The organism is Streptomyces sp. NPDC050549 (assembly GCF_040655035.1).
In the GTDB taxonomy this organism is placed as follows: domain Bacteria; phylum Actinomycetota; class Actinomycetes; order Streptomycetales; family Streptomycetaceae; genus Streptomyces.
In genome coordinates this window covers 163,282-220,730 of record NZ_JBFAJD010000012.1, presented here as the reverse complement: position 1 = coordinate 220,730, position 57,449 = coordinate 163,282, and the positions used below count along the sequence as shown (strand labels likewise).

47 protein-coding genes and 2 pseudogenes (1 of these 49 running past the window's edge) are annotated in these 57,449 nt (G+C 71.1%); 18 read left to right on the top strand and 31 right to left on the bottom strand.

All coding sequences use genetic code 11. The features are described 5' to 3' along the window. From AB0I51_RS20135 to AB0I51_RS20110, 6 genes are all read right to left on the bottom strand, one after another. Window positions 1-419, bottom strand: partial view of a cyclic nucleotide-binding domain-containing protein gene (locus tag AB0I51_RS20135; RefSeq protein ID WP_362976881.1) — the 5' portion only. 46 nt of this gene lie to the left of the window's left edge; 419 of the gene's 465 nt are visible here — the first part of the coding sequence; the start codon lies at window positions 417-419; the stop codon falls past the left edge of the window. After that, window positions 419-1,558: a 4Fe-4S dicluster domain-containing protein gene (locus AB0I51_RS20130; protein ID WP_362976879.1), complete on the bottom strand. Its 1,140-nt coding sequence runs from the start codon at window positions 1,556-1,558 to the stop codon at window positions 419-421. The genes AB0I51_RS20135 and AB0I51_RS20130 overlap by 1 nt, the downstream gene beginning before the upstream one ends. Window positions 1,559-1,787: 229 nt before the next feature. Beyond that, complete coding sequence (locus AB0I51_RS20125) at window positions 1,788-2,045, bottom strand: HypC/HybG/HupF family hydrogenase formation chaperone (RefSeq protein WP_362976877.1); 258 nt, start codon at window positions 2,043-2,045, stop codon at window positions 1,788-1,790. A gap of 6 nt (window positions 2,046-2,051) precedes the next feature. Continuing rightward, entirely contained in the window at window positions 2,052-4,340 is a 2,289-nt protein-coding gene (gene hypF, locus AB0I51_RS20120) for a carbamoyltransferase HypF (protein WP_362976875.1), read from the bottom strand. Further along, window positions 4,337-4,846, bottom strand: coding sequence for a hydrogenase maturation protease (locus AB0I51_RS20115; protein ID WP_362976873.1), 510 nt, complete (start codon window positions 4,844-4,846; stop codon window positions 4,337-4,339). The genes hypF and AB0I51_RS20115 overlap by 4 nt, the downstream gene beginning before the upstream one ends. A 118-nt stretch (window positions 4,847-4,964) precedes the next feature. Beyond that, window positions 4,965-5,795, bottom strand: a complete 831-nt coding sequence (locus AB0I51_RS20110; RefSeq protein ID WP_362976871.1) for a universal stress protein — start codon at window positions 5,793-5,795, stop codon at window positions 4,965-4,967. A gap of 166 nt (window positions 5,796-5,961) precedes the next feature. On the opposite strand from AB0I51_RS20110, the gene AB0I51_RS20105 reads away from it, so the two are divergent. After that, entirely contained in the window at window positions 5,962-6,864 is a 903-nt protein-coding gene (locus tag AB0I51_RS20105) for a universal stress protein (protein ID WP_362976869.1), read from the top strand. Between the two features lie 15 nt (window positions 6,865-6,879). Then, window positions 6,880-9,567: a pyruvate, phosphate dikinase gene (gene ppdK / locus AB0I51_RS20100; RefSeq protein WP_362976867.1), complete on the top strand. Its 2,688-nt coding sequence runs from the start codon at window positions 6,880-6,882 to the stop codon at window positions 9,565-9,567. Between the two features lie 105 nt (window positions 9,568-9,672). Here the strand turns inward: ppdK and AB0I51_RS20095 are convergent, their stop codons facing one another. The 5 genes and pseudogenes from AB0I51_RS20095 to AB0I51_RS20075 all read right to left on the bottom strand — a co-directional run bounded on the left by AB0I51_RS20095 (window position 9,673) and on the right by AB0I51_RS20075 (window position 17,828). Next, complete coding sequence (locus AB0I51_RS20095) at window positions 9,673-11,196, bottom strand: pyridoxal-dependent decarboxylase (protein WP_362976865.1); 1,524 nt, start codon at window positions 11,194-11,196, stop codon at window positions 9,673-9,675. Window positions 11,197-11,318: 122 nt separating this feature from the next. Further along, window positions 11,319-12,890: an acetolactate synthase large subunit gene (locus tag AB0I51_RS20090; protein ID WP_362976863.1), complete on the bottom strand. Its 1,572-nt coding sequence runs from the start codon at window positions 12,888-12,890 to the stop codon at window positions 11,319-11,321. 4 nt (window positions 12,891-12,894) lie between these two features. Continuing rightward, on the bottom strand, window positions 12,895-14,268 hold the full coding sequence (locus AB0I51_RS20085; RefSeq protein ID WP_362976861.1) for an FAD-binding oxidoreductase: 1,374 nt from the start codon (window positions 14,266-14,268) through the stop codon (window positions 12,895-12,897). Window positions 14,269-14,413: 145 nt separating this feature from the next. Beyond that, window positions 14,414-16,006, bottom strand: coding sequence for an oleate hydratase (locus tag AB0I51_RS20080; RefSeq protein ID WP_362976859.1), 1,593 nt, complete (start codon window positions 16,004-16,006; stop codon window positions 14,414-14,416). Between the two features lie 338 nt (window positions 16,007-16,344). After that, window positions 16,345-17,828: pseudogene (locus AB0I51_RS20075) on the bottom strand (DASS family sodium-coupled anion symporter). Window positions 17,829-18,159: 331 nt separating this feature from the next. Here AB0I51_RS20075 and AB0I51_RS20070 point away from each other — a divergent pair. The 4 genes from AB0I51_RS20070 to pflA all read left to right on the top strand — a co-directional run bounded on the left by AB0I51_RS20070 (window position 18,160) and on the right by pflA (window position 23,968). Beyond that, entirely contained in the window at window positions 18,160-19,644 is a 1,485-nt protein-coding gene (locus AB0I51_RS20070) for an amino acid permease (protein ID WP_362976857.1), read from the top strand. Window positions 19,645-19,895: 251 nt separating this feature from the next. After that, window positions 19,896-20,819 (top strand): carbamate kinase, encoded by a 924-nt coding sequence (locus AB0I51_RS20065; protein ID WP_362976855.1) that lies wholly within the window; start codon window positions 19,896-19,898, stop codon window positions 20,817-20,819. 147 nt (window positions 20,820-20,966) lie between these two features. Further along, window positions 20,967-23,225 (top strand): formate C-acetyltransferase, encoded by a 2,259-nt coding sequence (gene pflB, locus AB0I51_RS20060; RefSeq protein ID WP_362976853.1) that lies wholly within the window; start codon window positions 20,967-20,969, stop codon window positions 23,223-23,225. Between the two features lie 5 nt (window positions 23,226-23,230). Next, window positions 23,231-23,968, top strand: a complete 738-nt coding sequence (gene pflA / locus AB0I51_RS20055) for a pyruvate formate-lyase-activating protein (RefSeq protein ID WP_362976851.1) — start codon at window positions 23,231-23,233, stop codon at window positions 23,966-23,968. A 66-nt stretch (window positions 23,969-24,034) separates the two neighbouring features. On the opposite strand, the gene AB0I51_RS20050 is transcribed toward pflA, so the two are convergent. The 10 genes and pseudogenes from AB0I51_RS20050 to xylB form a co-directional block, all read right to left on the bottom strand. Continuing rightward, complete coding sequence (locus AB0I51_RS20050; protein WP_362976932.1) at window positions 24,035-24,358, bottom strand: metalloregulator ArsR/SmtB family transcription factor; 324 nt, start codon at window positions 24,356-24,358, stop codon at window positions 24,035-24,037. A 34-nt stretch (window positions 24,359-24,392) separates the two neighbouring features. Then, on the bottom strand, window positions 24,393-25,421 hold the full coding sequence (locus tag AB0I51_RS20045) for a cation diffusion facilitator family transporter (RefSeq protein WP_362976849.1): 1,029 nt from the start codon (window positions 25,419-25,421) through the stop codon (window positions 24,393-24,395). Window positions 25,422-25,690: 269 nt separating this feature from the next. Continuing rightward, a pseudogene (locus tag AB0I51_RS20040) lies at window positions 25,691-26,640 on the bottom strand (IS5 family transposase). 230 nt (window positions 26,641-26,870) lie between these two features. Beyond that, on the bottom strand, window positions 26,871-28,394 hold the full coding sequence (locus AB0I51_RS20035; protein WP_362976847.1) for an aldehyde dehydrogenase family protein: 1,524 nt from the start codon (window positions 28,392-28,394) through the stop codon (window positions 26,871-26,873). A 120-nt stretch (window positions 28,395-28,514) separates the two neighbouring features. Further along, complete coding sequence (locus tag AB0I51_RS20030; protein ID WP_362976845.1) at window positions 28,515-29,792, bottom strand: GAF domain-containing protein; 1,278 nt, start codon at window positions 29,790-29,792, stop codon at window positions 28,515-28,517. A gap of 206 nt (window positions 29,793-29,998) precedes the next feature. After that, window positions 29,999-30,598, bottom strand: coding sequence for an N-acetylmuramoyl-L-alanine amidase (locus AB0I51_RS20025; protein WP_362976843.1), 600 nt, complete (start codon window positions 30,596-30,598; stop codon window positions 29,999-30,001). A 19-nt stretch (window positions 30,599-30,617) separates the two neighbouring features. Continuing rightward, window positions 30,618-31,631 (bottom strand): acetamidase/formamidase family protein, encoded by a 1,014-nt coding sequence (locus AB0I51_RS20020; protein WP_362976841.1) that lies wholly within the window; start codon window positions 31,629-31,631, stop codon window positions 30,618-30,620. Beyond that, window positions 31,628-33,112, bottom strand: a complete 1,485-nt coding sequence (locus AB0I51_RS20015; protein ID WP_362976839.1) for an APC family permease — start codon at window positions 33,110-33,112, stop codon at window positions 31,628-31,630. Before AB0I51_RS20015 ends, AB0I51_RS20020 begins: the two co-directional genes overlap by 4 nt. Before the next feature lie 185 nt (window positions 33,113-33,297). After that, complete coding sequence (locus AB0I51_RS20010) at window positions 33,298-34,530, bottom strand: ROK family transcriptional regulator (protein WP_362976837.1); 1,233 nt, start codon at window positions 34,528-34,530, stop codon at window positions 33,298-33,300. 28 nt (window positions 34,531-34,558) lie between these two features. Then, a complete protein-coding gene (gene xylB, locus AB0I51_RS20005; protein WP_362976835.1) occupies window positions 34,559-36,004 on the bottom strand; it encodes a xylulokinase in 1,446 nt (481 codons plus the stop codon). Window positions 36,005-36,136: 132 nt separating this feature from the next. Here xylB and xylA point away from each other — a divergent pair, with 132 nt between their 5' ends. Together xylA and AB0I51_RS19995 are read left to right on the top strand one after the other, a co-directional pair. Then, entirely contained in the window at window positions 36,137-37,303 is a 1,167-nt protein-coding gene (xylA, locus tag AB0I51_RS20000) for a xylose isomerase (protein WP_362976833.1), read from the top strand. 324 nt (window positions 37,304-37,627) lie between these two features. After that, window positions 37,628-37,873 carry a hypothetical protein gene (locus AB0I51_RS19995; protein WP_362976831.1) on the top strand — a complete coding sequence of 82 codons (246 nt, stop codon included), beginning with the start codon at window positions 37,628-37,630 and terminating at the stop codon, window positions 37,871-37,873. Window positions 37,874-37,895: 22 nt separating this feature from the next. On the opposite strand, the gene AB0I51_RS19990 is transcribed toward AB0I51_RS19995, so the two are convergent. Both AB0I51_RS19990 and rox read right to left on the bottom strand, forming a co-directional pair. Further along, window positions 37,896-39,242, bottom strand: coding sequence for an esterase-like activity of phytase family protein (locus AB0I51_RS19990; protein ID WP_362976829.1), 1,347 nt, complete (start codon window positions 39,240-39,242; stop codon window positions 37,896-37,898). Window positions 39,243-39,369: 127 nt separating this feature from the next. Beyond that, window positions 39,370-40,800 (bottom strand): rifampin monooxygenase, encoded by a 1,431-nt coding sequence (gene rox, locus AB0I51_RS19985; RefSeq protein WP_362976827.1) that lies wholly within the window; start codon window positions 40,798-40,800, stop codon window positions 39,370-39,372. Between the two features lie 399 nt (window positions 40,801-41,199). Here rox and AB0I51_RS19980 point away from each other — a divergent pair, with 399 nt between their 5' ends. Together AB0I51_RS19980 and AB0I51_RS19975 are read left to right on the top strand one after the other, a co-directional pair. Continuing rightward, entirely contained in the window at window positions 41,200-42,264 is a 1,065-nt protein-coding gene (locus AB0I51_RS19980; RefSeq protein WP_362976825.1) for an acyl-CoA desaturase, read from the top strand. A gap of 153 nt (window positions 42,265-42,417) precedes the next feature. After that, window positions 42,418-42,600 (top strand): hypothetical protein, encoded by a 183-nt coding sequence (locus tag AB0I51_RS19975; RefSeq protein WP_359612813.1) that lies wholly within the window; start codon window positions 42,418-42,420, stop codon window positions 42,598-42,600. A 129-nt stretch (window positions 42,601-42,729) separates the two neighbouring features. Here the strand turns inward: AB0I51_RS19975 and AB0I51_RS19970 are convergent, their stop codons facing one another. The 3 genes from AB0I51_RS19970 to AB0I51_RS19960 form a co-directional block, all read right to left on the bottom strand. Further along, window positions 42,730-43,620, bottom strand: coding sequence for a hypothetical protein (locus AB0I51_RS19970; protein ID WP_362976823.1), 891 nt, complete (start codon window positions 43,618-43,620; stop codon window positions 42,730-42,732). 135 nt (window positions 43,621-43,755) lie between these two features. Then, window positions 43,756-44,052 (bottom strand): hypothetical protein, encoded by a 297-nt coding sequence (locus tag AB0I51_RS19965; RefSeq protein WP_362976821.1) that lies wholly within the window; start codon window positions 44,050-44,052, stop codon window positions 43,756-43,758. A gap of 134 nt (window positions 44,053-44,186) precedes the next feature. Further along, the gene (locus AB0I51_RS19960; RefSeq protein WP_362976819.1) at window positions 44,187-44,786 is read right to left on the bottom strand and encodes a class I SAM-dependent methyltransferase; all 600 of its coding nucleotides are present in this window, start codon (window positions 44,784-44,786) and stop codon (window positions 44,187-44,189) included. 152 nt (window positions 44,787-44,938) lie between these two features. Here AB0I51_RS19960 and AB0I51_RS19955 point away from each other — a divergent pair, with 152 nt between their 5' ends. The 5 genes from AB0I51_RS19955 to AB0I51_RS19935 all read left to right on the top strand — a co-directional run bounded on the left by AB0I51_RS19955 (window position 44,939) and on the right by AB0I51_RS19935 (window position 49,962). Continuing rightward, window positions 44,939-45,712 carry an MHYT domain-containing protein gene (locus AB0I51_RS19955; protein ID WP_362976817.1) on the top strand — a complete coding sequence of 258 codons (774 nt, stop codon included), beginning with the start codon at window positions 44,939-44,941 and terminating at the stop codon, window positions 45,710-45,712. Window positions 45,713-45,775: 63 nt separating this feature from the next. Next, the gene (locus AB0I51_RS19950) at window positions 45,776-48,304 is read left to right on the top strand and encodes a nitrate- and nitrite sensing domain-containing protein (RefSeq protein WP_362976815.1); all 2,529 of its coding nucleotides are present in this window, start codon (window positions 45,776-45,778) and stop codon (window positions 48,302-48,304) included. Further along, window positions 48,301-48,738 carry a roadblock/LC7 domain-containing protein gene (locus AB0I51_RS19945; RefSeq protein ID WP_019069336.1) on the top strand — a complete coding sequence of 146 codons (438 nt, stop codon included), beginning with the start codon at window positions 48,301-48,303 and terminating at the stop codon, window positions 48,736-48,738. The genes AB0I51_RS19950 and AB0I51_RS19945 overlap by 4 nt, the downstream gene beginning before the upstream one ends. A 22-nt stretch (window positions 48,739-48,760) precedes the next feature. After that, window positions 48,761-49,174, top strand: coding sequence for a DUF742 domain-containing protein (locus AB0I51_RS19940; RefSeq protein ID WP_362976813.1), 414 nt, complete (start codon window positions 48,761-48,763; stop codon window positions 49,172-49,174). A 182-nt stretch (window positions 49,175-49,356) separates the two neighbouring features. Then, window positions 49,357-49,962: an ATP/GTP-binding protein gene (locus tag AB0I51_RS19935; protein ID WP_362976811.1), complete on the top strand. Its 606-nt coding sequence runs from the start codon at window positions 49,357-49,359 to the stop codon at window positions 49,960-49,962. A 9-nt stretch (window positions 49,963-49,971) separates the two neighbouring features. On the opposite strand, the gene AB0I51_RS19930 is transcribed toward AB0I51_RS19935, so the two are convergent. After that, entirely contained in the window at window positions 49,972-50,400 is a 429-nt protein-coding gene (locus tag AB0I51_RS19930) for a PPOX class F420-dependent oxidoreductase (protein ID WP_362976809.1), read from the bottom strand. 92 nt (window positions 50,401-50,492) lie between these two features. Here AB0I51_RS19930 and AB0I51_RS19925 point away from each other — a divergent pair, with 92 nt between their 5' ends. Together AB0I51_RS19925 and AB0I51_RS19920 are read left to right on the top strand one after the other, a co-directional pair. Continuing rightward, the gene (locus AB0I51_RS19925; protein ID WP_019062680.1) at window positions 50,493-50,906 is read left to right on the top strand and encodes a roadblock/LC7 domain-containing protein; all 414 of its coding nucleotides are present in this window, start codon (window positions 50,493-50,495) and stop codon (window positions 50,904-50,906) included. 126 nt (window positions 50,907-51,032) lie between these two features. After that, window positions 51,033-51,959 carry a DUF6397 family protein gene (locus AB0I51_RS19920; protein ID WP_362976807.1) on the top strand — a complete coding sequence of 309 codons (927 nt, stop codon included), beginning with the start codon at window positions 51,033-51,035 and terminating at the stop codon, window positions 51,957-51,959. Between the two features lie 38 nt (window positions 51,960-51,997). Here the strand turns inward: AB0I51_RS19920 and AB0I51_RS19915 are convergent, their stop codons facing one another. After that, window positions 51,998-52,861: an acyl-CoA thioesterase II gene (locus AB0I51_RS19915; RefSeq protein WP_362976805.1), complete on the bottom strand. Its 864-nt coding sequence runs from the start codon at window positions 52,859-52,861 to the stop codon at window positions 51,998-52,000. 19 nt (window positions 52,862-52,880) lie between these two features. After that, on the bottom strand, window positions 52,881-55,394 hold the full coding sequence (locus tag AB0I51_RS19910; RefSeq protein ID WP_362976803.1) for a DUF3516 domain-containing protein: 2,514 nt from the start codon (window positions 55,392-55,394) through the stop codon (window positions 52,881-52,883). A gap of 145 nt (window positions 55,395-55,539) precedes the next feature. Between AB0I51_RS19910 and AB0I51_RS19905 the strand changes: the two genes are divergently transcribed. Continuing rightward, window positions 55,540-56,331 carry a metal-dependent hydrolase gene (locus tag AB0I51_RS19905; RefSeq protein WP_026178646.1) on the top strand — a complete coding sequence of 264 codons (792 nt, stop codon included), beginning with the start codon at window positions 55,540-55,542 and terminating at the stop codon, window positions 56,329-56,331. Between the two features lie 44 nt (window positions 56,332-56,375). Here the strand turns inward: AB0I51_RS19905 and AB0I51_RS19900 are convergent, their stop codons facing one another. After that, window positions 56,376-56,645 (bottom strand): type B 50S ribosomal protein L31, encoded by a 270-nt coding sequence (locus tag AB0I51_RS19900; protein WP_362976801.1) that lies wholly within the window; start codon window positions 56,643-56,645, stop codon window positions 56,376-56,378. 57 nt (window positions 56,646-56,702) lie between these two features. Next, the gene (locus AB0I51_RS19895) at window positions 56,703-57,179 is read right to left on the bottom strand and encodes a DUF5709 domain-containing protein (protein WP_362976799.1); all 477 of its coding nucleotides are present in this window, start codon (window positions 57,177-57,179) and stop codon (window positions 56,703-56,705) included. Between the last annotated feature and the right edge of the window lie 270 nt (window positions 57,180-57,449).

The window sequence follows — 57,449 nt, the reverse complement described above, 5'->3', positions numbered from 1 at the left end:
CGGGCGCGCGCCGCGTTCAGACGGTGGGCCAGCACCCGGCCGACCCAGTGCTCGACGGCCTGCCCGAAGGCCGGGTCGTCCAGGCACATCAGCCGGACGGAGACCGCGTCGAACTCGTAGGCCCGCAGCTGGGTCACCGTCGCGGCGCCCAACTGCCAGACGTACGGCTCGTACAGCCACGACCAGCCGACGAGATCACCGATCCCGAGCGTCTCGATGACCGGGGACCGGCGGCCGGGCATATGCATGTCGAGGGCGGCGGTGCCGTCCCGGATGATCCAGAACCGGTCGGCGTGCCCGCCCTCGTCGAACAGCCGGGTGCCCGGCGGGAAGGCGACCTCGCGGCCGAGGCGCAGGAGCCGTTCGCGGTGGTCCGGGGGCAGCGCGTGGTTCATGCGGAGGGCGATCGAGGGGGGCATCAGTCCGTCTCCGTTTCGTGTTCGGCCTCCAGAGCGGCGACTTCCTCCGTGATGTCGATGCCGGCCGGGCACCAGGCGATGCAGCGCCCACAGCCCACGCAGCCGGAGGTGTCGAACTGGTCGTGCCAGGTGGAGAGTTTGTGGGTCAGCCACTGCCGGTAGCGGCTGCGGGGCGTGGAGCGGACCGCCCCGCCGTGCAGATACGAGAAGTCCAGGTCGAAGCAGGAGTCCCAGCGCTGCCAGCGCTCTGTGTGGTCACCGGTCAGGTCGGTGACCTCCTCCGTGGTGGTGCAGAAGCAGGTGGGGCACACCATCGTGCAGTTGCCGCAGGTCAGACACCGTTCGGCGACGTCGTTCCAGCGCTCGGCGTCCAGGCTCCCGCCCATCAGCGTCCGCAGGTCGACCGGCGGCATGGAACGCCCCATACGGTCACGGGCCGCGTCCACCGTTTCACGGGCGGCGGTCTCCGTCCCCGAGTCGGCGGCGCGGTGCGGGACCTGCTCGATGAGCCGGGCCCCCTCCTCGCTCCCGACACGCACCAGGAACCGATGACCGTCCTCGTCGATCACCTCGGTCAGAGCGAGGTCGTAGCCGGGATCGGCCGCGGGCCCGCCGCCCATGGACACGCAGAAGCAGGTGGCGCCCGGTTCGGTGCACTCGGCGGCGATCAGCAGCGCCCGCCGGCGCCGCTTCCCGTACCCGCTGTCCTCGTACTGCCCGCCGGTCAGCACCCGGTCCTGGATCGCGATGGCCCGCAGATCGCAGGGCCGGACCCCGAGGAACGCGTACGACGGCGGCTCGGAGGTGTGCTCGGTGAAGACCACCCGCCCCTCCGGCGTCCGGTCGGCACTCCACAGCTGCTCACGCGCCGGATGCAGATACGACTTCCAGGACTGCGGCCCCGCACTGTGCGCGAAGGCGGCTCCGTCCTCACGGGGGACCAACCGGTAGCGCCCGGCGTCCAGTTCGACGCCCCAGCCGTAGGGAAGCGCGTCCGCCGAGGTCAGCTCCGACAGCACGATCGCACCGTCCCGGACGGTCGGCCCGACGACGGTACGTCCCTGTGCCACAAGTGCCGCGACCAGTGCGTCCAGTCCGTGCCGGTCGAGTACGGCGGCCGGGGCTGCGGGGGCGGTCATGTCGGTCCTCCTCGTACTGGGCGGATCGCGCTTCTCCACCTTCAGCTTCCGACGCGAAGGCGCCCCCACGGCAGGGGCCAATCGGCCCTGCCGCACAAGCCGACCGGATCAACCGAAAGAGACGCGCAGAACAGCGCCCCCGGAGGGGCGCGGGGAACTGCGCGACCAGGCACGGACGGCCCGCGGCCTCGAAACGACCCGCAGTTCCCCAGCCGCACCCAGCGGTGCGCTACGGCAGCGGCTCACCCAGCTCCCCCTCCACCGCCCCCGCCATCGCCCGCAGCACATCGAGCGTGCGCCGCGCCTCCGCCTCGTCGACCTGCGTGATCGCGAAACCGACATGCACGATGACGTACGACCCGACCTCCGCCTCGGGCGTACAGCTGAGGCAGACCTCGCGCCGGATGCCGCCGAAGTCGACCGTGGACATACGCAGTCCCGCGTCGTCGTGGATCTCCAGAATCCGTCCCGGTATGCCCAGGCACATGCGCGTTCACCTCTCCCCGGCCAGCCGCGCGGCAGCGACCGCCGCCTGGCCGTAACTGATTCCGCCGTCCCCGACCGGGACCTGGCCGCCGACCAGTACCCGCAGCCCCTGCGCGTGCAGCCGGCGTTTCACCTCGGTCAGCAGCCGCCGGTTGACGAAGCAGCCGCCGCCGAGGCAGACGGTGTGCGGCGCGCCGTCGGCCACCGCCCGTGCCACCAGCTCCGCGGTGGCCAGCCCGAGCGTCATGTGGAAGGCGGCGGCCAGCCGGGCCGTGGGCTCCCCGTCGGCCTGCCGTTCCAGCAGGTCGGTGAGGGTGGGCGCGGGGTCGTACACCCACAGGCCCTGCGCCCGTACGACACGATGGGCGAGCGGCACGGCGTGCTCGTCGCCCGCCGCCGCTTCGAGCAGGACGGCCGCCTCGCCCTCGTAGCTCACCCGGTCGCAGAGGCCGAGCAGCGCGGCGACCGTGTCGAAGAGCCGTCCGGCGCTGGACGTGAGCGGACAGTTGACGTCCCGGGCGACCATGGCCCGCACGATGTCCACCTCGGCCGGATCGAGCCGGTCGGTGAAGGACCGGGTGAGCCACGAGTAGGGGAGCGGGGTGCCCAGGGTCTCCCCGCCGAGGAGCCGGCCGAGGGCCGTACGGGCGGGACGGCGTACCGCCGCGTCGCCGCCGGGCAGGGGCGCGGTCGCGAACCTTCCCACACGGCGGTAGCCGCTCAGACCGGCGACGAGGATCTCGCCGCCCCACAGCGTGCCGTCGTCGCCGAGCCCGAGCCCGTCGTAGGCGATCCCGAGGAACGGACCCCGCACCCCGTGCTCCGCCGCACAGGCGGCCACATGCGCGTGATGGTGCTGCACCGGGACGCGGCGGACCTGCTGGGCCTTCGCCCACTGCGTGGACAGATAGCCGGGATGAAGATCGTGCGCGAGGGCGACCGGCTCGATACCGGTGAGCCGCTTGAGGTGCTCGTACGACCCAAGGAACGCCTCGTGGGTCGCCACGTCCGCCAAGTCGCCCGTGTGCGGGCCTAGATGGGCCCGGCCGTCGGCGGCCAGCGTGAACGTGTGCTTCAGCTGCGCGCCGACCCCGGCGACCGGTTCGCGCACGTTCAGCGGCAGCGGGGACGGGGCCAGGCCGCGGGCCCGGCGGACCGTGATGCGGGTGCGGCCGGCGCACTGCACCACCGAGTCGTCGTAGCGGGAGCGGATCGGCCGGTCGTGGGTGAGGAAACCGTCGGCGACGCGGGCCAGGGCGCGCCGCGCCTCGGCGTCGTCGACGGTGATCGGCTGGTCGCCGAGGTTGCCGCTGGTGACGACGAGCGGCCGGTCCAGCTCGTCGAGCAGGAGGTGGTGCAGGCCGGTGGTGGGCAGGAACAGGCCGATGTGGTGGAGCCCGGGATGCACCTCGGGCGCGAGCTGGTCGGCGCCGTGCCGCTCGCGGCGGGCGAGGAGGACCACCGGGCGTTCCGGAGAGGTCAGGATGCCCCGCTCGGTGGCGCCGATGCGCGCCAGCCGGGCCGCCGCGCCGAGGTCCCGGACCATGACGGCGAACGGCTTCGCCGGGCGGTGCTTGCGCCGCCGCAGCTCCGCCACGGCCGCCGGATCGCCCGCGTCGCACACCAGCTGGTAGCCGCCGAGCCCCTTCAGCGCGACGATCCCGCTTCCCGCGACGGTCTTGACCGCCGAGCGCAGGGCCGCCTCACCGCGCAGTTCCTCCCAGGCCAGTTCGGGACCGCACACCGCACATGCGATGGGCTCGGCGTGGAAGCGCCGGTCGGCCGGGTCGGCGTATTCGGCCGCGCAGTCCGGGCACATCGGGAAGCGGTCCATGGTCGTGCGGATCCGGTCGTACGGCAGGTCCTCGATGATCGTGGCGCGTGGGCCGCAGTCCGTGCAGTTGATGAAGGGGTAGCGGTGCCGGCGGTCCATGGGATCGCGCAGTTCGCGCAGACAGGCCTCGCAGATCGCCGCGTCGGGCGGGATCTCGCGTGCCGTGCGACCGGTGGGCGCGGGCGTGCTGTGCCGGACGTGGAAGCCGGGACGGTATGCCGACTGCCGCGTGGCGTCGGCCAGTTGGACCCTGCGTACCCGTGCGAGGACCGGGGCGGTGGCCCGCAGCCGGGCCGCGAACTCGGCGATGGCGGGCGGCGGTCCGGCGACCTCGCCCTCCACGTGACCGTCGACGTTGGCGACCCAGCCGTCGAGACCGAGTTCGGCCGCCGTGCGGTACACGAACGGCCGGAAGCCGACGCCCTGGACGGTGCCGTCCACGCGGAATCGCCGCATCATCATGGCCGCCGCTCCCCGGTCGTCGCGTCCCGGTGCCGCGCGAGTTCGTCACCCACGGCCGTCACGAGCGGATCCACGGCGGCCTCGACGGCGGGGGAGAGACCGGTGCCGAACGAACCGTCGGCGCCCTCCACGGCGTAGACCACGAGGTGGTCGGGCAGGAGGCCGAGGACCCGGGCCAGTTCGACGGCCTCGCCGAGGCCGAGCCCGTGCGAACTGGTCGTCTGCGGCCGGTCGAGGCGTCCCGCGTCGAGTTCGAGCCGGTGGACGCGGCCTGGAGTACCGGGGTGCGCGTGGGCGGCGTCGACGACCACGGCGAGCGCGGCGCCCTCCCACAGACCGATCAGCCTGCCGGGGTCGCCGTCGCAGGTCGCGAACACGGTGTTCGGCGGAAACGAACCGTCCCCGGCCCGCTTCCGGAGCCGTTCGACCACGGCCCAGCCCACGCCGTCGTCGCGCCTGAACTCGTTCCCGACGCCGATCACGGCGATGCGCGTACGCGTCCTCATGGCTCCCACCGTGGGCCATCGCGGCCCGGCCCCACAGGGGCCGAACGACCCATCCGCCGGGGCCGACCCGCCTCGCCGCGATCCGGGTGGGCAGCAGGCCGACCGGCCTCGCCGCGACCTAGGCCGGGACGACGGCGACCGGGCAGCGTGCATGCTGCAGGAGGGTCAGTGCGGTGGTGCCCGGGGCGGTGTGCCGGCCGAGCACCACCAGTCCGGACGTCTCGGAGGCGTGGGCCAGGGCCTCGGACGGCGGGAACAGCAGCACGTCCGCCCGGACCTCGACGTCCGGATACTTGCCGCGCCACGGCCGCAGCGCGTCGGACAGCAGGTCCTCCTCGTGGTCCTCGCGGGCGGCCCGCTCCTGCTCCGACAGTGGAAGGAGCGAGGCGGCGGCGCTCCCGGGAAGTGCCCAGGCGTGCACCGCGTGCAGCCGGACGCCGTGCAGCCGGGCCGCCTCGAAGGCGAAGGCGAGCGCGCCGCCGGACGGGTCCCGGGCGTCGACCCCCACGGTCACGGCGTCCGTGCGACCCGGCACATCGAGCCCCGCGAGGGTCCCGGGCACCAGCACCAGCGGTCCGGCGCACCCGGTGGCCAGGGCCGCCGCGGTCGAGCCCAGGGGCATCCGGGCGTGCTGGCTCTCGCCGCGCAGGCCGAGCACGACCAGTTCCGCCTGCGCGCTCGCCGCCCGCAGCTCGGGGACGGGCGCCCCGGCCAGGCTCACCGCCCGGACGGTCAACGACGGGTGGCGGTCGGTGAGTTCGGCGACCACGTGGTCCGCCACCGTGTCCGGGCGGTAGGGCCAGTGCTCCACCGGGTCCAGGTTCTCCGGTGGTGCCACATGCACCACCCGCAGCGGCAGTCCGCGCCGCAGCGCCTCACGTGCGGCCCAGTCCGCGGCGACACGGCTGCGTGCCGAACGGTCGACTCCGGCGATGATCACTCGTTCCATGGTGTGCCGCCTTCCAGGTCCGTGGCCCCTCCACCATGACGGCCCGGGGCGGCCGTGTGCTGGGGCCGAACGGACCTCGGGTGGAGACCTGGCGGCCCATACCTGTGGCCGGAGCGCGGGACGACCCTGGAAGGGAGGAGCTGACCGAGCGCAGGAGGTGCGGACCATGCTTCCGTCCGTCATCGCCGGAGTCGACGGTTCCGCGGAGAGTCTCGCCGCGGCCGACTGGGCCGCCCGGGAGGCGGCACGCCGCCACCTGCCGTTGCGGCTCGTGCACGTCTGGAACTGGCATCCGCGCCAGGAGGGCGGAGAGCCCGTCACAGCCGCCCAGCGGCAGCAGGCGGGCCGCGTCCTGCGACAGGCCAGGGCGAGGTGCCGTGCCGTCGCCCCGGAGGTCCGCCCGTACGAGGAGCAGGTGGAGGGTCCCGCGACCGCCGCCCTGCTCAGGGCGGCCGGGCAGGCAGAGCTGCTGGTGCTGGGCTCGCGCGGCCTGAGCGGGTTCACCGGGCTGCTGGTGGGCTCGGTCGCGCAGGGCGTGGTGGCTCGTGCCACGCATCCCGTGGTGCTCGTGCGGGCGGACGAGAAGGCCGCCGACGAGCACCTTCCGGCGGGCGACGGACGTCCCTCCGTCCTGACCGGCTACCGGGACGTGGTCCTGGGCGTCGACCTCGGCGATCCCTGCGACGCGGTGATCGAGTTCGCCTTCGAGGCGGCCCGGGCGCGCGGCGCCCGGCTCCGCGCCGTCCACGCCTGGCAGCCGCCGTCCCCACTGGTGCTCGGCCCCGGTGAGATCGGCCTGGTGAGCGGCCCGCAGCGAGCCGAGGAATGGCACGGCTTCCTGTCCGCCGTACTCCAGGTGTGGCGCGACAAGTACCCCGGCGTCGAGGTCGCCGAGACGGTCGCGGAGGGCCGGGCACAGTCCGCGCTGCTCCGGTCCGCCTCCGAGGCGGGCCTCCTCGTCGTCGGCCGGCACCTCACCGACCGGCCGGCGGGACCGCGCATCGGTCCCGTCACGCATACCGCCATCCATCACGTCGGCTGCCCCGTGGCCGTCGTACCCCACGAGTGAGAGGCCCGAGTCCTGATGACTGCGCCGACCAAGTACGTGTACGAGTTCGCCGAAGGCGGCCGGGAGATGGCCGCCCTGCTGGGCGGCAAGGGCGCCGGCCTTGCCGAGATGACCCGGCTCGGGCTGCCCGTGCCGCCCGGATTCACCGTCACCACCGAGGCCTGCAAGGTCTATCTGAAGACGGGTGAGGAGCCGCCCGAGCTGGCCATCGAGACGGCCCGCGCGCTGGCCGGACTGGAACGGACGATGGGCCGCACCCTGGGCGCGTCCGACGATCCGCTGCTGGTGTCCGTCCGCTCGGGCGCCCGCTTCTCCATGCCCGGAATGATGGACACGATCCTCGACATCGGCCTCAACGACCGTTCCGTCACCGGGATCGCCAAGGCGTCCGGGCAGGAGCGGTTCGCCTGGGACTCCTACCGGCGGCTCATCCAGATGTTCGGCCACACCGTGATGGGTGTCGACGGCGACCTGTTCGAGAGGGCCATCGCCGCGCACAAGGCACGCCGTGAGGTGACCGGCGACCACGACCTCGACGCCGCCGAACTCGCCCTGATCACAGAGGAGTTCAAGGCCATCATCCGCAAGGAGACCGGTGAGGACTTCCCGCAGGACCCGGCCGAGCAGCTGACCCGCGCGATCCGCGCCGTCTTCGACTCCTGGAACGGCGAACGTGCCCGCGTCTACCGCCACCGCGAACACATCTCCGAGGACCTCGGCACCGCCGTCAACGTCCAGGCGATGGTCTTCGGCAACCTCGGCGACGACTCCGGCACCGGCGTCACCTTCACCCGCGACCCCGCCACCGGCGAACGCGGCATGTACGGCGACTACCTGCCCGACGCACAGGGCGAGGACGTCGTCGCAGGCGTCCGCGACGCACTGCCCCTGATCGAACTGAAGCGGCTCAACCCGCGCGCGTACGTCCAGCTCAGCGATCACCTGCGCACCCTGGAGCAGCACTACCGCGACCTGTGCGACGTCGAGTTCACCGTCGAGCGCGGCAAGCTGTGGATCCTGCAGACCCGCGTCGGCAAGCGCACCGCCGAGGCCGCCTTCCGCATCGCCCACGACCTGCGCGAGGAGGGCACGATCGACTCGGACGAGGCCCTGGTCCGCGTCGACGGCACCGAACTGACCCGTCTGATGTTCCCCCGCTTCGACACCACCCCGGCCGACGTGCCCCTCGCCCAGGGCGTCCCCGCCTCCCCGGGCGCGGCCGTGGGCGTCGTGGTCTTCGACTCCGCCGAGGCGGTACGGCGTGCCGCGGCCGGCGAGGCCACGGTCCTCGTCCGCCGGGAGACCACCCCCGACGACCTCCCCGGCATGATCGCCGCACAGGCCGTACTGACCAGCAGGGGCGGCAAGACCAGCCACGCGGCCGTCGTCGCCCGCGGCATGGGCAAGGTCTGCGTCTGCGGCGCCGAAGCCCTCACGGTCGACCCGACGGCCCGTCAGTTCACCACGGAATCTGGCGTGTTGGTGCACGAGGGTGACACGGTCTCCGTCGACGGCACCGCCGGCACCGTCCACCTCGGCGCACTCCCACTGACCGCCTCCGACGTCGGCCGCGCCCTGGAGACCGGCACCGCGAGCGGTCCGCTGACGGAAGCCGTCCTGGGCGCGCTCACCCACGCCGACTCCGTACGGCGCCTCGAAGTGCGGGCCAACGCCGACACCCCCGAGGACGCCGTACGTGCCCGCAGCCTGGGCGCGCAGGGCATCGGACTGTGCCGCACCGAGCACATGTTCCTCGGCGAGCGCAGGGCGCTGGTCGAGGCGATGATCCTGGCCCGCGACGACAGCGCCCGCCAGGAGGCCCTGGCCGCTCTGCTGCCGCTCCAGCGCGAGGACTTCACCGGCATCCTCACGGCGATGGACGGACTGCCGGTGACCATCCGGCTCATCGACCCGCCGCTGCACGAATTCCTGCCGGACCGCACCGAGTTGGCCGTACGCCTGGCCCGCACCGAGCACCCGGACCCGCACGACCGCGAACTGCTCGCCGCCGTCGAGCGCATGCACGAGCAGAACCCGATGCTCGGGCTCCGCGGTGTCCGGCTCGGTCTGGCCGTTCCCGGCCTGATGGCCATGCAGGTGCGGGCCGTCGCGGAGGCCGTGGTCGAACGGCTGCGGGCCGGTGGCCGGCCGCGCGCCGAGATCATGATCCCGCTCGTCGGGACGGTCGAGGAACTGCGGCTGGCGCGCACCGAGACGGAGCGGGTCCTCGCCGAGGTCCGGGAGGAGACCGGCACGACCCTCGACTGCCCGATCGGCACGATGATCGAGCTGCCGCGCGCCGCGCTCACCGCGGGACGCATCGCCGAGCACGCCGACTTCTTCTCCTTCGGCACCAACGACCTGACCCAGACCACCTGGGGCCTGTCCCGCGACGACGCCGAGGCCTCCTTCTTCCCGCTGTACCTGGACAAGGGCGTCTTCACCGTGTCGCCGTTCGAGACGATCGACCAGGAGGGCGTGGGCCGACTCGTGGAGCTGGCCGTCGAGGCGGGACGAGCCGTCAACTCCCGCCTGGAGACCGGGGTCTGCGGCGAACACGGCGGTGACCCGGAGTCCATCCACTTCTTCCACCGGGTGGGCCTGGACTACGTCTCCTGCTCGCCGTTCCGCATCCCGGCGGCCCGGCTGGAGGCCGGACGGGCGGCCCTCATGGACATCACCGGGGGCAGCGACAGCAGGTGAGCCGGTCTGTCAGCCATGAAGGCAGTGCGAGCACAGGTCTGGCCGGTCGATCAAGGAGCGTCGCAGCTTCACGACCGCGGGACCTGTGCTCGCCTCGCCCGGCGGTCATCGCTGCCGCGGTGGCCGACCGGTCCCGGGGGCGGAGTGCTCGGCGTCGGCGGCGTGGAGGACTTCGCGGATCAGCAGGTCGAGGTCGTCGGCGGTGGTGCGGTAGTTGCACAGGGCGGCGCGCAGGACGGTGCGGCCGTGCACGGCGACGGTGGCGAGATAGGCCCGTCCGCCGTCCTGGACGCGCCGGGCGATACGGGTATGCAGGCCGTCCGGGTCGCCCCCGTCGGGGTCGGTGATCCGGAAGCAGGCGACCGGCCACGGGCCGCCGGCCAGCAGGTGGAGCCGGGGCTCGGCGGTGATCCGCTCCCGCAACACGCCGGCGAGGGCCAGGTAGTGCTCGAAGAGGCCGGTGACGCCGTCGCGGCCCAGGTGGTGCAGGGTGGCCCACAGGCCGAGGGCGCGGGTGCCGGGACGGGTCAGCTCGATCGTCGCGTGGGACAGCCAGGGCAGGGCGTCCGGTTCACCGGCGGTGAGGTACGAGGCCTGGTGGGCGAAGGCCGTGTGCAGGTGCTCGGGGTCGGGGACGAGCAGCGCTCCGCATCCCACCGGCACGCTGAGGGTCTTGTGCGGGTCCACAGTCAGTGAATCGACGCCGCCGACGCCCGTGTACCGGGGTGCCAGGGCGGGCACGGCGGCGCCGAGTCCGCCCCAGGCTCCGTCCGCGTGGTGCCACATCCCCGTGCTCCGGCACAGTTCCGTGACCGGTTCGAGCGGATCCACGGCGCCGGTGGCGGTGGTGCCCAGCGTGGTGACGGTGCAGAAGGGCAGCAGGCCGGCGTCCAGGTCTGCGGCCACCGCGGCGCGCAGCGCGAGAGGGTCCAGGCGGTCGTACGGGTCGGTGGCGACGGGGCGCAGCCGGTGGGCGGGCAGGCCGATGCAGGCGGCCGCCCTGGCGACGGACATGTGAGCCTGGTCGCTGCAGTAGAGGGTGAGGCGGGCGTGGTCGCGGTCGAAGGCGGGGCCGTCGGCGGAGCCGCGCCGGGTCAGGAACCAGGTGCGGGCGGTGGCCAGAGCGAGCAGGTTCGCCATGGAGCCGCCACTGGTCAGGACCCCGCCCGCACTCCCGGGCAGCCCCGCCAGGCCGGCGAGCATGCGCACGGTGCCGCGTTCCAGGTCCATCAGGGCGTTCTCGCCCATACCGCAGGTCGCGTTGACGGCACAGGCCAGCAGGTCGGCGACGATCCCGGCGGGCGCGGGCGGCGAGTTGACCCAGGCGAAGAACGCGGGGTGTCCGTTCCCGGTCGGGTACGGCGCGATCTCGTCGCGGACGAAGTCCAGCACCTCACCGAACTCGCCGCCCCGCTGCGGCAGCCCTCCGGTACGCAGCCGGGACCGCACCTGCGGAGGCAGGGGACGGGCGACCGGTCCCAGCGGCAGTTCGCTCAGATACCGGGCGGCCCACTCGGCCGCCGCCACGAGTTCGTCCCGCAGCACCTTCGCGTGGACCGCGGGCGGCTCCGGGGACAGGCCGAACCGGCCGAGCCGGGACGGAGTTTGATCGTGCAAACGCTGAGCCATGGTGGCGTGTGGGGCCTTTCGTTCGTCACAGGACCCCCTGGTCGGCGGAGCGAGGGCCATGATCGTAACGAGCGGGCCGCATCGGCCGACACGTGCACCGGCACAACTTGCCGCCGTTCAGATCAGAACAGCGCCGGCACAACCGCCTCGACCAGATGGGGCCCCGGCTCGGCGAAGGCCTCACGCAACCGGTCCGTGAACTCCTCGGCGGTGGTCGCGCGTGACGCCGGTACGCCCATGCCCCGGGCGAGGGCGACGAAGTCGAGGCCGGGCCGGGTCAGGTCGAGCAGATCGCGGTGGGCGGGCCCGTCGGCACGCGCACCGAGGCGCTGGGACTCCATGTCGAGGATCGCGTAGGCGCCGTTGGCGAAGATCACGGTGGTGATGTCGAGACCCTCGCGGGCATGGGTCCACAGCGCGGAGAGGGTGTACATGGCGCTGCCGTCGGCCTCCAGGCACAGCACCGGCCGGTCCGGGCGGGCGATCGCCGCGCCGGCGGCGAGCGGGAGGCCCTGGCCGATGGCCCCGCCGGTGAGGGTGAGCCAGTCGTGTCGCGGTGCGCCCGCCGTGGCCCCGGGCAGCCAGAGGCCGGAGGTGTTGGCCTCGTCCACCACGATCGCTGCCTCCGGCAGCAGCGCCCCTACGGCCGTCGCGGCGGTCTCGGCGGTCAGCGCGCCGGTCGGCGGGTCCGGCCGTACGGCGGTCCGGAGTACGGCGGGGGTGTGCGCGGCCACGGTGTCCGCCAGGTCGCCCAGCGCCGCCGGAATGTCGTCGGCCGTCGTGGCCAGGGTGTGGACCTGGCAGTCGTCCGGCGTCAGCACACCGGGCAGGCCCGGGTGCGCGAAGAACGACACCGGGGCGCGGGCACCCACCAGCACCAGGTGCCGTACGCCGTCGAGTTGGGCCATCGCGCCCTCGGCGAGGTAGCCGAGCCGCTCCACGGCGGGCAGGCCCGCGCCGCGTTCCAGGCGGGCCGGGAACGTCTCGCACAGCAGCCGGGCACCGGTCGCGGCGGCGATCCGGCCGGCCGCGCCGAGCGCCGGTTCGCAGGTGGCGGCCCCGCCGAGGAGCAGGGCGGCCGGCTCGCCGGTGCGCAGGACCGCGGCCACGCCGGCGACGGTCCGTTCCGGAACGGCGGCAGGTGGCAACGGCGTGACAGGCGCCGCGAGTTGGGCACCGTCCGACCATGACACGTCGGCGGGCAGCAGCACGGTGGCCACCTGCCCCGGAGCGCCCATGGCGGCGGCCACCGCCTCCGCCACGTCACCGCCGACCGTGGTGGGGTCGGCGCAGCGGCGGACCCAGCCGGAGACGGTGCGCGCCAGCGCGTCGACGTCCGACTCCAGCGGCGCGTCGTACTTCTTGTGGAAGGTCGCGTGGTCGCCGACCAGGTTCACCACCGGGGTGGCGGCACGGCGGGCGTTGTGGAGGTTGGCCAGGCCGTTGCCGAGTCCCGGGCCGAGATGCAGCAGGGTGGCGGCGGGGCGGCCGGTCATCCGGCCGTAGCCGTCGGCCGCTCCGGTGGCCACGCCTTCGAAGAGACACGGCACGGCCCGCAGGGCGGGCTCGTCGTCCAGTGCGGCGACGAAGTGCAGTTCGGAGGTACCGGGGTTGGCGAAGCAGACCTCGACCCCGCAGTTCAGGAGGGTGCGGGCAACGGCATGGGCACCGTTCACGGTGATTCCGCCCTTCATGCGGTCAGTCGAAGAGGACACCGGGGTTGAGGATCCCCTCGGGGTCGAAGGCGTGCTTGATCCGGCGCATCAGTTCCACCTTGGCCGGGTCCTCCAGCTCCAGGAAGTACCGCTTCTTCGCCGTACCGATGCCATGCTCGCCGGAGACGGCCCCGCCGAGCTCCGCGCCCGCCCGGAACAGCCGCCGCAGGACCTCGTCCCGCCGCTTCTCGTCCGGCTGGAAGACCGCGAGGTGCACATTGCCGTCCCCCGCGTGCCCGCAGCCGGTGACGATCGATCCGCTGTCCCTCGCGACGACGTCCGCCGCGGCGAACAGCCGGGGCAGGGAGGCGCGGGGTACCACGATGTCCACGATCTCGTCGGCGCCGGCCGCCTTGGAGGCCCAGAACGCCCGCTCCCGCGCCTCGACCAGTGCGCGCGCGGCTGCCGCGGGCAGCACGTAGACGTCGGCCGCGCCCAGGTCGAGCAGCTGCTCGCCGAGCGACTCCACATCGGCCTCGATCCGCTCGGCCGACCTCCCTTCGAGGACCACGACCAGATAGGCGAGAGCCGTGTCGCGGACCTGTTGCGGGATGCCGAGCCCGAGATCCTGCTGCGCGGTCATCGCCGCCATCGTGAGCATGTCGACGTACTCCAGGGCCAGCGGATCCAGGCCCCGGGCCAGCAGCCGCGGCACCGCGCGGGCGATCTCCTCGGCCGTCGCGAAGGGCGCCAGCACCGTCGCGCCGTGCCCGGCGCGGGGCTTCAGGCGCAGGACCGCCTCGGTGACGAGGGCCAGCGTGCCCTCGGAGCCGACGAGCAACTGCGTCAGGTCGTAGCCGGTGCTCGTCTTGACGTACTTCCCGCCGCTGCGCACGATCGCGCCGGAGGCGAGGACCGCCTCGACACCTAGGACATGGTGGCGGGTGACGCCGTGCCGGACGGCGTGCATGCCACCGGCGTTGGTGGCGATCGTGCCGCCGACCGACGCGCTCGGCTCACCCGGGCGCACCGGATAGCACAGCCCGAACTCGGCGGCGTGGTCGTCGAGTTCGGCCAGGGTGACACCGGGCTGGACCACCGCCACGTGATTGTCGGCGTCGATCTCCACCACGTGGTTCATCCGCTCGAAGGACACGACGATCCCGTCCGCGCTGGGCACGCACGCCCCGCACAGCCCGGTGCCGGAACCCCGTGCCGTCACGGGGACCCGCTGTGCGGCGGCGACCGCCAGGATCTCCGAGACCTCGGCGGTCGCAGCGGGACACACCACGTACCGCGGCCGTCGTGCCGCGACGGCCAGCGACTCGTCGTGCCCGTACTCCTCCGGAACGCCGTCCTCCGTGAGCATGTGCTCCGGCCCCACCACCTTCGCCAGGAGCGATCCGGTGTCGGTCATGATCCGGTTCCCTTCGTTGGGTTTCCCGCCCCGGGCCTTCGCGCGCGGGCCGGCGACGCGTCCACCAGAGTGCGGGCCTGGCAGTGGACCCGGGAACGGGCCGACCAGCCCTGTTGCAGGGCTGGTTGACCCTTCCGGCTGTTGATCAGGCCAGCGTCGCCCTGAGCACGTCGAAGGCCGTCGCGGGATCGGCCAGCGCGTGGTAAATGCCGGGTATCCCGCGCTCGTCGAGGCCGAGCAGGCCGTAGACGGCGTGCATGGCGCCGCGTACGGAGTACTCGACGGTGAAGACCACGTCTTCGGGGATCTCCGTGAACTGGCCCAGGAAGGCGAAGTTGGCGGAGCCGCGCGGGATCACCAGCGGCCGGTCGTGCACGGTGCGCGGGGCGAACTGGCTGGTGATGTACGGCAGCATCACCGGGATCACGGTCGTGGTCGCCGCGACCTGTTCCTCGATGTCCGACATCCCGAGGTGGCCGAGGAGTTCGGTGAGGATCTCCCTGCCCGTGGCCTCGGCCATCGGCTTGCCGACGAAGTCGCCGTCGCGGTCGGTGAACAGGCCGTAGCCCCACAGGGTGTAGACGTCCTCGGGCTGCCCGTCGAAGTGCGGGGCGTGCGGCACGACGACGGACATCAGCCAGTTGGAGTCCTTGAACGTCATCAGCGCGCCCGTGCCGGGGAGGTTGCCGGACAGTTCCTCGATGCGGTGCAGGAGCAGCGGGTCGCGCATGGTGAGGGTGAAGGACTCCCACTTGGCCTCGTCCACGTTGCCGTTGAACGCGGTGGGCCGGCCGAAGTCCTCGGCCTCGGCGGCGATGGTCTCCCAGAGCCGCCAGTCGCCGTCCCGCTTGTCGCGGACCAGTTCGGGCGCGCTGTCGTCGGTGCCGTAGGCGGCGTCGGCGGTCATCGACCCCAGAGTCAGGAACGCGTAGTCGTCGGCGCTCAGTTCGTACGTGCCCGGTCGCCCGTCGCGTTCCAGGTGCAGACGGCGAGCGCGCCGTGCACCCTCCTCGTCGGTGGTGAAGTCGACGTCGGTGACCCGCACGCCGTACTCGAAGGCCACACCGCGGGCCGCGAGCCAGGTACGCAGGGGCCGGATGATCGAGTCGAACTGGTTGAGGCGGGTGCGGCGCACGCCGGCGAGGGTGTGCATGCGCGGGAACTCCTGCATGAAGCGCAGGAGATACCGCTTCAGCTCGATGGCGCTGTGCCAGTTCTGGAAGGCGAACGTCGTGCGCCACATCGCCCAGAAGTTGGTGGCGAAGAAGTGCGGCGAGAAGAAGTCCTCGATCCTGCGGGCGCCGATGACCGCTTCGGGCAGCACCAGCAGACGGGTCAGCTCCAGGCGGTCACGGGTGTCGAGGCCGTAGTCGGCGGCGTCCAGGATCGTGGTGCCCCGGCCGATCAGGCGGGCCTTGGCGTCGGTGGGCCACTTGGCGTTGAACTCGGTGATCTCCTCGCGCACCGACACCGTCTCGTCGGTGAGGGTGGGGATCGTCTCCAGGAGGTTCCACAGGCAGGTGTAGGCCTCCTCCTCCAGCATCCGTCCTCCCCGGGTGACGTACCCGGCGGGCTCGCCGCTGCCGTCCATCGAGCCGCCGGCGACGGGGAGTTCCTCCAGGACGTGGATGTGCTCGCCGGGGAAGCCGGCGTCGCGGACGAGGAAGGCGGCGGCCGCGAGGGAGGCGATGCCGCCGCCCACGAGGTAGGCGTGGGACGAGCGCGGAGCGTCTGCCATGACGTCCCTCCGTTCTGCCGCCCGGGTGTGCGGGCGGCCGACAGTGTTCAGGATCCTTCGCGCCGGACACCTGTTGTCGCTGTGCGGTGCGGTGCGCGGGGTGGCGCCGGGGTGCTCGGCGTGAGCGTGGCGGCCATGTCGTCAAGCCAACTCGTGGGGTGATCGCGGGGGCAGGGGCCACAGGTCCCTGCCCACCTGCCGATGGCCCCTGCCGGGCGGCCGGGCGGCCGGGCGGGCGGTGTGGGGAGGGCAAGTGCCCAGGACCGGTACGGCAGCCGGGCACGCCGACGGCCCGGCTGTGGAGCCGGGCCGTCGGAGGTGTCGACGCGGGGGAGGGTTCACCAGTGGCCGAGGACCTTCAGCCACAGCGCGCCCACACCCATCCAGATGACGATGTTCGCGCCGGCGGCGATCAGTCCCGTGCGCCACCATTCGCCGAGGGTGACGTACCCGCCGCCGAAGAGGACGGGGGCCGGTCCGGAGGCGTAGTGGGTCAGGCCGCCGTACAGGGAGCTGATGAAGCCGAGGACCGGGGCGGCCATCACGGGCGGTGCGCCGGTGGCCGTGGCGGCCGAGAGGAAGGCGGCGTACATCGCCGCCACGTGCGCGGTGTTGGAGGCGAAGAGGTAGTGGGAGAAGAGGTAGACCAGCGTGAGGATCACGAACGCCGCCTGCCAGCCCACCCCGTCGGTGGCCTTGGTCATGGTGTCCTGAACCAGCCGATCACCCCGAGTTCCTGGAGCCGACCGGCCATCATGACCAGGACGGAGAACCACACCAGCGTCGTCCAGGCCGACTTCTCCGCGACCAGGTCGCCCCACGTCAGTACGCCGGTGACGAGCAGCAGGGCCACACCGGTGAAGGCGGAGACGGTGGCCGACAGGTCCCGGACCTGGCCGCCGACCGACCACAGCAGGAGCAGCAGGACGAAGACCGCCGCCATGGTCCATTCCTGACGGGACATCCGGCCGAGCTCGGCGAGCTGGGCGCGGGCCCGACCCGGAGCCTGCGGCGTGGCACGGACGGTGGGCGGGAACACGCGGTACAGCAGGGCGGGGAGCACCAGCAGGGCGACCAGTCCGGGAACGATCGCCGCCAGCGCCCAGGGGGTCCAGGTGAGGTGGATGCCGTGGTCCGCGGCGAGTTTCTGCACCAGGGGATTGGCGGCCATGGAGGTCAGGAACATGGCACTGGTGACCGTGTTGATCTGCATGGCGGTGACGGTGAGGTAGGCGCCCAGTGTGCGGCGGCTCTCGTCACCGGGGTGCGAGCCGGCGTTGACGCTCAGCGAGCGGATGACCGGCTGGATGACACCGCCGGAACGGGCGGTTTTGCTGGGCGTGGCCGGGGCCGGCACGAGGTCGGTCAGGGTGATGCCGTACGCCAGCCCCAGGCTGCTGCGGCCCAGAGAGCGGACGAACAGCAGGGCGATACGACGGCCGAGGCCGGTCTTGGTGAAGCCGAGGGAGATGAAGAACGCCGCCACGATCAGCCAGATCGTCGGCTCGGAGAAGCCACCGAGCGCGACGTCCGGTTCCAGGGTCCCGGTGATCATCGTGACCGTCAGGCCGACCAGGGCGACCGCGCCCAGCGGCAGTGGTTGCAGGATCAGGCCGAGCACGGTGGCCGTGAAGACGGCCAGGACCGCCCACCCGCCGGACTTGATCCCGTCGGGCTCAGGCAGGAGATGGACGACCAGGCCCGCCAGGACCGGAACGATCCACTTCAGCGCCGTTCCCACGGTGACCGTCCCGGGCGGGGTGACGCTCTTGCCGGGCGCCGCCCCGGTGGGCGACCCCTCGGAGTCTTTGAAGGGAGCCATCTCCTCCATCCCATGGGTAGGGTCCGGCGTTCCTCGGAATCCACGGCCGGAACGGGGTCGATCTTGTGGGTCCACGGTGATGGAGGCGGATGCGGCCCGGGACCGGGCGACCGGCCCTGTCTCCTGGGGCCGAACGGCACCTGCCGGGTCCGTTGTGCGGAGAGCGGGTCGGCAAGTGCGCGGCCGCCGGTCACGTGGGCCGTTCGGTCGCGACGGTGGGGACCAATGGTCCCGGGCGGGGATGTTCGGCCACTGATCACGGGCGCCGGGGCCGAGAAGGATCGTGAGTGGATCGACAGGTCCGTACCGACCCCGCACAGGGAGCACAACCATGCCCAGGACCCCGCGAAGTGACGACTCGTCAGTTCCCAAGGCGGCACTCGGTCTCTCCGGCGCCACCGCACTCGTGGTCGGCTCCATCATCGGAACCGGGGTGTTCGCGCTCCCCTCGGCCCTCGCGCCGTACGGGCCGATCTCCCTCGTGGCGTTCGGAGTTGTCACGCTCGGAGCGCTCGCGCTGGCGGTGACCTTCGGGGCGCTGTCGAAGCGCGTCCCGGCGAGCGGCGGACCGTACGTCTACGCCCGTGAGGCCTTCGGCGAGTTCGCCGGATTCCTCAACGCCTGGTCGTACTGGATCACCGCGTGGGCGGGGAACGCCGCGATCGTGGTGGCCTGGGTCGGCTATGTCGAGGTGTTCGTCAACACCGGCCACAAGACCGCGATTTCGATACTCATCGCGCTGGTCGGACTCTGGATACCGGCCGCGATCAACCTCACCGGCGTCCGGAACACGGGCGCCTTCCAGGTGTTCACCACCGTGCTGAAGTTCGTCCCGCTGCTCTTCATGGCGACCATCGGGCTGCTGTTCGTCGACCCGCACAACTTCGGATCGTTCAACGCCAGTGGGCAGTCGGCGATGGGCGCGATCTCGGCCGCCGCGCCCATCGCGCTGTTCAGCTACATCGGCCTGGAGGCCGCTTCGGTGGTCGCCGGACGCGTCAGCGAGCCGGGCCGCAACGTGCCGCGCGCCACCGTCTACGGCACCCTCGCCTGCGCCGTCATCTACATCCTGGGCACCCTCGCGGTCTTCGGCACCGTCTCGCACGGTCAACTCGGCGCCTCCACCGCGCCGTTCACCGACGCCGCCAACAACATCCTCGGCGGCACCTGGGCCGGCGACACGGTCGCCGTCGCCGCCATCGTCTCCGGCATCGGCGCCCTGAACGGCTGGACCATGCTGTGCGCCGAGATGCCGTACGCCGCCGCCCGCGACGGGCTCTTCCCCGGAGCGTTCGCGAAACTGCGCGGCGAGAGCGGCGTCCCCGTCTTCGGCATCATCGCCTCGACGGTCCTCGCCTCGCTGATCACCGTGTTCAGCTACACGCGCTTCGAGGACGTGTTCACCAAGATCGTGCTGCTGAGCGTGCTCACGGCCGTGATCCCGTACCTGTTCTCCGCCGCCGCCCAGCTGTACTGGCTCCTGGTCCGCGGACGCGAGAGCAGCGCCGGCCGACGGCCGGCCCGGGACATCACCGTCGCCGTCCTCGCGATGGCCTTCTCGTACTGGGCGATCCAGGGAAGCGGCTACCAGACCGTCTACTACGGCCTGTTCGTCCTGCTGCTCGGTTTGCCGGTGTACATCTGGCTGAAGCGCAGCCAAGGGGTATACGTCTACGGCGAGGAACCGACCCGCGAGCCGGTCGCGGAGAGCCGGGCTCCCGAGACCGTCACACCGCCGGTCAAGCGGATCTCCCGCGGATTGCCCACCAGCCGCACCGGCGGCCTCCGGCGGAATCCCCGCCGGCACCGCGACTGACCGCAGCCCCCGCCTCGAGGGCGCTGTGGCCGGCACCCGAACTCGGCGCCGCCTGCCGGGCGTCGGGGCAGGACGGCGGCTCCCGGATCACCCTCACCGGGGCCGAAGGCCGGGGCAGGACCGAACTGCTGCCGCCGTACCGGGTGACCGACGACGTGTTCCCGTCGCCCGCACCGATCGCCTTCGACCAGCCGGAGAACCACCCGCACGACATCACGACCGCACTTGTGGCCACCTTGGAGGACTGAGCCATGCGTATCGTCATCGCCCTCGGCGGCAACGCCCTGCTGCACCGCGGCGAACGCCCCGACGCCGCCGTCCAGGAGGCCAACATCGACCGCGTGACCAACGCGATCGCGGCCCTCGCCCACGAGCACGAGATCGTGATCACCCACGGCAACGGCCCCCAGATCGGCCTGCTCGCCGCGGAGACCGCCGCCGACCCCGACCTCAGCGCTCCCTACCCGCTCGACCTGCTCGGCGCCCAGACCCAGGGCATGATCGGCTCTCTGCTGGCCCGCACCCTGCACGACGCCCTGCCCGGCCGCAGGATCGCCGCGCTGGTCACCCACACCCTCGTCCGGGCCGACGACCCGGCCTTCGAGCACCCCACGAAGTTCGTCGGCCAGGTGTACGCCTACGACGTGGCGTCCGCGCTCGCCCGCAAACGCGGCTGGCGCATCGGCGCCGACACGACCGGCTGGCGCCGCGTCGTACCCTCCCCGGCACCCGAGCGGATCCTGGAGACCGACACCGTCCACGGCCTGCTGGGCAGCGGCACGCTCGTCATCTGCGCGGGCGGCGGTGGTGTCCCGGTCACCGCGGACCACGACACCGGCGCGCTCACCGGGGTGGAGGCCGTCGTCGACAAGGACCTCACGGCAGCCCTGCTCGCCGAGGACCTGAAGGCCGACTTCCTGCTCATCCTCACGGACGTTCCCTGCGTCTACGACGGCTACGGCACCCCCGGCCAACAGCCCGTCCTCGGTGCCACTCCCGCACAGCTGCGCAGCGGCAGCTTCCCGGACGGCTCCATGGGGCCCAAGACCGAGGCCGCCGCCCGGTTCGTCGAGCGCACCGGCGCACTGGCCGCGATAGGGGCGCTGGACGCGGCGTACGAGATCGTCCACGGCCGGTCGGGCACCCTCGTCCGCCCCGACCTGCCCGTCGTATGAGCGCGTGACCCGACGCGGGAGGGCCGTTCGGCCCCACCAAGGGGTCGGACGGCATAGGTCAGTGCCCTGACCGGCCCTGCCGTCAGGAGAGGAGCCGAACGAGTATCGGTAGGGCATTCCAGTGCGGATCAAGGGAGAGAAGCGGCGATGACGACGACAGCGGCAGCCGGAACACGCACATCCGAGGCATGGCGCGGCTTCGCCGGCACCTCTTGGCGCGAGCGCGTCGACGTGCGTGACTTCATCCAGGCCAACTACACGCCGTACGAGGGCGACGCCGGCTTCCTGACCGGTCCCACCGACCGCACGCGTGCCGTCTGGGAGAAGGTCAGCGCCCTGTTCCCGGAGGAGCGCAGCCGGGGCGTCCTCGATGTGGACGCCGCCACCCCTTCCACGATCACCTCGCACGCCCCCGGATACATCGACCGCGAACGGGAGCTGATCGTCGGCCTGCAGACCGACGCCCCGCTGAAGCGCGCGATCATGCCGAACGGCGGCCTGCGCATGGTGGAGAACAGCCTCAGGGCCTACGGCTATGAGGCGGACCCGTTCGTCACAAGCGTCTTCGGCACCTACCGCAAGACCCACAACGACGGTGTCTTCGACGCCTACACCCCCGAAATGCGCGCCGCCCGCAAGGCAGGCATCATCACCGGACTGCCCGACGCCTACGGCCGCGGCCGGATCATCGGCGACTACCGCCGCGTGGCGCTGTACGGCACGGACCGGCTGATCGAGGCCAAGAAGGCCGAGCGGGCCATGCTCGACGCCTGCGCGTCCGTCGCCGACATCATCCGGGACCGGGAGGAACTCGCCGAGCAGATAAAGGCGTTGGGCGAGCTGACAAGGATGGCCGCCACGTACGGCTGCGACGTCTCCCGCCCCGCCGCCACCGCCCACGAGGCCGTCCAGTGGCTCTACCTCGGCTACCTCGCCGTCGTGAAGGAGCAGAACGGCGCCGCGATGTCGCTCGGCCGCACCTCCACCTTCCTCGACGTCTACCTCCAACGGGACCTGGAGGAAGGGGTCCTCGACGAGACCCGCGCCCAGGAACTGATCGACGACTTCGTGATCAAGCTTCGGATCGTACGGTTCCTGCGCACCCCCGAGTACGACGCCCTGTTCTCCGGCGACCCGACCTGGGTGACGGAGTCCATCGGCGGCATCGGCACCGACGGCCGCCCCCTGGTCACCCGCACCTCCTACCGCTTCCTGCAGACCCTCTACAACCTCGGCCCCGCACCCGAACCGAACCTGACGGTCCTGTGGTCGCCCCGACTCCCCTTCGCCTTCAAGGAGTTCTGCGCCCAGCTCTCGATCGACACCAGCGCCGTCCAGTACGAGTCCGACGAGCTCATACGCCCGCGCACCGGCGACGACACCGCGATCGCCTGCTGCGTGTCCGCGATGGAGGTCGGCAGGCAGATGCAGTTCTTCGGCGCCCGGGTCAACCTCGCGAAGGCGCTGCTGTACGCGGTCAACGGCGGCCGGGACGAGATGACCGGCGAACAGGTCGCGACCCCGACGCCCCCGCTGACCGGTGAGTACCTGGACTACGACGAGCTGTCGGCGGCGTACGACCACGTCCTGGACTGGCTGGCCCGGACGTACGTCAACGCGCTCAACGTCATCCACTACATGCACGACAAGTACGCCTACGAGCGCATCGAGATGGCGCTGCACGACTACGCCGTGCACCGGTTCATGGCCTGCGGCATCGCCGGCCTGTCGGTCGCCGCCGACAGCCTGTCCGCGGTCAAGTACGCACGGGTGAAGGTGTTCCGGGACGCCACCGGCCTCGCCGTCGACTTCCGCACCGAGGGCGACTTCCCGGCCTACGGCAACAACGACGACCGCGCCGACAGCATCGCCGTGGGACTGGTGCAGTCCTTCATGGCGAAGGTGCGCCAGTATCCCACCTACCGGGACGCCGAGCACACCCAGTCGGTCCTCACCATCACCTCGAACGTGGTCTACGGCAAGCACACCGGCAACACCCCCGACGGCCGCCGCGCCGGACAGCCCTTCGCCCCCGGCGCCAACCCGATGAACGGCCGGGACCGGCACGGAGTCGCCGCCTCCGCCCTCTCGGTGGCCAAGCTGCCGTACGAACAGGCCAGTGACGGGATCTCGTTGACGACGACGATCACGCCCGAGGGCCTGGGCCACGCGCCCTTCGAGCGCGCCGGACACCTGGTGGGCATCCTCGACGCCTACATGTCGGCGGGCGGCTTCCACATGAACGTCAACGTGCTGGACCGGGCCACGCTGGAGGACGCGATGGAACACCCGGAGAACTACCCGGACTTGACGATCCGTGTCTCCGGCTACGCCGTCAACTTCGTCCGCCTGACCCGCGAGCAGCAGCTCGACGTGATCAGCCGTACCTTCCACGGATCGCTGTGAGTGCCGTGCGCACCGCGACCACCGGCCGGATCCACTCCTGGGACCTGTCCACCGGCGTGGACGGCCCCGGGACCCGGTTCGTCCTCTTCGTCGCCGGCTGCCCGCTGCGGTGTCTGTACTGCGCCAACCCCGACACCTGGCACATGCGCGACGGCCGGGAGACGAGCGTCGACGCGGTCATGGGGGAGATCGGGAAGTTCCGCGACTTCGTCACCACGGCCGGCGGCGGGGTCACCGTCACCGGCGGCGAGCCGCTGCTCCAGCCGGCGTTCACCGCGGAAGTCCTGCGCCGCTGCAAGGAGGCCGGCCTGCACACCGCGCTCGACACCTCCGGCTTCCTCGGCGCCCGGGCCACCGACGAACTCCTCGCCGACACCGACCTGGTGCTCCTCGACATCAAGTCCTTCGACGTCAACGCCTACCGGAAACTGACCGGAGGCGAACTCGCCCCCACCCTGAACTTCGCCACCCGCCTCGACCGGCTCGGCGTCCCGATGTGGATCAGGTACGTCCTGGTCCCGGGCTGGACCGACGATCCGCAGGCCGTGGACGCGCTGGCGGGTTTCGTGGCGGAACTCGGCACGGTCGAGCGGGTCGACGTGCTGCCCTTCCACAAACTCGCCACCGAGAAATACGAAGCCCTCGGCATCCCCTTCCCGTTGCGTGACAACCCGGTACCCGACCCGGCCCTGATCGAGAACGTCCGGGAACGCTTCACGAGGCACGGCGTCCGGGCCTATTGATCTCCGGTCCCATGACCGGCATCGGCTGCGGCATGCCCGCAGGGCCCAAGGGTGTCCCGCCGCTCATCAGCAGCCCTTCGCGTCGGCGTCCGGGCAAGTGCGGTCGCTCTCCACCGCCGGCACCGCGGTGCGCAGATCCTGAAGTGCGTGACCGAGGCGGGGATCGGCGAACTCGTAGCGGGTACGGCGGCCGACCGGCACGGCGACGACGAGACCGCAGTCGCGCGGACACGCCAGGTGGTCGGAGAGCCGGGTCCGGGAGATGCCCAACTCCTCGGCCGGATCGGAGGGGTGGGCCGGGGGCTCGCGCAGGGGGAGCAGCAGACGGCAGCGGATCGGGTCGGCGAGGGCACGGCCGAAACGGGTCAGCACCTCAGATCCTGAATTCAGGAGATCCCGTACTGGAGGGTGGGCCGTCGGTGGCTCAGTGGTCGTGGGGGCCGGGGCGGTGGACGGGACCGTGGGCGTCGTCGCAGTGCCCGTCACGGTCGTCGGCGGTGGCGCCGGTGATCTGGAGAAGATCCGGGGCGTCCTCGCCCAGGTGGTCGACCTGCAGCGTGGCGTGACCGATGCGGTACTCCTCCAGGAGCATCTTCTGCAGGCCGCGGCGCACGGCGTGGCAGTCGCCGCCAGGCTCCACCAGGACGTGGGCTGACAGGGCGCTCTGACCGGAGGTGATCGTCCAGACGTGCAGGTCGTGCACCTCGACCACGGTGTCCTGCGCGGCCAGGCGGTCGCCCAGGACGTCGGGGTCGATTCCGGCGGGCGCGGCTTCGAGGAAGATCCGTCCGGAGTCGCGGACCAGGCCGTACCCGGCCTTGAGCATCAGGAGCACCACGAGCAGGGAGGCGATGGCGTCCGCGCGGGCGAAGCCGGTGGTGAGCACGACGGCTCCGGCGACGGCGGTGGCGATGAAGCCGAACAGGTCGGTGAGGATGTGCTGGTAGGTGCCCTCGACGTTCAGCGAGGTGCGGTTGGCCCTGGAGATGCACCAGGTGGCAGCCAGGTTGACCACCACTCCGGCCAGGGCGGTGACGAGGACCAGGCCTCCGGTGACCTCCGGCGGGGAGACGAGCCGACGTACCGCCTCGTAGGCCAGCCAGACCGAAAGGAGCAGCAGGGTCAGGCCGTTGGCCTGTGCGGACAGGATCTCCACGCGCTTGAGGCCGTAGGTGAAGTGCCCCTTCGCGGGGCGGGCCGCCAGTCGCATGGCGATCAGTGCCAGCACGATGGAGGCGACGTCGGTGAGCATGTGCGCGGCGTCCGAGATCAGCGCCAGCGAGTTGGCCGCGACCCCGACCACGACCTCGGCCAGCATGAACACGCTGATCAGCGCGAGGGCGATCGTCAGCCAGCGCCGGTCGGCGTCCGCGGACACTCCGTGGGAGTGGCCGGAGTGACCGCCGCCGTCGTGGTCGTGGCCGCCGTGCTCGTGGTCGTGATGGTCGGACACGGGAGCTCCCAGGGTCGCGGTCTTGCGTCGGCGGAGGGCAAGTCAATCGCGTCCCGGAGGGTTTCACCAAAGCCTGCAATGAGCACCGTTACCACTGTCACCTGCGGCGATGCCGGAACCGCCTCAGCGGCAGCCGCGGCGTGCCCGGCGCTCGACCGTACTGACAATCCGTGCCCGAGGAACTGGCCGAGGATCTCGTGACGGTCCTCGACGAGTTCGACCGCACGAGGGCGCTGATGACGGACGCCTAGGTCCTGTCCGGAGTTTGATCATGAATGCGGTGCGATGCTGCGGAGCCGGAGCATCGCACCGCACAGGTGGAGCCCGGCCTCGTAGCTCTGCGGGGTCCTGTCGAAGCGGGTCGCTGTGCCGCGCCAGTTCCGCAGGCGGTTGATGCATCGCTCCACGGTGTTGCGTTCGGTGTACAAGTCCGCGTCGTGGCTGACGGGGCGGCCGCCGCGGGAGCCGCGCTTCTTGCGGTTGGCGGCCTGGTCCGCCCTCTCCGGGATCACCCCGCGGATCCCTCGTCCTCGCAGGTATCGGCGGTTGCGGCGGGAGGAGTAAGCCTTGTCGGCGGCCACCGCGTCCGGCCGGGTCTTCGGGCGTCCGGCCGGCCCGCGCACCTTGATCCGCTCCAGGACCGGGACGAACTGCGGGCTGTCGCCGGCCTGTCCTGGCGTGAGGACGAACGCCAGCGGGCGACAGCGCCGGTCTGCCGCCCGGTGGATTGTGCTGGTCAACCCGCCCCGGGAACGCCCCGGTTCAGCAGCCTTCAAGCGGGCGCGGTGCCGTCGGCGGGTCCGGTGCCGTTCAACGCGGCTGTCGGCGTCGGGTTGTCCCTCTCGCGGCTCTTGTTCCTTCGGGACGCCCCCTTTTCGGACTCGACGGCTGCCTCCGGGGCCGCCAACTGCTCCGCATCGAGGATCATCCCGGCGGCGTGGTGGTGGGCCCGAGACGTCGCGGAGTCCACGCTGACCAGGCCCATGTCGGTCTCACCGCGCGCGGCTTCCTCGGCGATCAGCGCCTCCATCAGCTGCTGGAAGGCGCCCTGCCCCACCCGGATGCGGAAGCGGTCGTAGGTGCTCTGCCAGGGCCCGAACTCGTTCGGCAGGTCCCGCCAGGGGCTGCCGGTGCGGAAGCGCCACATCACCGCGTTGAAATGTTTCCGCAGGTCGGGGATGGGTCCGACCGCGGCGATCGGGAGATGGGGCTCGATCAGGGCCCACTGCTCGTCGGTGAGATCGCCGACTTCAGGATCTGGCCCCTCTTGTGCTTGCGACGTAGACCTCCCGCCCTGCGATTCACCGGCACCGTGGACCTCGACCAGGACCTCGACCAGGACCTCGACCAAGACCTGGACCGACTGCGGATGAGAGGGCCCTGCCTCTTCGGCGCCGTGAAGGGTGCCTGCCGGGAGCTCTCCCAGGTCAGGCACCCTTTCTTCTGGGCCTAGAAGAAGCCGAGCTTCTTCGGCGAGTAGCTCACCAATAGGTTCTTGGTCTGCTGGTAGTGCTCCAGCATCATCTTGTGGTTCTCACGGCCGATACCGGACTGCTTGTAGCCGCCGAACGCCGCGTGCGCGGGGTACGCGTGGTAGCAGTTGGTCCACACCCGGCCCGCCTGGATCGCCCGGCCCGCGCGGTACGCCGTGTTGATGTCCCGGGTCCACACACCGGCGCCGAGACCGTACAGCGTGTCGTTCGCGACCTTGATCGCGTCGTCGAAGTCGTCGAACGACGCCACCGAGACCACCGGCCCGAAGATCTCCTCCTGGAAGATCCGCATCCGGTTGTCGCCCTCGAAGATCGTCGGCTGGACGTAGTAGCCGCCCTTCAACTCGCCGTCGTAGTCGAGACGTTCACCGCCCGTGAGGACCTTCGCGCCCTCCTGCCGGCCGATGTCCAGGTAGGAGAGGATCTTCTCCAGCTGGTCGTTGGAGGCCTGGGCCCCGATCATCGTGTCGGTGTCGAGGGGGTGCCCCGGCTTGATCAACTCCGTGCGGGCGACAGCCGCTTGGAGGAAGTCGCCGTAGTGGCCGCGCTGCACGAGCGCCCGGGACGGGCAGGTGCACACCTCGCCCTGGTTGAGCGCGAACATCGTGAAGCCTTCGAGCGCCTTGTCGAGGAAGTCGTCGTTCGCCGACGACACGTCGTCGAAGAAGATGTTCGGAGACTTGCCACCGAGTTCCAGCGTGACCGGCTTGATGTTCTCCGAGGCGTACTGCATGATCAACCGCCCCGTGGTGGTCTCGCCGGTGAAGGCGACCTTCGCCACGCGAGGGCTGGACGCGAGCGGCTTGCCCGCCTCGACGCCGAAGCCGTTGACGATGTTCACCACGCCCGGCGGCAGCAGGTCCGCGATCAGGCTCATCCAGTAGTGGATGGACGCCGGGGTCTGCTCGGCGGGCTTGATGACGACCGCGTTGCCCGCCGCGAGCGCCGGGGCCAGCTTCCAAGTCGCCATCAGGATGGGGAAGTTCCACGGGATGATCTGCGCCACGACACCGAGCGGCTCGTGGAAGTGGTACGCCACCGTGTCGTCGTCGACCTCGCTCAGCGAACCCTCCTGCGCCCGGATCGCCCCCGCGAAGTAGCGGAAGTGGTCGATGGCGAGCGGGATGTCGGCGGCGAGGGTCTCGCGGACCGGCTTGCCGTTCTCCCAGCTCTCCGCGACCGCGAGCGGTTCTAGGTGCGCCTCCATCCGGTCGGCGATCTTGAGCAGGATGTCGGACCGCTCGGTCACCGACGACCGGCCCCAGCCCGGCGCCGCCGCGTGTGCCGCGTCCAGCGCCCGCTCCACGTCCTCCGCGGTGCCGCGCGCGATCTCCGTGAACGGCTGCCCGTTCACCGGGGACGGGTTCTCGAAGTACTGCCCGCGGGCCGGCGGCACGTACTCGCCGCCGATGAAGTGGTCGTAGCGCGCCTGGTAGGAGACGATCGCGCCCTCGGTGCCGGGTGCCGCGTAACGGGTCATGCTGGTGTGCCTCCCGGAGCAGTGCTGCCCGCCGTTGGGCAGCTCTCGGCGCGAGGCTAGGGAGCTGGACGTTGCATGTACGTTGCGGTGCCTCCCGCGAGGTGCGTCAGCTGCGTCATGTCAGCGGCCCGTCGCGCGGGACCAGGTACCCGGTGCCGCCAACTCCGACTCCAGGGTCGCGAGCCGGGAGCGCACCGGTGCGGTCGGACGTATCGCCGCGAGCGCCCGCCACACGTCGAGGTCGTCCTCGCCCCAGGGCGTGTGCGCCCAGTCGGCCAACAGGTCGGGGTCGCGGCGGGCGATCAATGCCGTACGGAGGCCGTCCGCCAGGCGGGCCCTGAGCCGTACCACCGCCGGAGCCTGCGAACCCGGCAGCAGCGGACCCGTGTACGCCCTCGCGGCTCCCGTGACGGCACCTCCTTCCAGCCGCCGTTCGACGATCGCCACATCGGACTCGACCGGCAGCGTGAGCCGATAGGGACGCGAGGCCAGCAGACCGGGCCCCAACAGCCTGCGCAGCCGGGCCAGTTCGGCCCGCAGTGTCACCGGCGGCACCGACTCGTCCTCGTACAGCGCGCACAGCAGCTCGTCACCGCTCAGCCCCTCGGGATGCCGGGCCAGCAGCACCAGGATCTCGCTGTGCCGACGACTCAGCCTCATCTTGCGTCCGCCGACGCACAGTTGGGCCTCGTCCCGGCCGAGCGCGGTCAACTCGGGTCCGTCGACCGACGTGTGCTCCGGGGCGAGCAGCGCCAACTGCGACTCGGCGGCCCGTGCCACCGCCTGTACGAAACCCAGGCTGTGCGGATGCGCCAGCCCGTCTCCGCCGGTGATGTCCACGGCACCGAGCACCCGACCGGTGCGCGGATCGTGCACCGGAGCCGCCGCACACGTCCACGGCTGCACCCGCCGGATGAAGTGCTCGGCCGCGAACACCTGCACCGGCCGGTCCACGGCGACCGCCGTACCCGGAGCGTTCGTCCCGACCGCGCTCTCCGCCCAGCGCGCACCCGGCACGAAGTTCATCCGGTCGGCCTTCCGCCGGGTCGCCGGATGCCCCTCGACCCACAGCAGCCTGCCCTGCGCGTCGCACACCGCGAGCAGATGCTCGCCGTCCGCGGCGAACGTGCCCATCAACTCCCGGATCAGCGGCATCACCCGCGCCAGCGGATGCTGCGCGCGATAGACGCACAGGTCGCCGTCCGTGAGTTCCACGTTCGCCGTGCCCTCGGGACCGACACCGGCACGTGCCGAACGCCGCCAGGAGTCCGCCACCACCGAGCGCACCGGCTGCGCCACCGTGCCCGCCACGGCGAACGTCTCGTGCGCCCGGCGCAGGACCCGCACCCGCTCGGCAGGGTCGGCCCCCGGTTCCAGGGCCACCCATGGATCGGTCAACTCGGCCTCCCAGGACGGCGACACGGCGTCGCGAGTACCGCGATACGGCGGTGACACGCCCGCGATACGGCGGGGAAACGCCTGCGGACATCGTCACTCCGCGGAAGGGTACGGACAACCGTTTCGACCGGGACGGTCCGAACGCGGCACATCCCGGTCGGATCAGGCGTGGAGCAGGCGCGGATCGGACTCCGGCCCGGTTCGGATCAGGCCGAAGTGACCAGCCTTATGTAGCGAGTCCAGTCCCAGTTCGGCCCCGGATCGGTGTGGTCGGTGCCCGGCACCTCGTAGTGCCCGATGATGTGGGACCGGTCCTTGGGGAGCCCGTACTTCGCGCAGATCGCCGCCGTGAGCCTGGCCGACTGCTCGTAGAGCGCGTCGGTGAAGTACGCGGGCTGATCCACCCAGCCCTCGTGTTCGATACCGATGCTGCGGGTGTTGTAGTCCCAGTTCCCCGCGTGCCAGGCGATGTTGGCCTCCCGGACGCACTGCGCCACATGCCCGTCGGCCGACCTCACGAGGTAGTGCGCGGACACCTTCTTCTTCGGATTCTGGAAGATGGACAGCGTCGAGGAGTACGTCTCCTGGGTGACGTGGATGACCACGTAGTCGACGGGACAGGTGCTGGGGCGGTCGGACGCCGTGTAGTTGTAGGAGGTCGCCGGCTGCCACTCGGCCTTCGGATAGTCGACGGCCTGAGGTTGAGCGTCGGCCTGTGGGGCGGGGAGTAACGCGTACGGGACGGCGGCGAGGGCGGCGCCCTTCAGGAGCCATCGCCTGCTCGGGAGCGGTGTTGCCCGTTCCATGGTCGGGTTGCCTTTCGGTTCAGTGCCGGAGGGCCGCCGCGGTCGCACGCAACCGCTCGTGCAGCCCTCGGTGAGTCTCGCTCGCGGGCAGCCACTCTTTGCGGATCTTGGCCACGCAGGTGTAGTTGGTGTCGCACACGTTGGCCAACGGCGATTCGACCGCCTGGGTGGCGAATTGGTAGGCGTCGAGTTCACTGAACCCGTAGTCCCGCACCAGCCAGCGCACCAGGTCGAGCTGGGAGATGCGGAACGCGTCCTCCAGCGGGCGTGCCGAACCCGTCGAGATGATGTGCGTGTCCGACTCGATGCGCGGCCAGGGAGTCGCGACGCCCTTGAGCAGCTCCACGATCACCACGGTGTTCATCGCGCACTCGACCGCGACACCACAGGTCTCGCCCTCGCCCTGCCGGGCGTGCCCGTCGCCGAGGCTGAGGAGCGCGCCCTCGACGTTGACCCCGAGATAGCAGGTGACTCCGGCCCGCATCTCGGGTGTGTCCATGTTCCCGCCGTGCGCGTCGGGCACCAGCGCCGACCGCACCTCCAGGTTGGCGGGGGCCACGCCCACCGTGCCGTGCATCGGGTCGAGGGGCAGCTCGACTTCGATGTCGCTGTCCCGCGCGCGGAACAACGCCGTACGGCGGGTGCGGTCCAACTGCCAGATCCAGACGGTCTCCGGAAGCGGCGGCTGCAGTGTCGCCGTGGTGTGTGTCGAGGTGAGCGCGCCGAAGAGGGGGACCGTGGTGGAGGCGGCCCAGTCGCGGGCCGGTTCGATCGACACGAAGTGCACGGCGACCGTGTCGCCCGGCTCCGCGCCCTCCACATGGAAGGGACCGGTCTGCGGATTGAGGAACGGGAACTCGCACACCTCGGACACCAGGTCCTTCTCGGACCGCACCCGCCCGGCGAAGCAGTCCTCCGTGTACAGGTCGAGAACCGTGCCGGGCGCGATGCGTGCCACGGGAGGCGCACCGCCGAACGTCCAGGCGTACTCGCCCGGTTCGGGCCGAACCGTCAGGATCCGTGGGTCGTTCATGGCTGTACTGCTCCGTTCTGAGGAGAACCGCTGAAGACGGGTGCGTCGAGATGGACACGGGCGGTCTCGGCTATTCGCTCGGGGTGGCGCCGCAGCAGAACCAGCAGCACCACGACCCCTGCCGCCATCCAGACGCCGACGACCGGTCCGGCGTACGAGACGGGAGCGGTCAGCTCGGTGACGAAGTCGAAGACCGGGAGGCCTGCCGCGGTGAGCAGGGCCGGGACGAATGCCACGATCCCCAGGAGGGGCACCAGCAGGTGCCGTACCGGCTTGAGCAACTCGCGTCCGCGGCGCAGGAAGTAGCCCGCACAGGCCAGGTTCACGACGATGTAGACGCCGATGACGACCGTGACGATCACGGTGGCCAGCAGGAGGAACGCGGTCACCGGGTCGTAGCCGAAACCGAGGCCCAGTACGGCGCCCACCGCGACGACGGTCTGCACGGCGATTCCGGTGACGGGGGAGCGGTGGCGGGGGTGCAGCGTTGCGAGGACGCGGGGGAGTACCCGGATGCGGGCCAGGGCGAAGGCGGTGCGGGTCGAGACGGTGGCGCACGCGTTGGCGTTGGCGATCGTCGAGTTGACCACGGCCAGGAACACCAGCACCCAGAACAGGCCGAACGACGCGCGTGCCACCCCCTCCCAGGACGCCGCGCCGGAGGCACCGAACCCGGCGAAGCGGTCCGGGCCGAAGTACACCGTCATGGCGTAGGTCGTCAGCACGTAGAACAGGCCGATACCGAGGGCCGCGCCGAGCACCGCGCGGTGCATCGTCCGGCGTGGGTCCCGGGTCTCCTCGGCGAGCGGTGCCGCGGCCTCGAACCCGGCGAACGCGAGCACTGTGTAGACCGAGCCTGCGAAGACACCGCCGAGCCCCGAGTGGTCCTTCCCCGTGTGCGAAGTGCCGAACACCGACGGGGTGTTGGCGCTGCCGGCCCTGCCGATCAGCCAGATGGCGAAGACCAGGAAGACAAGGATCTCGAAGACGCCGAGGACCGTGCCGAAGCGGGCGGAGGCGCGCACTCCGAACCAGCCGGCCGCCGCGATGATCGCCGCGCCCGCGAGTGCCCACGGCCACCACAGGCTCTCCGGATACGAGGACCACTCCTGGTGCAGGGTGCCTGCCGTGGTGAAGCCGAGTTGGAGGAGCAGCAGCGGTGGGACCAGTGCCTCCACGAAGACGTAGCCCCAGCCGACCAGGAAGCCGACGGCCGGATGCAGTCCCTGCGCCGCGTATGTGGCCACCGAACCGGCGGCGGGCAACTCCCGGGCCAGCTCCGCCACACAGGACGCGGTGAACAGACAGGCCACCAGCGCGATCAGTACCGACAGCGGCAGACTGCCGCCCGCGAAGGCCGCGCCCGACGGGATCGACGCGGCGACCGCGGCGGCCGGCGCCATCGCCGTGACGCTCTGGAAGAGAACCTCGCGCAGGCCGACGGCATCCCGCCGCAGCCCCTGAACTGTCTCCGCCGACACGTGAATCCCCCCTCGTCCACCTGTCCATCCGTGCACGCCCGCCGCCGTCACGACACGACGGCTGCGTCTCGCGTGAATCACGGTACGGCGCTTGCGGGTTGGGCAGTAGGGCGTGGCGTGCTTCCGTGGACGACGGAGGATCTGTGGAAAACCCGGCCACTCGGAAGAGTGAAGTCGTTTGTGTTTCAGGCCTGTTCGGCCACGATGTCCACAGCCCGTTCAGCCACCGCCGCCGGGTCGTCGAGCACGGCCCGCACCACCGAGTGCGCGGCCCCCAGCAGCGGCCCCTCGGGCCCCAGCAGCGACACCGACACCGGACAGGGCGGCCCCGCAGTGCGCCGCGCCAACTCGGCCTCCAGCGAAGGCAGCAGCCAGGGCGCGAGCCCGGACAGCGCGCCGCCCAGCACCACCAGTTGCGGATCGAGCAGGTTGACCGCGCCGGTCAGGGCGATTCCGAACGCGGTACCGGCGTCGTACAGAGCACGTCGTACCGCTTCGTCGCCGTCGGCGGCGCGGGTGGCCAGCAGACCGACCCGGTCCGCGCCGGGCTCAAGGCCGGCGGCGCGCAGTACCGCCTCCTCGCCCGCGTACTGTTCGAGGCAGCCGCGCCCCCCGCACGCGCATTCCGGCCCGTCCGGGTGGACCGGCACATGCCCCAACTCGCCCGCGAATCCGCGCGTTCCGCGCAGCAGCCCGCCGTCCACCACGACCGCCGCGCCGATACCGATCTCGGCCGACACGTGCAGGAAGTCACGCGGGGTGGTCTCGCCCAGCCAGAGTTCGGCGAGCCCGCCGAAGTTGGCCTCGTTGTCCACCGTGGGCGGGAGTTCGGTGGGCAGCAGGGCGCCGAGATCCGTGTCGTGCCAGCCGAGGTTCGGGGCGCGGACGACCGTACGGCCGTCGCGGGCAACCAGACCGGGCACGGCGACCGCGAGCCCGGCCGGCCACAGGCCCTCCGCGTCCGCCTCGGCGACGACCTGCCGTACCAGCGCGGTGAGTTCGGCGAGCACCGGCTCGGGGGAACGGCCGCGGTTCACTCCGTGCCGCACCGCCCGGGCCCGTATCTCGCCGCGCAGATCGACCGCGCAGACGGCGAGATGGTCGACCCCGACCTCCGCGCCGATCCCGGCCGGACCGCGCCCGCTGACGGCGAGCGCCGATCCGGGGCGGCCCACCCGGCCGGGCCGCTCGGGGCCCAGTTCTTCGAGGAGTCCGGACCGGATCAGCTCGTCCACCAGCGTCGACACCGCCGCACGGGTCAGCCCGATGCGCGAGGCGACGGCCGCACGCGAGAGCGGACCCTCGGCGCTTACCGTGTGCATCACCCGGGCGAGATTGCGGCGGCGCATGCCCTGCTGGGTGTCGGGCAGGGCACGTCCGGGCCGGGCGGGGTGCGCCTCGTGCAGCGGTGCGGTCATGCCTCCCTCAGCCCTCGATCGGTGTGCGTCAACGGCCGCTCGGGTCGCGTTCGAGCAGCGGAGCCGCGTCGGAGAGTACCCCGGAGATCCTGGCGAACGTCGCCTCGTCCCGCTCCACGGCGTCCAGCACCGGCCCGGCGGCCGTGTTCCAGCGGCGGGCCACCGCGGCCGGGTCCTCGCCGGTCAGCAGGCCCGCGGCCTGCGCGGCAGCGCCGAGCGCGACCAGTTCCCTCGCCTCGGGCACCTGGACGGGACGCCCCGACAGCCGCCGTACCGTCTCCTGCCAGGCCGTGCCCCGCGCGCCCCCGCCGATCAGCAGCAGCGGTGTCGTGCGGTCCGCGTCCTCGTCGAGGACCAGGTCGAGCGCGCCCAGCAGGGCGTGTACGGCACCGTCGTAGGCGGCCTGGAGGAGCTGGCCGCCGGTGGTGTCGTGACGCAGGCCGTGCAGGAGGCCCGAGGCGTTGGGGAGGTTCGGGGTGCGCTCGCCGTCCAGGTAGGGGAGCAGCGTGACCGACGTGCTGGGTTCCACGGCCTCCCGGTCCAGGCCGAGCAGGGTCGCGATCCGGTCGACGGCGAGGGTGCAGTTCAGGGTGCAGGCCAGGGGCAGCCAGTCGCCGTGCGCGTCGGCGAAACCCGCGACCGTGCCGGACGGGTCGGCGGGGCGGTGCTTCGACACGGCGTACACCGTGCCCGAGGTGCCGAGGCTGAGCACGGGCGCGCCGGGGCGCAGGCCGAGGCCCAGCGCGGCGGCCGCGTTGTCGCCGGTTCCGGGGGCGACGAGAGTGCCCTTGGAGAACGGCAGGCCGTGGCAGTCCCGCACGGTGCCCGCCACCTCGCCCGGTCGCACCACCCGGGGCAGCAGCGCCGGGTCGAGCCCGACATGCCGGAGGATCTCCTCGTCGTACGACTCGGTCCCCGAGGCCCACCAGCCGGTGCCGGAGGCGTCACCGCGGTCGGTCGTGCCCTGGCCCGTGAGCCGTTCGGTGAGGTAGTCGTGGGGGAGGCGTACGGCCGCCGTTGCGCGCACGGCCTCCGGCTCGTGCTCGGCGAGCCAGGCCCACTTCGTGACTGTGAAGGAGGCGCCCGGCACACTGCCGGTGCGCTCCGCCCAGGCCTTCGGGCCGCCCAGTTCCTCGATCAGACGGGTGGCCTGCGGCGCCGACCGTACGTCGTTCCACAGCATGGCCGGACGTACCGGCTCGCCCTGGGCGTCCAGGGTGACCAGGCCGTGCTGCTGGCCGCCGATCGACACCGCCGCCGCCTCGTGAGCCGCGTCCCCGCACTGGCGCAGGGCCTCGCACAGGGCGTCCCACCACTGGCGGGGGTCGCTCTCCCGGCCCGCCCCCGAGGAGACGGTGTGCGGCGCCTGGCCACTCGCGACGATCTGGCCGGTGGACACGTCGACGACCAGTGCCTTGGTGGACTGGGTGGACGAATCCACACCGACGACGAGCGGACCCTCGGCTGCTGACATCGGGTTTCTCCCTTGTGTGCGGCATGTGTCTCCGCCCGGAGACACATTGTCCCTTCCCAGAGACGCTCCGGCATACTAATTTGTAAACCGCCATGACGAAATAGTCGGAGCGAAGCAACAAGGAGCCGCGTCATGAACTACCAGCCCACCCCCGAGGACAGGTTCACCTTCGGCCTGTGGACCGTCGGCTGGCAGGGAAGGGACCCGTTCGGCGACGCCACCCGCCGCGCCCTCGACCCGGTCGAGACGGTGCAGCGGCTGTCCGAGCTCGGCGCCCACGGTGTGACCTTCCACGACGACGACCTGATCCCCTTCGGGTCCTCGGACACCGAGCGCGAGTCGCACATCAAGCGCTTCCGCGAGGCCCTCGACGCGACCGGCATGAAGGTGCCGATGGCGACCACCAACCTCTTCACGCACCCCGTCTTCAAGGACGGTGCGTTCACCGCGAACGACCGCGACGTGCGCCGCTACGCCCTGCGCAAGACGATCCGCAACATCGACCTCGCGGTCGAGCTCGGCGCCGAGACCTACGTCGCCTGGGGCGGCCGCGAGGGTGCCGAGTCCGGCGCGGCCAAGGACGTGCGCGTCGCTCTCGACCGCATGAAGGAGGCCTTCGACCTCCTCGGCGAGTACGTCACCGACCAGGGCTACAGCATCAAGTTCGCCATCGAGCCCAAGCCGAACGAGCCCCGCGGCGACATCCTGCTCCCCACCGTCGGCCACGCCCTGGCGTTCATCGAGCGCCTGGAGCGCCCCGAGCTCTACGGCGTCAACCCCGAGGTCGGCCACGAGCAGATGGCCGGGCTCAACTTCCCGCACGGCATCGCCCAGGCCCTGTGGTCGGGCAAGCTCTTCCACATCGACCTCAACGGCCAGTCCGGCATCAAGTACGACCAGGACCTGCGCTTCGGCAACGGCGACCTGCGTGCCGCCTTCTGGCTGGTCGACCTCCTGGAGAGCGCCGGTTACGCCGGCCCGAAGCACTTCGACTTCAAGCCGCCGCGTACCGAGGACCTCGACGGCGTGTGGGCGTCGGCAGCCGGCTGCATGCGCAACTACCTGATCCTCAAGGAGCGTTCGGCCGCGTTCCGCGCCGACCCGGTGGTCCAGGAGGCGCTGCGCGCCTCGCGTCTGGACGAACTGGCGCAGCAGACCGCCGCGGACGGCCTCAAGGCGCTGCTCGCGGACCGCTCGGCGTTCGAGGACTTCGACGTGGAGGCCGCCGCCAAGCGCGGGATGGCCTTCGAGCAGCTCGACCAGCTCGCCATGGACCACCTCCTGGGAGCACGCGGCTGACGGCACGCACGCACGCGTGCGTCACTCACGAACCCGACTGTGACCGGCCCCCGCACGGAATGCTCGGAATCATGCGATCCATGGCATGAGTCCGTATCAACCACCGCGCGGGGGTCGCGTCATGACCTCTGCGCGGCGACTCTTGTCGGTATGGCCATGCCGCCCGTACCGCCTCGACCGCCCGGGCCACCGGACGCCACCCCGCCTCAAGGGGGCGGCTTCGGACCACCTCCCGGAGACTTCGGGCACGGATCGGGAGGGGGCTACGGAGACTACGAACCGCCGCCCCGTAGGCGCCCCCGACCGCTGTTCGTCCTGCTCACCGTGATCGTGGCGGCCGGAGCCGTCGTCGCCGTCGCGCTGATGGTCTTCGGGGGACACGACTCACCGGACAAGAAGCAGCCGACGGAGAGCAGTTCGAGCAAGAGCCCGTCCCTGAGCCTTCCGACGAAACTGCCCACCAGCCTGCCGACCAAGCTTCCGACGGCGCTTCCCACGAAACTTCCCTCGGAACTGCCGAGCGGGATCCCGAGCGACATCGAGTCGGTGCTCCCGTCCCTGCTCGGCTAGTTCCCTCAGGAGCCGACGGCTCCTAGATGCCGTGGGGCAGCTTCACGTACACCAGGGTCGTCTCCACGCCGCTGTCGACGAGCCGTCCCTGCGCGTCGAACGCTCCCGCTCCGTCCGTCATCCCGAAGTCGTTGTCATTGACCAGGGCGAGCGTGTCGCGGTCCACGCGCGCGACGCCCTCGATCTTCTGCGGCACCCGGGAAACGGTCCCCAGGTCCACGACCAGCTTCTTGGCCAGAACCGGGACACCCGCGGCGGCAGGGTCGTCGAGCTGCTCCAGGGACGGGGACGTCGTGTCGTCGTCGTAGCGACCGCCGAGGATGTTCGACTTCCGCTCCAGCTCGACGAGTTGGAGCCGGGCGGCCTTGTCGGTGCGCTCCTCGACGAGCAGCCGGTCACCGCCCACGGCGACCACCGAAGAGATCTTGAGCTCCGACGTGTCGTCCTCGCTCGGGTCGACCACGTCCACCGGGTCGAAGCGGTACGCGTACTCCGCCGTGACCGCCTTCTTCTTCGTGGAGAAGCGCAGCAGACGGGTGTTGAGCGACGCGTTCCCGGCGTCTCCGTCCGGCAGCGACAGGGGGCTCTGCAGGGCCATCACGAGGTCACCGCCGGGCAGTTGGGCGAGCCCCTCGAAGCCTCGGTTGATCTTCCGGTGCAGCAGTACGGCCGGCAGCGCCTCCACCACCGGGTAGTCGGCCCCGGTCAGACGCAAACCCTTGGGCACGTACCGCGTGAGCACCTTCCCGCGCGCGGAGACGTGCACCAGGGAAGGGCCGTATTCGTCGACGAGCCAGAACGAACCGTCCCCGGCCCGCACGACGCCCTCCGTGTCCAGCCCGTTCGGGTTGTACGACAGTGGCGTCTGCGCGTCGTACGAGTACGGCGCCTCGTCGCGTCCCTGCTGGTTCGACAGCCCCGTGACGCCCTTCCCGGAGGACGTGGTGATCGGGATGGCGTCCAGAACCTTCATCGTGTCCCCGGAGACACGGATCTTCACGATCGCCGGGTCGAAACCGGGTACCGGGAACGTACGGCGCTTCGTCCCGCTCACCTTGATCTGGCCGTTGGGCCCGCGGTCGGTGATCGTCCAGTACTCGCCCTTGCGGCCGGCCGGGTAGATGTCGCTGCCGATGCCGCCGAGGTCCACTCCCCGGTCGTTGTCCACCGCCCCGGGCAGCAGCGCGTTGCTGAACGCGCCGAGCGGGATGTCGCCCAGTGTCGCGGTGCGGGTGACATGGGCGGCCCCGTTCCCGGAGGGGGCTCCGGCGGCCGTACGGGCCGCCATGAGGGTTACCACCAGGGCGAGCGGGACACCCGCCGCGACGGGACGACGGACGCGGCGCCGGGCGGGGGCGTGCGGGGACATCTGGCCTCCTGAGGACAAATTCGTTGACAGCGGCCGGAGTTGGTCCCCATGAGGAACCGCGGTCGACGGTTGGATGAATCCAGGGTGTCGGCCGCTCGTCGGGCAGGCGCGGGTCCGAAAGCTGCACTCAGCGCGGGGCACCGAACCACTTGGGCAACCGATCGAGCAGGTCCTCCTGATCGTCACCGACCCAGGCCACATGGCTGTCCGGTCGAAGAAGGACAGCGGGTACGTCCGGTTCGGCTTCCTCGCCGACGTCGACGACGTGGTCGACGCGATCCGCCCAACCGGCCACCGAGAGCCGGCCGGTCCGGTCGAGCAGCAGCCCCCGGCCGCCGTGCATCAACCCGTAGAGGTGCCCTTGCGTCAACTTCACGTCCCGCATCCGCCGGCCGACGAGTTCATGGTCGTCGCCGAAGTCGTAGCGGATGCCCACCGCGGTGATCATCTCGGTCACGTACCGGTTCACCTCCTCGAAGTCCATCAGCGTGGAGAACAGCCCCCGTAGTGCGGTCGCACCCGGATCGGTTCCCAGAAGCGTGATCTGCGCGCGCGTGTTGTCGATGACGCGCGCGCCCACCGGATGCCGTTCGAGGTGGTAGCTGTCCAACAGCCCTTCCGGAGCCCATCCGTTGACCGCGGCGGCCAGCTTCCAGCCGAGGTTGAAGGCGTCCTGCACACCGAGGTTGAGCCCCTGCCCGCCGGTCGGTGGATGGATGTGCGCGGCGTCGCCGGCCAGGAGTACCCGGTCGACCCGGTAGCGCTCGGCCTGCCGTGTGGCGTCGCCGAACCGTGACAGCCAGCGCGGCGAATGCACGCCGAAGTCGGTGCCCGCGACGGCCCGCAGCTGCCGTTTGAAGTCCTCCAGGGTCGGCGGGGTCGCACGGTCCTCGGCCACGCCGTCCGCGGGCACCACGACGCGGTACATCCCGTTCTCGCCGGGGCTGACGCCGAACCGCAGCTGGGTCCTGCGGACTTCCTCGACGACGGCGGTGATCGTGGCCGGATCCTCGGTCACCGCCATCTCTCCCAGCAGTGTCTCGACCGTGGCGGCCTCCCCGGGGAAACCGACGCCGAGCGACTTGCGCACGGCGCTGCGGCCACCGTCGCACCCGACGAGGTAGCGCGAACGCAGATGCGTGCCGTCCGCCAACTCGGCGGTCACCCCGGCCGCGTCCTGGCTCAGCCCGACTACTTCGCAGCCGCGCCGGATCTCGGTACCGAGTTCGACGGCACGCTCGCCGAGCAGCCGCTCGGTGACCGGCTGCGGGGTGGCGACGCCATAGGGGTGAGCCGTGTCCAGCCGGTCCGGCCAGGGTTTGACGATGCCGCCGAAGAGGCCACCGGCCACGAACTTCTCATTCACCGCGAGAAACCGGTCGAGAAGACCGCGCTGGTCCATGATCTCGACGCTGCGCGTGTGCAGACCCTGCCCGCGGGACTCCCCGGTCGGCTCGGTCAACTTCTCCAGTACGACCACGCGCACGCCGTGCAGCCGCAATTCGCAGGCCAGCATCAAGCCGGTCGGCCCGCCGCCGACCACGATCACGTCCGTCATCGAAACGCTCATTCAACGCCCATTCGACGAGATTGCTTTCCTGTCGGCCGCCCTGAGGGCACCTGTTCTACGAACCATGCGTTTCCGCAGGTCCTGGCCTCGGTCGGCCATTTTGCGGCACTACGGGGGCCTTGCCGCAAGCCCCGTACTGCGCTATACGTTGGGTGTGGCAAGGAGCGGACGACCTCCTTGCCTTTGTCTTTTTCCGACGCAATTCCGACACACTTCTCCGGGCGGCCGATTTCCTGGGGCCGGGTCGCCGGGGGTGTCGTCAACCCCCCTGTGAGGACCCGGGTGACCCCCGTACGGACACGGGGGGTGCCGCCATGGTCGCGACCGGTCACCGATTCGTACGTTTGCTCAGGTCACCCCGTTGCCTGAGAGAGCCGGAGACCGGACATGTCCCAGACCACCGCAGTCGTCGGCGCGCATGATCCCGGGAATGCCGCAGTGGCGTCCCCAGGAAGTGAGTTCGCGCCTCTCCTGCGCACGGTCAAGAGCCGAGGCCTACTGGAGCGGCGGCGCGCCTGGTACGTGCTCTGCGTCTCCGCCAACGCCCTCTCGCTGGCCGGCATCGTGACCGGCATCGTCCTGATCGGCGACTCCTGGGCGACTCTGTTCCTGGCCCCGCTGCTCGCCGTGTTCGGCGCCCGTACGGCGTTCATAGGCCATGACGCGGGCCACACCCAGATCGCCGGCGGCAGGACCGCCAACCGCCTCATCGGTCTGATCCACGGCAACCTGCTGCTGGGAATGAGCTACTCCTGGTGGAACGACAAGCACAACCGCCACCACGCCAATCCCAACCACATCGACAAGGACCCGGACGTCGTCGCCGACATCCTCGTGTTCACCGGTGAGCAGGCCAAGTACCGTGCCGGTTTCCGGCGTTGGCTCACCCGCAACCAGGCGTGGCTGTTCTTCCCGCTCACCCTGCTCGAGGGCATCGCCCTCAAGGTGCACGGTTTCCAGGATCTGCGGCGGCAGCCCCGGCGCGAACGGACCGTCGAAGGCGCGCTCCTGGTGGGCCATGTCGCGGCCTACGCCGCGCTGTTGCTGGCCTCGATGTCCCCAGGGAAGGCGCTCGCGTTCGCCGCACTGCACCAGGCCCTGTTCGGACTGCACCTCGGACTGGCCTTCGCCCCCAACCACAAGGGCATGGAGATGCCGGACCCGAACGGCGAACGATGGGACCATCTCCGTCGCCAGGTGCTCACCTCGCGGAACGTCCGGGGCGGCCCCCTGACGGACTGGTTCCTCGGTGGGCTCAACTACCAGGTCGAACACCACCTCTTCCCGAGCATGCCCCGGCCCAATCTGCGGCTCGCCCAGCCGCTGGTGCGCGCCCACTGCGAGGATGTGGGTATCCCCTATGTGGAGACGGGGCTCGTCGACTCCTACCGACAGGCCCTGCGCCACCTCCACGAGGTGGGGGAGCCGCTGAGGCCGGAGTGGACGGAGTGACGACGGAGCAGTTGAAGGCGCGGGGGCGGGTCGCCCTCGGGGACCAGTAGGGGAAGCGTCTCAGGGATGTTTCAGGGTCGCTGTCCGGAACTGTGGGAAGCGCGGACCCGTTTTCACATCAGAGAGCGGCCGTGGCCGCGGAGGAGGCAACACATGTCGAGGAACACGAAGATCGTTGTAGGAGGTGTGGCGGTCGGACTGATCCTGTTGATCTGGCTGCCCTGGTGGGTCTCATTCCTGATCGTCGTGGGAGTGCCGGCCGCCGCGTATCTCACGCTGGATCCCTCGCAGAGGCGTCGGTTGCGCCGCGCCGCGGGCAAGGAGATCGGGCGCTGACACCGACACACCGATGCCCCACCGCGCTCCCGTCCGGCGCGCGGGAGCAGGGAACAGCGCAGCACCGTCCGCGGGGCCGCTGACAGCAGCCCCGCGGACAATGCCCGACCATGGGGAGCGTACGACCGCTCAACTGGGCCGTACGGCGAGCTTGTCGAGTGCCTCCAGGAGGCTCGGCAACTCGGGGCCCCGACCCACCGGCAGTACCTCGCCCGGCTCCTCGTCGAGCAGGACGAACGCGATGTCGTCGGTCCGGGCCACCATCGACCAGCCGGGGCCGTCGGCACGCAGCGTGCGCGCCTCGCCCGGCGCGAAGGACGATCTGACGCGCCCGAGAGGCGGCGGGGCGTCCACGTACGCCCGGGCCTCCGACAGCACCCTGCGGACCCCGCTGTGGCCTGTCTGCGGGCCTTCTCCGCTGCTGTCCGCAGCGACCTCGTCCGCTTCGGACGCGTCCTCGGCGGTGACGTCACCCGGCGACGACTCCGAAGCCTCGCCCGCCTTGCCCTGGGTGGGGAAGGCCGAGTCGTCGATCTGCTCGCGCCACAGCGCCCACTGCAGCGCGATCTCGTCGGCGCCCAGCCGTCGCTGCGCCGGGCCCCAAGTGGTGGTGTCCGGCGGGGTCAACAGCGGACGGTCCACGAGGTCGGGGTCCGGATCGTGCGGCGCGGGCACATTGGGAGCCGCGACCGCGACCGCGAGCGGCCAGCCGGGCAGGGCTGCGACCACTGTGCGCTCGCTCGGCGACAGGTCGTACTCCATGCCGCAGTCCCAGGACGCGATGGCGACCGCGACCAGCGACACGTCGTCGATGACGACCGTCCACCGCGCGCCCTCTCCGTCCTGCCCGAGCACCAGGCCGTACCCGTCGGCGAGCGGCGCCATACCGAGCGCGGCGCAGGCTTCCGGATAGTCGTCACCCAGCACACTCGGGAACTTCGCCGGCGTCAGCAGCACCGCCGTGAGCACATAGAGCGCGTCGTCCTCGGCGGCGACGGCCTCTTCATCCGTGTCGGCCATCCCAGCCTCCCCATCGTTCGTCCAACCGCGCGCACCCTAGTGTGCCCGGAAGCCGCTTGTCACGACTCCCAAGTGCACGCGGAGCTGCAGTTTTCCGTCTGGACAGGGCGAAATGACCACCAGGAACCCGAAGTGTCAGGCCGCGGGGAGCCCGAGAAGGGCCCGGGCCACCGTCCGCGGCGACTCGTCACGTTCCCTGGCGAGCGCGACCACGGCCCGGCACGCCAGCTCGCTCACCCCGAAGGACAGCGCCTCCGGCGACACCCAGCCCGCGGCCTCGTCGATCCGGTCCTGGTCGTCCTCGGCGCGTGCCGAGACGTAGACGGCCGCGGCCTCGAACAGGTTGTGCGCCCGCCGTTCTGGGCTGCCGCCGGCCTCCGCGCGCGTGGAGGCGAGAATTCTGGCGAAGGTCTTGCGGGGCCTGTCGAACATGCTGGCCACCTTCCCCCTGCGTAGGTGTTCTGTCGTCGACCGTCCATCTACTGCTACCCAACATAGAGTTGGAGTTGCGGCAGCAGGAGGGGGCGTTGCGGTGCGGCACTCTTGGCGTCCCACAGCGGTGCGGCTCAGCCCTCGCGCACGGCCAGCGCCAGGAAGCGGGCGTCCTCGTCGGCGTACGACGTCATGCGCCACCCCGAACGGGCAAGCAGCGGACGGAGATTGGGCTCCGCGCGCAAGTCGTCCGGGGTGATCTGCCGTCCCTGACGCGCCGCGAGTGCCGCGCGGCCGATCGGGTGGAACAGGGCCAGCGTGCCGCCGGGGCGCACCACACGCGCCAACTCCCGCAGATTCGCCTCCGGTTGGGGCAGGTGCGCGATCAGGCCCGCGGCGAACACGGCATCGAGCGATTCCGACCGCAACGGCAGCGCGGCGACATCGGCGAGCAGTAGACACCCGTCACGGCCGCGTCCGGCCCGTACGGCGGCCTCCAGCATGGCCGGGGTCAGATCGGCCCCCACCACCACTCCCGAGGGCCCCACGGCCGCACGGAGCGGAGGCAGGGCGCGCCCCGTCCCGCAGCCCGCGTCGAGCACACGGTCGCCCGCGCGCAGTGCCAGTTCGGCGACGGCCGCCGCGTAGGCGGGGCCGTCGTCCGGGAAGCGGCTGTCCCAGTCCGCGGCCCGCGCACCGAAGAATTCCCGGACGTGCGTGTGGTCGTCGTTCATGTTCCGCATGATCCCTCACCGACACGGATGACGCTTCGGCGCACACGTTCGAACGTGACGCGGTCGTTCAGGCGTCTCTCTGCGTCATATTGCAACACCTTTCGAAATGCGCCCCCTTTGTGCACCCGTGCCCCCACTAGCGTCCCCTGGTCATGGGACACCTGGACCACGCGACCTTCGGCTGGCTGACCCCCGTGCTGTCCTACGTGATGGCCTGCATGGGCTCCGCACTCGGGCTGCGCTGCACCGTCCGCGCGCTCGGCGCGACCGGCCGGTCGCGCCGCAACTGGCTCATCACCGCTGCCTCCGCGCTCGGCACCGGCATCTGGACCATGCACTTCGTGGCCATGCTCGGCTTCGGCGTCAGCGGCACCGACATCCGCTACGACGTGCCACTGACCGTGCTCAGCCTCGTCGTCGCCATCGTCGTGGTCTGCGCGGGCGTCTTCGCGGTCGGTTACGGCCGCGACCGGGGCCGTGCGCTCTTCCTCGGCGGTCTCACCACCGGACTGGGTGTCGCGAGCATGCACTACCTGGGGATGGCGGCGGTGCGGTTGCACGGTGACGTGAGCTACGACCCGATGCTCGTCGGGCTCTCCGTCCTCATCGCCGTCGTCGCGGCGACCGCGGCACTGTGGGCGGCCCTCAACATCAAGTCGCCCATCGCGGTCACCGTCGCCTCACTCGTCATGGGGGCGGCCGTCGCCAGCATGCACTACACCGGAATGTTCGCGGTTCGCGTGCATGTCACCCCTGCCGGCTCGGTCCTGCCGGGGGCCACGGCGATGCAGTTCATCTTCCCCCTCGCCGTCGGCCTCGGCTCCTATCTGTTCCTGACCTCGGCGTTCGTCGCACTGTCGCCGACGACGGGAGAACGCGAGGCAACCGCCTCGGTCGAGCGGCCGGCCGAGAGCGTCGCCCACTGACAGCGGGTCGGCCGACCACGGCCCGCCACGGCACGCCCCGAACCACTTCCGAGCGAGGAGGCCATGCGTAACCCCCGTAGGACCCCCAGAGCTGGCGCCGAGACGCCGCCGCCCGTGCGCGGTCGCCGCGCACACGCCGGACCACCCGCCGACGAGCTCTTCGACGAGCGTCTCGACGCACCACAGGACGAGATGCCCCCGCGCGCGGGACGATGGCGAATGCGTCCCCGCACCGTACGAGCCAAGATCGTCTGTTTGCTGATGGTGCCGGTCGTCTCCCTGCTCGCCCTGTGGGCCTACGCCACCGTCAGCACGGCCCAGGACGTCGCCCGGCTACGGCAGTTGCAGCATGTGGACTCGGCGGTGCGCAGCCCAGTCGCAGACGCCGTCACCGCGCTGCAGGCCGAGCGGTCGGCCGCGGTGCGCTACGCCACCGACCCCGGCGCCGAGCCGAGCGGTGACCTGAAGAGGCTGGCCGCGGACACGGACCGGGCCGTCGCCCGGCTGCGGCTCGGCGACACCAGCACCGTCGCCGACGCCGAGGAACTGCCGGCCGGAGTCGCCCAACGCCTGGAGACCTTCGTCACCGGAGCCGAGCGACTGCGCTCGCTGCGGGCCGACGTGCTGGCCCACCGCGCGGGATGGGACGAGACCTACGGGCAGTACACGAGGACCATCTCGACGGCCTTCGCCGTGGGCGGGGCGCTCACCGGAATCCAGGACGCCGCCCTCGGCTCCGACGCGCGCGTGCTGCTGGAATTCTCCCGGGCAGCGGAATCGCTGTCCCAGGAGGACGTGGTGCTCGCCGGTGCCCGTCTCGACGGCCGCCTCGACGGGGAGCGGCTGCGGCTGTTCACCGGCGCGGTCGACACCCGCCGCACCCTCACCTACTCCGCCACCGCGGATCTGCGGGGTTCCGAACGCACCGCCTGGCGAAACCTCGCCGACACCGGGGCCTACACCGTGGTCGGCGCGGTCGAGGACAAGGTCCTCGCCGCCAACTCGGGCACCCGCGCGATCGCTTCGGCTCCCGAGAGCACCTGGAACAACGCGCACGCACGCGTGCGGGACGGCATGCGCGCCATCGAGGCGGACGCGGGCAGCGGGGTCGCGGACCGCGCCGACCCGTTCGCACGAGGACTGCTCACCCCGGCCGGCGCCGCCGTCCTGCTCGGCCTCGCCGCCGTCATCGCGTCACTCGTCATCTCGGTACGCATCGGACGCGGTCTCGTCGTCGAGTTGGTGAGTCTGCGCAACGACGCCCTGGCGATCGCCCGCCACAAACTCCCCGAGGCCATGCGGAGACTGCGTGCGGGGGAGGAGATCGACGTCCGCGCGGAGGCCCCGCCCGGACCGGCAGCGGAGGACGAGACCGGGCAGGTCGCCGAGGCCCTGGGCACCGTGCACCGAGCCGCCCTGAGAGCCGCTGTCGAACGCGCCGAACTCGCGAGCGGCATCTCCGGGGTCTTCGTCAACCTGGCCCGCCGCAGCCAGGTCCTGGTGCACCGTCAACTCAGCCTCCTGGACAGCATGGAGCGTCGCTCCGAGGACCCGAACGAACTGAGCGACCTGTTCCGCCTCGACCACCTCACCACCCGTATGCGACGGCACGCCGAGAGCCTGATCATTCTCTCCGGCGCGGCACCGGGCCGGGCCTGGCGCATGCCGGTCTCCCTGACCAACGTCGTCCGCGCCGCCGTGTCCGAAGTCGAGGACTACGCGCGCGTGGAGGTACGCCAACTTCCCGAGGCCTCCGTCCTGGGCACAGCCGTCGCCGACCTCACGCACCTCCTTGCCGAGATCGTGGAGAACGCCGCCCAGTTCTCGCCGCCGCACACCCGCGTGCGCGTGACCGGCGAACCCGTCGGCAACGGGTACGCCGTGGAGGTCGAGGACCGGGGCCTGGGCATGGGCCCGGAGACGCTGGCCGAGGCCAACCGCCGCATCGAGCAGTCCGAGGCCCTCGACCTCTTCGACAGCGACCGGCTCGGCCTCTTCGTGGTCAGCAGGCTCGCCGCACGCCACGGCATCAAGGTGCACCTGAGGACTTCGCCCTACGGCGGAACGACAGCGGTCGTGCTGCTGCCGACGGCCCTTTTGCACGGTGGCGCGGCCGAACGCTCCCCCCGCGCGGCAGTGGACGACGGACAGCGGGCCGTGGAACGCGAGTACGCGCGCGTGCCGTCCCCGCCCCCGCACCAGGAGTCCGTCCCGGCACCGGCCGACCGACCCGCCCTGGCGTCCCCGCCCCGGGCCTCGGCGGAGCCGGCGAACGGCACCCCGCCCCCTGGAGTCACCACCTTGCGACTGCACCGACCTCCCGAGGACACCGAGGGCCCCGAGGACGGCGACGACCTCCCCCGCCGGGTACGGCAGGCGAGCCTCGCCCCCCAGCTCCGCGAACAGCCCGCCGCGGACCGGGAACGGGCGTCTGCCGCCCCCCGCGACGAACACCGCAGTCCGGAGGTCGTACGGGACCGGATGGCGGCCTACCGCGAAGGCTGGACGCGCGGCGGCGGCAGGCAGCCGGGCCGCGGCGCCACCCCAGGCCCCGCAACGGGCAGCGACAGCAGCGAAGGAGACCCCGCATGATCCAGGACCCGAGCATGAGGGCCGCCCAGCGGTCCGGTGAACTCGACTGGCTGCTGGACGATTTGGTGATGCGCGTCGGCGAAGTACGGCATGCCGTGGTGCTGTCCAACGACGGCCTCGCCATCGGAGCCTCCACCGACCTCGACCGCGAGGACGCGGAACATCTCGCCGCGGTCGCCTCCGGATTCAACAGCCTCGCCAAGGGCGCGGGTCGCCACTTCGGCGCCGGCGGAGTGCGGCAGACCATGGTGGAGATGGACGACGGATTCCTGTTCGTGGCGGCGGCCGGAGACGGCTCCTGCCTCGCCGTCCTCACCTCTGTGACTGCCGACATAGGCCTTGTGGCGTACGAGATGGCACGGCTGGTCAAGCGCGTCGGCGAGCACCTGTACACGCCGCCACGCGTCGGTGCGCGGCCTCCCGCCGCCGGATGAGGCGAGAAGGCGGTCCGTTCCGATGACCGAAGACATGACCGGTGTCCCGCACGAGCCGGGCAGCCAGTGGTACGACCAGGAGGCCGGACCTCTCGTCCGCCCCTATGCCATGACAGGCGGGCGTACCAAACCGGGCCCCACAGGAGTGCGGTTCGACCTGATCGCGCTGGTCACGCTGGACGCGGGCGCGCCCGGCTTCGACGACGACACCGGGCTCGGACCGGAACACCGGGCCCTCATCGACCTGTGCCGTACGGAAACGCAGTCCGTCGCCGAACTGGCCGCCGGAGCGGACCTCCCCCTGGGAGTGGTCAGGGTGCTCCTGGGCGATCTCCTGGAGCTCGGCTGCGTCACCGTCAGCCGTCCGGTGCCGCCGGCGCAGCTTCCTGACGAACGGATTCTGCGCGAGGTGATCGAGGGACTCCGGGCACTGTGATGAAACTTCAGCACCACTCGAACGCGTACGACGACGACTTGTGCCCCCTTTCGTACACCGGACAGGTGCGAGACGGTCACACTGGGCAAATAGCGGTCCAACCGCCCGGAGTGAGGCCGCACTTGCCAGGATGCACACCTACGGACGTCGACCGTTGCCGGCACTCCCGAGAGAAGTGATCGATGGTCTCCGAGCACTCCGATGCCGAAGGCGGCGAGACGACCGCCCTGGCATTGAAGATCCTGGTCGCCGGCGGATTCGGCGTGGGCAAGACCACCATGGTGGGCGCGGTCAGTGAGATCAGGCCGCTGCGCACCGAGGAACTGCTCAGCGAGGCCGGCCAGTTGGTGGACGACACCGACGGCGTGGACCAGAAGGTCACGACGACCGTCGCTATGGACTTCGGCCGTATCACCATCAGGTCGGGCCTCTCCCTCTACCTGTTCGGTACACCGGGCCAGGACCGCTTCTGGTTCCTGTGGGACGAACTGTCGCAGGGGGCCCTGGGAGCCGTGGTTCTCGCGGACACCCGGCGACTGGAGGACTGCTTCCCCGCGGTCGACTATTTCGAGCACCGGCACATCCCGTTCGTGGTCGCCGTGAACTGCTTCGCGGGTGCCCGCAGTTACGGCGCCCACGACGTCTCCCGCGCCCTGGACCTCGACCGGGGAACACCGGTGGTCCTGTGCGACGCCCGGGACCGTGACTCGGGGAAAGAGGTGCTGATCCGGCTCGTCGAGTACGCCGGGCGGATGCACACCGCCCGGATGCTCGACTCGGTGGGCTGATCGGAGCTCTCACTCCGAAATTCCCTTCAGGGCCACCACCTTCTCGACCGTGACGCGGACGAGGAGTTCGCCCGGCACTCCGTTGCGGGCGCCGAACTCCTCGGCGCGCTCCTCGCCCATGTACCGGGCCCCGATCCGGGCGGCCCAGTACCGGAGTTCGCCCGGTTCCTCCGACAATGTGGCGCGCCCTTGCAGCACCACGAAGTCGAACGGCGGCCGATCGTCGTCCACGCAGAGGGCGACTCGCCCGTCACGGGCCAGATTGCGCCCTTTTACCGTTCCTTTCGCGGTGTTGAACACCACGTCGTCTCCGTCGAGCAGAAACCAGATCGGCGCGACATGTGGGCTCCCATCGGCGCGAACGGTCGACAGCTTGCCCGTGCGCGTGCCGTGCGAGACGAACGGCCGCCATTCCTCATCGGTCATGTTCTGTGCCATGCCCCTATCCTCCTTGCCCGGGCGACGGGCGTGGTGAAGGCTGACGGGAGATCCTCCGGCCAGGGGGAGACGCGACACGGGGAGGCCGGAACATGGCGCAGAACCAGGGACTGAGCTGGCTGCTGGACGATCTGACCGAGCGCGTCGAGCACGTGCGCCACGCTCTGGTCCTGTCCAATGACGGACTGGTGACCGGCGCGAGCACGGGACTTCGCCGCGAGGATGCCGAACACCTCGCCGCCGTCTCGTCCGGACTGCACAGCCTGGCCAAGGGCTCGGGACGCCACTTCGGCGCCGGCGGGGTGCGGCAGACGATGATCGAGTTCGACGACGCCGTCCTGTTCGTCACCGCCGCGGGCAGCGGCAGTTGTCTGTGCGTCCTCAGCGGCGCGGACGCGGACATCGGCCAGATCGCCTACGAGATGACGCTGCTCGTCAACCGTGTCGGCGAGCACCTCGGCGTGGACGCCCGGCAGCCCGAGCGAACTCCCGTCACAGACCTCTGACCTGCGATTTCTGCCGTTCCCGCGGAGTTATCCACAGGGCCGCCATGAGATTCCTCGAACCCGCTACGGTTTGTCCATCGCGAACGCACACAGCGTGAGCAACGGACTCCGCGGGGGAGATCGACCATGGCAGGCGACACCATCACCACACCGTCGGAACTCTCGTGCACGCCAAGTCGTGCGGCACGGGAACTGGGCCTCAAACGAGGCGAGTTCGACCTCGCCGTCCACCTCGGACGTATCCGTACCGTGCCTGACGAAGGGGGCGGCGGCCCGCGTGTCGCCCGTACTGAGATCGACCGACTGCGCTCGGTGGAGGGGTTCCCGGAATCGCTCGTGGAGAGCATCAGGACCGTGGGCACCACGGACGGCGCGGCCCTCCTGGAGGTCACCCCCGCCAGGTTCACGCGCCTCGCCCGGCTGGGACTGGTGGTGCCGGTGAGGTTCTATCTGAACCGCTACCGAGCCGTCGTCTGGCTCTATCTCGCCGAAGAACTACGGCAGTTCGCCACCGACGAGAACCACACCCCACTGTTGAACGGCCGTACGCCCGAAGGGCTGCGCGACCAACTCCAGGAGGGTCTGGATCTGCGGCCCCGCAACTGGCGTGGACGCCATCTGGGATTCCTGCTCCGTGAGGCGGACGGCCCATGGGAACGCGCAGGTGCCCTGTCCGCGTTGCTCGACCCCGTCCAGGTCGCCGAAATCGTCCAGGACCCCTACGAGCGCGCCCACCTGAACCGGTTCCGGCCGGGCCCTCCCGCCCACGGAGCTCCGGGCTCTCCGTCCGCTCAACTCGCCGAGCGGATCATGACGGCGGACCATCCGGACGAGATCAGCTGGCTGCGGGCGGACCTGGCCCAGGTGCTGGACGAGGCACGCCGCGATCGCCCGGCACCGCGACCCGCCTCCCAACCAGCCCGACCACCGCTGCCTTCGAGCGAGCGCCGGGCCGGACCACCCCCGTCCCCGAGCGATCACCCGTCCGAGCCGGCACAGGAACCCGGGCGATCACGCGGCATGTTGAGGTGGCTGCGCCGCAGAAACGCGTGAGCTGCAGAAACGGGTGAGCCGCGGCGCACGTCCACCAGTCACAGCGCTCTGAACAGCCCCTCCTGGACGACCGAGACGAGCAGGCGTCCCTCCAGGTCGTAGATGCGTCCGCGGGCCAGGCCGCGTCCGCCCGTCGCGATCGGGGACTCCTGGTCGTACAGGAACCACTCGTCCGCGCGGAACGGCCGGTGGAACCACATGGCGTGGTCCAGCGACGCCATGTCGAAGTTCCGCGGCCCCCACAGGGGTTCGACGGGGATCCGGACGGCGTCCAGGAGCGTCATGTCGCTGGCGTACGTCAACGCGCAGGTGTGCACCAGCGGATCGTCGCCGAGCGGACCCACCGCGCGCATCCACACGGCGCTGCGCGGCTCGGCGTCCTTGATCTCCTCGGCGCTCCAGCGCAGCCCGTCCGCGTACCGGATGTCGAAGGGCTGACGGCGTGCCATCCGCTCCAACTGCTCCGGCAGCACGCCCAGATGGGCCCGAACCTCCTCCGACACCGTCGGCAGGGACTCCGGGTCCGGGACCTCGCGGGGCGGCAGCTGGTGCTCGAAAGGACCTTGCTCAGGCTTGTGGAAGGAGGCGGTGAGAGTGAAGATCGTGCGGCCCTGCTGCACGGCGGTGACCCGACGGGTGGTGAACGACCGTCCGTCCCGCACCCGCTCGACCTGGTACACGATCGGCACGCCCGGCCGGCCCGGGCGCAGGAAGTACGCGTGCAGCGAATGCACGGGCCGGTCGCCCTCCGTGGTGCGCCCCGCGGAGACCAGGGCCTGGCCGGCCACCTGGCCGCCGAAGACCCGCTGCAGGGACTCGTGCGGGCTGCGGCCACGGAAGATGTTGACCTCGATCTGCTCCAGGTCGAGCAGGTCGACGAGCCGCTCTGCCGGGTTCGTCATGGGTGGGATTCTCCTGTGCTCACAGCTGGCCGACGTCGGTGACGCGGACAACCGCGCGGCCCTCCGCGTCGGAGGCCGCGAGGTCGATCTCCGCGCTGATGCCCCAGTCATGATCGCCGTTCGGGTCGGCGAAAATCTGCCGAACGCGCCACAGGCTGTGCTGCGGCTCCTCCTCGATGAGCAGGAGCTTGGGCCCGCGGGCGTCGGGACCGGTGCCGAGGTCCTCGTACTCGTCCCAGTACTTGTCCATCGCCTCGCCCCACGCGTCCGCGTCCCAGCCGGACTCGGCGTCCATCTCGCCCAGCTCGGCGACATGGTCGAGGGCGGCCAGCTCGACCCGGCGGAACATCGCGTTGCGCACCAGTACCCGGAAGGCACGCGAGTTCGCGGTGACCGGCTTGACCTGGTCGGCCTTCTCCTGGGCCTCCTCGGCGGTCATCTCCTCCGGGTTGGCCAGCTGCTCCCACTCGTCCAGCAGGCTGGAGTCGACCTGGCGCACCATCTCGCCGAGCCATGCGATCAGATCCTCCAGGTCCTCGGACTTGAGGTCGTCCGGGACGGTGTGATCGAGGGCCTTGAAGGCACCGGCGAGGTAGCGCAGCACGATGCCCTCGGTGCGGGCCAGCTCGTAGTACGAGGTCAACTCCGTGAAGGACATGGCCCGTTCGTACATGTCACGGATCACGGACTTCGGCGACAGCGGGTGGTCGCCGACCCACGGGTGGCTCTTGCGGTACGTGTTGTAGGCGTGGAAGAGCAACTCCTCCAGCGGCTTGGGGTAACTGACGTCCTGGAGGCGCTCCATGCGGTCCTCGTACTCGACGCCGTCCGCCTTCATCGCCGCCACGGCCTCGCCGCGCGCCTTGTTCTGCTGGGCGGCCAGGATCTGCCTCGGGTCGTCCAGCGTGGACTCGACGACGGACACCATGTCCAGCGCGTACGACGGCGACTCGGGGTCCAGCAGTTCGAACGCGGCGAGCGCGAAGGTCGACAGCGGCTGGTTGAGGGCGAAGTCCTGCTGCAGGTCGACGGTGAGGCGCACGATGCGGCCCTCGGCGTCCGGTGTGTCGAGCTTCTCGACGATGCCGCCGTCCAGGAGCGAGCGGTAGATCGCGATCGCGCGCCGGATGTGCTTCAACTGCTGCTTGCGCGGCTCGTGGTTGTCCTCCAGGAGATGCCGCATCGCCTCGAAGGCGTTGCCGGGGCGGGCGATGACCGACAGCAGCATCGTGTGCGTGACCCGGAACCGGGACGTGAGCGGCTCCGGCTCGGAGGTGATGAGCTTCTCGAAGGTGCCTTCCGTCCACCCGACGAAGCCCTCGGGCGCCTTCTTGCGGACGACCTTCCGGCGCTTCTTCGGGTCGTCGCCCGCCTTGGCGAGCGCCTTCTCGTTCTCGACGACGTGTTCGGGGGCCTGGGCGACCACGAGCCCCGCCGTGTCGAAACCGGCGCGGCCCGCGCGGCCCGCGATCTGGTGGAACTCGCGGGCGCGCAGCGTGCGGACCCGAACGCCGTCGTACTTGGCCAGCGCCGTGAACAGCACGGTGCGGATGGGCACGTTGACGCCCACCCCGAGTGTGTCCGTACCGCAGATGACCTTCAGCAGACCGGCCTGCGCGAGTTTCTCCACCAGGCGCCGGTACTTGGGCAGCATGCCGGCGTGGTGCACACCGATGCCGTGCCGCACGTAACGGGAGAGATTGCGGCCGAACTTGGTGGTGAAACGGAAGTTGCCGATCAGCTCGGCGATCTGGTCCTTCTCCTCGCGCGAGGACATGTTGATGCTCATCAGCGCCTGCGCCCGCTCCACGGCCTGCGCCTGGGTGAAGTGCACGATGTAGACCGGCGCCTGCCTGGTCTCCAGCAGCTCGGTGAGCGTCTCGGTGAGCGGGGTCAGCTTGTACTCGTAGGACAGGGGCACCGGCCGGACCGCCGAGCGGACCACCGATGTGGGGCGCCCGGTGCGCCGGGTGAGGTCCTTCTCGAACATCGCGACGTCGCCGAGCGTGGCCGACATCAGGATGAACTGCGCCTGCGGAAGCTCCAGGATCGGGATCTGCCAGGCCCAGCCGCGGTCCGCCTCCGCGTAGAAGTGGAACTCGTCCATGACGACCTGGCCGACGTCGGCGTGCTTGCCGTCGCGCAGCGCGATCGACGCGAGGACCTCCGCGGTGCAGCAGATGATCGGTGCGTCCGAGTTGACGGACGCGTCGCCGGTCAGCATGCCGACGTTCTCGGTGCCGAACATCTTGCACAGCTCGAAGAACTTCTCCGAGACCAGCGCCTTGATCGGGGCGGTGTAGAAGGTGACCTCGTCCCGGGCCAGCGCGGCGAAGTGCGCACCGGCGGCGATCATGCTCTTGCCGGAGCCGGTGGGCGTCGACACGATCACGTTCGCACCGGAGACCACCTCGATCAGCGCCTCCTCCTGATGGGGGTAGAGCGTGAGACCGCGCTCCTTGGCCCACGACTCGAAGGCTTCGTAGAGGGCGTCGGGATCTGCGGTCGGCGGCAACTGGTCGATGAGGGTCACGACCCCATCTTGCCTGGCGCCGTGGCCGATGGGGGAATCGGCTGCGGAGACGAAGATCGCTACCGCTACGCTGTGTCGCCGACAGAGTGTCAGGGCGCCCGAGCAACTGACCGGCGGCGTAAGAGGAATGGGGCGGGGAACGGCCATGATGGGACCAGCACACTCACTGTCGGGAGCGGCGGCCTGGCTCGGCGTCGGAGCGGCGACCGCCGCGGCCGGACACCCGATGCCCTGGCCGGTGGTCCTGGTCGGCGCCCTGATCTGCGCCGGTGCCGCGCTCGCCCCGGACCTCGACCACAAGGCGGCGACCATCTCGCGGGCCTTCGGACCCCTCTCCCGGGGTGTGTGCGAGGTCGTCGACAAGCTCTCGTACGCCGTCTACAAGGGGACCAGGAAGCAGGGCGACCCGCGACGCAACGGCGGGCACCGCACGCTCACCCACACCTGGCTGTGGGCGGTCCTGATCGGGGCGGGGAGTGCGGGCGTGGCCATCCTGGGCGGTCGCTGGGGAGTGCTGGCCATCCTCTTCGTGCACATGGTGCTGGCCATCGAGGGCCTGCTGTGGCGGGCCGCCCGCGGCTCCAGCAGCGACATCCTGGTGTGGCTGCTGGCGGCGACCAGCGCGTGGATCCTCGCCGGAGTGCTCGACAAGCCGGGCAACGGTTCGGACTGGCTGTTCACGGATCAGCACCAGTACCTGTGGCTGGGCCTGCCGGTCGTGCTGGGCGCGCTGGTGCACGACATCGGGGACGCGCTGACCGTCTCCGGCTGCCCGATCCTGTGGCCGATCCCGTTGGGCCGCAAGCGCTGGTACCCGATCGGGCCGCCGAAGGTCATGCGGTTCCGTGCGGGCAGCTGGGTCGAGCTCAAGGTTCTGATGCCGGTGTTCATACTGCTCGGGGGAGTGGGCTGCGCGGCGGCGCTCAACGTGATCTGAGGCCCGGCCTCGGTAAGGGCGCCGGCGTCGGTGCGGGCAGCGGCTCACACCCCGCCGGAACCCGGGCCCGCTCCGCCGCCGTAGCGCCGCTCGAACTGGGCGATACGGCCCTCCGAGTCCACCGTCCTGGCCTTGCCGGTGTAGAAGGGGTGGCTCTCCGAGGAGATCTCCACGTCCACGACCGGGTAGGTCTCGCCGTCGTCCCAGTCGATGGTCCGGTCGCTGGTCGCGGTGGACCGGGTCAGGAAGGCGTATCCGGCGGAGCGGTCGCGGAAGACCACGGGGTGGTAGTCGGGCTGCTTGTCCTGCTGCATGGCTGCTCCTGCTTCTCGTACGGCGGGGATCCGAGCGACGGCCGAGGGGCGGCGGGGTCAGCCGTAGAGCGAACCCTCGTCCTCGTCGACGATGTGCATCGCGGCCTCCTCTGCGGAGGCCGCCGCGCCGTCGATGCCCACGTCGGTGGCGATCAGGCCGCTCTCCTCGTCCTCGTGCGCCCCTTCGTCGGGTGCCACGAGCCGGCCGGAGCGGGTGTCACCGACCTCGATGTCCAGGAGTTCGCCGTCGGTGTCCTCGGAGTCGCCGAGGCCGTCGCCGTCGTACACCGCGAGGTCCGGGACCTCCTCGGCGAGGCGCTGGTCGAGCGTCTCGCCGTGCTGACGCTCGGCGGCCGTGACATCGGCGCGTTCCACCGCCCACGGGCGGTCCGGTGGCGACCAGCCGCGGTCGAGCGGGTCCTCGACACCGTCGGCCACGAGGGTGTCCTCCGCGTCGAGCAGACCCGCGTCGTCCTGTACCTCGGATCCGTCGGGCTGGTAGACGTCGTCTCCCCATCCGTCGACGCTGTTCACGGCTACCTCCAGGTGGTGGGGACCGGCCCGTACTCACCGCGCTCGGCGGCGGGCCGCCGCTGTGCGGGGCACAGGCGGAGCCCGGCACGAACCAAACGGTTCCCGGGCACTCCCCGAACCGGTGCCGCTCCCCAGCCTTCCACCCCTTTTCCCCCGCGCGCAACGGCACGGGTCCGGGCCGGGGAGAGCGCAGCCGCCGTCCACCGGAGCCGTCGCGCCCCCAAAGGGGCGCGGGGGACCCCGCCCCCCGCCCCCCCCCCCCCCCCGCCG

Coding starts and splice junctions, on each gene's coding strand:
- AB0I51_RS20130 (WP_362976879.1), bottom strand. CDS start 1,558: ATGACCGCCCCCGCAGCCCCGGCCGCCGTACTCGACCGGCACGGACTG.
- AB0I51_RS20125 (WP_362976877.1), bottom strand. CDS start 2,045: ATGTGCCTGGGCATACCGGGACGGATTCTGGAGATCCACGACGACGCG.
- hypF (WP_362976875.1), bottom strand. CDS start 4,340: ATGATGATGCGGCGATTCCGCGTGGACGGCACCGTCCAGGGCGTCGGC.
- AB0I51_RS20115 (WP_362976873.1), bottom strand. CDS start 4,846: ATGAGGACGCGTACGCGCATCGCCGTGATCGGCGTCGGGAACGAGTTC.
- AB0I51_RS20110 (WP_362976871.1), bottom strand. CDS start 5,795: ATGGAACGAGTGATCATCGCCGGAGTCGACCGTTCGGCACGCAGCCGT.
- AB0I51_RS20105 (WP_362976869.1), top strand. CDS start 5,962: ATGCTTCCGTCCGTCATCGCCGGAGTCGACGGTTCCGCGGAGAGTCTC.
- ppdK (WP_362976867.1), top strand. CDS start 6,880: ATGACTGCGCCGACCAAGTACGTGTACGAGTTCGCCGAAGGCGGCCGG.
- AB0I51_RS20095 (WP_362976865.1), bottom strand. CDS start 11,196: ATGGCTCAGCGTTTGCACGATCAAACTCCGTCCCGGCTCGGCCGGTTC.
- AB0I51_RS20090 (WP_362976863.1), bottom strand. CDS start 12,890: ATGAAGGGCGGAATCACCGTGAACGGTGCCCATGCCGTTGCCCGCACC.
- AB0I51_RS20085 (WP_362976861.1), bottom strand. CDS start 14,268: ATGACCGACACCGGATCGCTCCTGGCGAAGGTGGTGGGGCCGGAGCAC.
- AB0I51_RS20080 (WP_362976859.1), bottom strand. CDS start 16,006: ATGGCAGACGCTCCGCGCTCGTCCCACGCCTACCTCGTGGGCGGCGGC.
- AB0I51_RS20070 (WP_362976857.1), top strand. CDS start 18,160: ATGCCCAGGACCCCGCGAAGTGACGACTCGTCAGTTCCCAAGGCGGCA.
- AB0I51_RS20065 (WP_362976855.1), top strand. CDS start 19,896: ATGCGTATCGTCATCGCCCTCGGCGGCAACGCCCTGCTGCACCGCGGC.
- pflB (WP_362976853.1), top strand. CDS start 20,967: ATGACGACGACAGCGGCAGCCGGAACACGCACATCCGAGGCATGGCGC.
- AB0I51_RS20035 (WP_362976847.1), bottom strand. CDS start 28,394: ATGACCCGTTACGCGGCACCCGGCACCGAGGGCGCGATCGTCTCCTAC.
- AB0I51_RS20025 (WP_362976843.1), bottom strand. CDS start 30,598: ATGGAACGGGCAACACCGCTCCCGAGCAGGCGATGGCTCCTGAAGGGC.
- AB0I51_RS20020 (WP_362976841.1), bottom strand. CDS start 31,631: ATGAACGACCCACGGATCCTGACGGTTCGGCCCGAACCGGGCGAGTAC.
- AB0I51_RS20010 (WP_362976837.1), bottom strand. CDS start 34,530: ATGACCGCACCGCTGCACGAGGCGCACCCCGCCCGGCCCGGACGTGCC.
- xylB (WP_362976835.1), bottom strand. CDS start 36,004: ATGTCAGCAGCCGAGGGTCCGCTCGTCGTCGGTGTGGATTCGTCCACC.
- xylA (WP_362976833.1), top strand. CDS start 36,137: ATGAACTACCAGCCCACCCCCGAGGACAGGTTCACCTTCGGCCTGTGG.
- AB0I51_RS19990 (WP_362976829.1), bottom strand. CDS start 39,242: ATGTCCCCGCACGCCCCCGCCCGGCGCCGCGTCCGTCGTCCCGTCGCG.
- rox (WP_362976827.1), bottom strand. CDS start 40,800: ATGACGGACGTGATCGTGGTCGGCGGCGGGCCGACCGGCTTGATGCTG.
- AB0I51_RS19980 (WP_362976825.1), top strand. CDS start 41,200: ATGTCCCAGACCACCGCAGTCGTCGGCGCGCATGATCCCGGGAATGCC.
- AB0I51_RS19975 (WP_359612813.1), top strand. CDS start 42,418: ATGTCGAGGAACACGAAGATCGTTGTAGGAGGTGTGGCGGTCGGACTG.
- AB0I51_RS19970 (WP_362976823.1), bottom strand. CDS start 43,620: ATGGCCGACACGGATGAAGAGGCCGTCGCCGCCGAGGACGACGCGCTC.
- AB0I51_RS19965 (WP_362976821.1), bottom strand. CDS start 44,052: ATGTTCGACAGGCCCCGCAAGACCTTCGCCAGAATTCTCGCCTCCACG.
- AB0I51_RS19960 (WP_362976819.1), bottom strand. CDS start 44,786: ATGAACGACGACCACACGCACGTCCGGGAATTCTTCGGTGCGCGGGCC.
- AB0I51_RS19955 (WP_362976817.1), top strand. CDS start 44,939: ATGGGACACCTGGACCACGCGACCTTCGGCTGGCTGACCCCCGTGCTG.
- AB0I51_RS19950 (WP_362976815.1), top strand. CDS start 45,776: ATGCGTAACCCCCGTAGGACCCCCAGAGCTGGCGCCGAGACGCCGCCG.
- AB0I51_RS19945 (WP_019069336.1), top strand. CDS start 48,301: ATGATCCAGGACCCGAGCATGAGGGCCGCCCAGCGGTCCGGTGAACTC.
- AB0I51_RS19940 (WP_362976813.1), top strand. CDS start 48,761: ATGACCGAAGACATGACCGGTGTCCCGCACGAGCCGGGCAGCCAGTGG.
- AB0I51_RS19935 (WP_362976811.1), top strand. CDS start 49,357: ATGGTCTCCGAGCACTCCGATGCCGAAGGCGGCGAGACGACCGCCCTG.
- AB0I51_RS19930 (WP_362976809.1), bottom strand. CDS start 50,400: ATGGCACAGAACATGACCGATGAGGAATGGCGGCCGTTCGTCTCGCAC.
- AB0I51_RS19925 (WP_019062680.1), top strand. CDS start 50,493: ATGGCGCAGAACCAGGGACTGAGCTGGCTGCTGGACGATCTGACCGAG.
- AB0I51_RS19920 (WP_362976807.1), top strand. CDS start 51,033: ATGGCAGGCGACACCATCACCACACCGTCGGAACTCTCGTGCACGCCA.
- AB0I51_RS19915 (WP_362976805.1), bottom strand. CDS start 52,861: ATGACGAACCCGGCAGAGCGGCTCGTCGACCTGCTCGACCTGGAGCAG.
- AB0I51_RS19905 (WP_026178646.1), top strand. CDS start 55,540: ATGATGGGACCAGCACACTCACTGTCGGGAGCGGCGGCCTGGCTCGGC.
- AB0I51_RS19900 (WP_362976801.1), bottom strand. CDS start 56,645: ATGCAGCAGGACAAGCAGCCCGACTACCACCCCGTGGTCTTCCGCGAC.